Origin of the sequence: Parabacteroides sp. AF27-14 (assembly GCF_003635425.1) — a bacterium.
GTDB classification, from domain to species: Bacteria; Bacteroidota; Bacteroidia; order Bacteroidales; family Tannerellaceae; genus Parabacteroides; species Parabacteroides distasonis.
In genome coordinates, this window is record NZ_QTLZ01000030.1 from 1 (window position 1) to 49575 (window position 49575).

General features: G+C 47.4%; 32 protein-coding genes, 1 tRNA gene and 1 pseudogene. 16 read left to right on the forward strand and 18 right to left on the reverse strand.

Annotated features, from left to right (window positions below):
• Positions 1-422: 422 nt before the first annotated feature.
• Complete coding sequence (locus tag DWY79_RS20190) at positions 423-2483, forward strand: alpha-L-fucosidase (protein WP_005864201.1); 2061 nt, start codon at positions 423-425, stop codon at positions 2481-2483.
• Between the two features lie 85 nt (positions 2484-2568).
• Here DWY79_RS20190 and DWY79_RS20195 read toward each other — a convergent pair whose 3' ends face one another.
• The 8 genes from DWY79_RS20195 to DWY79_RS20230 all read right to left on the reverse strand — a co-directional run bounded on the left by DWY79_RS20195 (position 2569) and on the right by DWY79_RS20230 (position 16451).
• Positions 2569-5400 carry an ATP-binding protein gene (locus DWY79_RS20195; RefSeq protein ID WP_122370211.1) on the reverse strand — a complete coding sequence of 944 codons (2832 nt, stop codon included), beginning with the start codon at positions 5398-5400 and terminating at the stop codon, positions 2569-2571.
• A gap of 271 nt (positions 5401-5671) precedes the next feature.
• Positions 5672-6646 (reverse strand): sugar phosphate isomerase/epimerase, encoded by a 975-nt coding sequence (locus DWY79_RS20200; protein WP_122370213.1) that lies wholly within the window; start codon positions 6644-6646, stop codon positions 5672-5674.
• Between the two features lie 17 nt (positions 6647-6663).
• Positions 6664-8346, reverse strand: a complete 1683-nt coding sequence (locus DWY79_RS20205) for a carboxylesterase/lipase family protein (RefSeq protein WP_122370215.1) — start codon at positions 8344-8346, stop codon at positions 6664-6666.
• Between the two features lie 13 nt (positions 8347-8359).
• Positions 8360-9931, reverse strand: a complete 1572-nt coding sequence (locus DWY79_RS20210) for a RagB/SusD family nutrient uptake outer membrane protein (protein WP_005860849.1) — start codon at positions 9929-9931, stop codon at positions 8360-8362.
• 24 nt (positions 9932-9955) lie between these two features.
• Positions 9956-12919: a TonB-dependent receptor gene (locus tag DWY79_RS20215; protein ID WP_008774385.1), complete on the reverse strand. Its 2964-nt coding sequence runs from the start codon at positions 12917-12919 to the stop codon at positions 9956-9958.
• 142 nt (positions 12920-13061) lie between these two features.
• Positions 13062-14402, reverse strand: coding sequence for a Gfo/Idh/MocA family oxidoreductase (locus DWY79_RS20220; protein ID WP_122370217.1), 1341 nt, complete (start codon positions 14400-14402; stop codon positions 13062-13064).
• A 26-nt stretch (positions 14403-14428) separates the two neighbouring features.
• Complete coding sequence (locus tag DWY79_RS20225; RefSeq protein WP_005860843.1) at positions 14429-15196, reverse strand: DUF1080 domain-containing protein; 768 nt, start codon at positions 15194-15196, stop codon at positions 14429-14431.
• 166 nt (positions 15197-15362) lie between these two features.
• Entirely contained in the window at positions 15363-16451 is a 1089-nt protein-coding gene (locus DWY79_RS20230) for a Gfo/Idh/MocA family protein (RefSeq protein WP_005860841.1), read from the reverse strand.
• Between the two features lie 257 nt (positions 16452-16708).
• Between DWY79_RS20230 and DWY79_RS20235 the strand changes: the two genes are divergently transcribed.
• Positions 16709-20656: a hybrid sensor histidine kinase/response regulator transcription factor gene (locus DWY79_RS20235; RefSeq protein WP_122370227.1), complete on the forward strand. Its 3948-nt coding sequence runs from the start codon at positions 16709-16711 to the stop codon at positions 20654-20656.
• 4 nt (positions 20657-20660) lie between these two features.
• Here the strand turns inward: DWY79_RS20235 and DWY79_RS20240 are convergent, their stop codons facing one another.
• Positions 20661-21503, reverse strand: coding sequence for a LytTR family DNA-binding domain-containing protein (locus tag DWY79_RS20240; RefSeq protein WP_005860837.1), 843 nt, complete (start codon positions 21501-21503; stop codon positions 20661-20663).
• A gap of 179 nt (positions 21504-21682) precedes the next feature.
• On the opposite strand from DWY79_RS20240, the gene DWY79_RS20245 reads away from it, so the two are divergent.
• Entirely contained in the window at positions 21683-22828 is a 1146-nt protein-coding gene (locus DWY79_RS20245) for a DUF6051 family protein (RefSeq protein ID WP_022192278.1), read from the forward strand.
• A gap of 109 nt (positions 22829-22937) precedes the next feature.
• Here DWY79_RS20245 and DWY79_RS20250 read toward each other — a convergent pair.
• From DWY79_RS20250 to DWY79_RS20260, 3 genes are all read right to left on the reverse strand, one after another.
• Positions 22938-23011, reverse strand: a tRNA-Ile gene (locus tag DWY79_RS20250).
• A gap of 77 nt (positions 23012-23088) precedes the next feature.
• A protein-coding gene (prfB, locus tag DWY79_RS20255) for a peptide chain release factor 2 (RefSeq protein WP_122370219.1) occupies positions 23089-24214 on the reverse strand; the annotation gives its coding sequence in 2 pieces (ribosomal slippage) (positions 23089-24150 and positions 24152-24214; 1125 coding nt in all).
• 62 nt (positions 24215-24276) lie between these two features.
• Positions 24277-26082 (reverse strand): long-chain fatty acid--CoA ligase, encoded by a 1806-nt coding sequence (locus tag DWY79_RS20260; protein WP_048928503.1) that lies wholly within the window; start codon positions 26080-26082, stop codon positions 24277-24279.
• 187 nt (positions 26083-26269) lie between these two features.
• Here DWY79_RS20260 and DWY79_RS20265 point away from each other — a divergent pair, with 187 nt between their 5' ends.
• Positions 26270-26596, forward strand: a complete 327-nt coding sequence (locus DWY79_RS20265; protein ID WP_005860828.1) for a PadR family transcriptional regulator — start codon at positions 26270-26272, stop codon at positions 26594-26596.
• A 12-nt stretch (positions 26597-26608) separates the two neighbouring features.
• Complete coding sequence (locus DWY79_RS20270; RefSeq protein WP_122370221.1) at positions 26609-27721, forward strand: PspC domain-containing protein; 1113 nt, start codon at positions 26609-26611, stop codon at positions 27719-27721.
• A gap of 241 nt (positions 27722-27962) precedes the next feature.
• Here DWY79_RS20270 and DWY79_RS20275 read toward each other — a convergent pair whose 3' ends face one another.
• The 3 genes from DWY79_RS20275 to DWY79_RS20285 all read right to left on the reverse strand — a co-directional run bounded on the left by DWY79_RS20275 (position 27963) and on the right by DWY79_RS20285 (position 30198).
• The gene (locus DWY79_RS20275; protein ID WP_005860824.1) at positions 27963-28358 is read right to left on the reverse strand and encodes an HIT family protein; all 396 of its coding nucleotides are present in this window, start codon (positions 28356-28358) and stop codon (positions 27963-27965) included.
• Positions 28359-28372: 14 nt separating this feature from the next.
• Positions 28373-28843 (reverse strand): transcription elongation factor GreA, encoded by a 471-nt coding sequence (greA, locus tag DWY79_RS20280; RefSeq protein ID WP_005860822.1) that lies wholly within the window; start codon positions 28841-28843, stop codon positions 28373-28375.
• Positions 28844-29040: 197 nt separating this feature from the next.
• Entirely contained in the window at positions 29041-30198 is a 1158-nt protein-coding gene (locus DWY79_RS20285) for a TlpA disulfide reductase family protein (protein WP_122370223.1), read from the reverse strand.
• A gap of 203 nt (positions 30199-30401) precedes the next feature.
• Here DWY79_RS20285 and pnp point away from each other — a divergent pair, with 203 nt between their 5' ends.
• From pnp to DWY79_RS20305, 3 genes are all read left to right on the forward strand, one after another.
• On the forward strand, positions 30402-32642 hold the full coding sequence (gene pnp, locus DWY79_RS20290; protein ID WP_121961140.1) for a polyribonucleotide nucleotidyltransferase: 2241 nt from the start codon (positions 30402-30404) through the stop codon (positions 32640-32642).
• Positions 32643-33717: 1075 nt separating this feature from the next.
• Complete coding sequence (locus tag DWY79_RS20300; RefSeq protein ID WP_008645569.1) at positions 33718-34953, forward strand: site-specific integrase; 1236 nt, start codon at positions 33718-33720, stop codon at positions 34951-34953.
• Positions 34954-34964: 11 nt separating this feature from the next.
• On the forward strand, positions 34965-35327 hold the full coding sequence (locus tag DWY79_RS20305) for a hypothetical protein (RefSeq protein WP_008645570.1): 363 nt from the start codon (positions 34965-34967) through the stop codon (positions 35325-35327).
• A 79-nt stretch (positions 35328-35406) separates the two neighbouring features.
• Here the strand turns inward: DWY79_RS20305 and DWY79_RS20310 are convergent, their stop codons facing one another.
• Positions 35407-35712: a helix-turn-helix domain-containing protein gene (locus DWY79_RS20310; RefSeq protein ID WP_008645571.1), complete on the reverse strand. Its 306-nt coding sequence runs from the start codon at positions 35710-35712 to the stop codon at positions 35407-35409.
• 39 nt (positions 35713-35751) lie between these two features.
• The gene (locus DWY79_RS20315; RefSeq protein WP_032535412.1) at positions 35752-36045 is read right to left on the reverse strand and encodes a helix-turn-helix domain-containing protein; all 294 of its coding nucleotides are present in this window, start codon (positions 36043-36045) and stop codon (positions 35752-35754) included.
• 250 nt (positions 36046-36295) lie between these two features.
• Here DWY79_RS20315 and DWY79_RS20320 point away from each other — a divergent pair, with 250 nt between their 5' ends.
• The 6 genes from DWY79_RS20320 (at position 36296) to DWY79_RS20345 (ending at position 47235) form a co-directional block, all read left to right on the forward strand.
• Positions 36296-36688, forward strand: coding sequence for a helix-turn-helix domain-containing protein (locus DWY79_RS20320; RefSeq protein WP_008655856.1), 393 nt, complete (start codon positions 36296-36298; stop codon positions 36686-36688).
• Between the two features lie 3 nt (positions 36689-36691).
• Complete coding sequence (locus DWY79_RS20325) at positions 36692-37042, forward strand: helix-turn-helix domain-containing protein (RefSeq protein ID WP_008655857.1); 351 nt, start codon at positions 36692-36694, stop codon at positions 37040-37042.
• Positions 37043-37061: 19 nt separating this feature from the next.
• Positions 37062-38639 (forward strand): DUF4099 domain-containing protein, encoded by a 1578-nt coding sequence (locus tag DWY79_RS20330; RefSeq protein ID WP_008645573.1) that lies wholly within the window; start codon positions 37062-37064, stop codon positions 38637-38639.
• 59 nt (positions 38640-38698) lie between these two features.
• Entirely contained in the window at positions 38699-40789 is a 2091-nt protein-coding gene (locus DWY79_RS20335) for a type IA DNA topoisomerase (protein WP_008645574.1), read from the forward strand.
• A 163-nt stretch (positions 40790-40952) separates the two neighbouring features.
• On the forward strand, positions 40953-41405 hold the full coding sequence (locus DWY79_RS20340) for a DUF1896 domain-containing protein (protein WP_008645575.1): 453 nt from the start codon (positions 40953-40955) through the stop codon (positions 41403-41405).
• Positions 41395-47235, forward strand: a complete 5841-nt coding sequence (locus DWY79_RS20345; RefSeq protein WP_008655861.1) for an N-6 DNA methylase — start codon at positions 41395-41397, stop codon at positions 47233-47235. Before DWY79_RS20340 ends, DWY79_RS20345 begins: the two co-directional genes overlap by 11 nt.
• 186 nt (positions 47236-47421) lie before the next feature.
• On the opposite strand, the pseudogene DWY79_RS20350 reads toward DWY79_RS20345, so the two are convergent.
• Positions 47422-47700, reverse strand: a pseudogene (locus tag DWY79_RS20350) (DUF418 domain-containing protein); the annotation flags it as partial.
• A gap of 118 nt (positions 47701-47818) precedes the next feature.
• Between DWY79_RS20350 and DWY79_RS20355 the strand changes: the two are divergent.
• Both DWY79_RS20355 and DWY79_RS20360 read left to right on the forward strand, forming a co-directional pair.
• A complete protein-coding gene (locus DWY79_RS20355; protein WP_007366528.1) occupies positions 47819-48196 on the forward strand; it encodes a nuclear transport factor 2 family protein in 378 nt (125 codons plus the stop codon).
• A gap of 11 nt (positions 48197-48207) precedes the next feature.
• Positions 48208-49065, forward strand: a complete 858-nt coding sequence (locus DWY79_RS20360; RefSeq protein ID WP_007366527.1) for a GNAT family N-acetyltransferase — start codon at positions 48208-48210, stop codon at positions 49063-49065.
• Positions 49066-49575 lie beyond the last annotated feature (510 nt).

Below are 49575 nucleotides of genomic sequence, written 5' to 3' on the forward strand. Positions count from 1 at the left end.
GTGCAAAAGTAATGCTATAAAACATACGGTCCAAATTTATCGGGCATTATTTTGCAAGTTTTTTACGGCAACGGATATCGGGTACATTATAATATAGGATACGCAAAAATACCGACTGCTCACGGAAACGATATAGCCGGTACCCTTGCCATCATAGCGGCAATACTGTGCCACTACGATGGCACGGCCCTGCCACACGGATGGCACAGCGTTGCCACTGTGATGGCACGACCGTGCCAAAGGCGATAAATAAACTGGCACTGCAAACAATTGATAAACAAACATATGCTAGCATGAAAATTTCCCCAGAGGAGACATCTAAAAGACAGGGGACTTTATCTTTTATCTAGATATCTAAAGACAGAATAAAAATCTGCCGTTTTTTTCATATATTTGAGGTCTCATCTAAATATAAACAAATAATGAAGCACTTGAGTTCCTCTATTTTATTGGGGCTTGGGTTGTTTTCCTTCTTCTCCTGTAAAGAAGCGACAGCGCCCGCCCCTATCCTGCCCGTTCCCACGCCGGCACAAGTTGAATGGCATAAGATGGAAACATACGCCTTTGTCCATTTCGGATTAAATACGTTCAATGATCTGGAATGGGGTTACGGAAATACTCCCGCCTCCACATTCAATCCAACGGATCTGGATTGCGATCAATGGGCGCAAACAATCAAAGCCGCCGGATTGAAAGGCGTAATCTTAACCACCAAGCATCACGACGGTTTCTGTCTATGGCCTACCGCCACAACCGAATATAGCGTAAAGAATTCTCCTTGGAAAGATGGCAAAGGGGATATGGTAAAAGAACTATCCGACGCTTGTAAGAAACACGGGCTGAAATTCGGTGTCTATCTCTCCCCTTGGGACAGAAACAGTGAGAACTACGGACAACCGGGATATGTAGAGAAATTCCATGCCCAATTACATGAATTAGTCTCCAACTATGGCCCGTTGTTCGAATACTGGTTTGATGGGGCAAACGGTGGCAATGGCTGGTATGGCGGCACGAATGAAACCCGTGCTATAGACGCCAAGACCTATTATCAATATGAGCGGGCACGAGACACGATCAAGGCGCACCACCCGGACATCATGGTTTTCGGAGGGACAGTACCCGATATCCGCTGGATCGGTAACGAGGAAGGTTGGGCCGGTGATACCCAATGGAGCATCTTCGCCCCGGAACCCTCCATGCCTACTTTCCAACAGAGTGTATGGGGAGATGAGAACGGACCGATGTGGCTAGGTGGAGAATGCGATGTATCTATCCGTCCGGGATGGTTCTATCACTCCCGGGAAGATCACCAAGTCAAATCTCTGGCAAAATTAGTCGATCTTTATTACCGAAGCGTCGGGCATAACGCCAATTTCCTATTGAACTTCCCCGTAGCGTTGAACGGAAAAATAAGTCCGGTAGACTCCGCCCGTGCCGTACAATGGTATCAAACCATCCAAAATGACTTTAAGGAGAATCTTTTGAAAGGATGTTACGTACAAGCGAGCAATAAAAGAGGACGTAATTTTAGTCCCAATAAGGCAGTAGATGGGGATTGGGATACCTATTGGGCTACGGACGATGGAGTAACCAGTGGTTCATTGACTTTCACGTTAACCCATCCTACCGATGTAAACCGCTTGGTAATACAAGAATATATCCCATTAGGACAACGAGTACGCTCGTTCAATATCGAACTCGAGCAAGGGGGTAAATGGATTCCGGCACAGACTGTGGATTCTACGACAACTGTCGGCTATAAACGAATTGTCCGTTTCCAGACCGAGAAAGCGGAGAAGATACGCATCAACTTCACGGACGCCCGCGGGCCGCTTTGTATCAATAACGTGGAGGCATACCTTGCCCCCGCCTTGGTGACCGAGCCAACGATTGCCCGTAATATCAATGACGAGGTAACCATACAGGCCGGGGATAAAGGCTCCGAGGTTCATTATACCACCGACGGTTCAGATCCGACCAAGGACTCACCGCTTTATCAGGCGCCATTCGCTTTCGCTCAAAAAGGAACTGTCAAGGCGATTGCCTATGATCCGACTTTCGATACAGTCAGTCCGGTTTCCGCGCAAACGTTCGATATTCCTGCTTGTGATTACACGATCGTATCACCGAAAGATGAGAAAACCAGCCTGATCCTAGACGGAAACGGCTACACGACCTACTATTTGCCACAAGGGAAACAAGAGTTAGTCGTACAATTAGCGAAAGAAATGCCTATATCCGGATTCCGCTACACCCCGAACCAAGGACGTGACGCAAGCGGTCATATCTCCAACTATCAATTATATATTAATGGAAAGAAGGTGGCCGAAGGCGAATTCTCCAATATCAAGGCTAACCCGATCGAGCAAGTCGTACATTTCCCGATAACGAAAGGTAACCAAATCCGTTTGGTCGCAACCCGTATCGTAGATAATAAAAAGCAAGCGGGTATCGGTGAATTCTCGGTAATTACGGAAAAATAAAGAATATCTAATAAAAGCAGAAGGGACCGCCTCGAAAGTTTAATTTCCAGAGGCGGCCCCTTTTTATTATTTATCAATCTTTTATTTATCCTTGAAGGTACCGGTTCATTTGCTTATACACGGCACGTATATTTAATGGTTTAGATATATGAGCGTTCATACCGGCCTCCCTACTTTTCTGCACATCCTCAGCGAAGGCGTTGGCTGTCATAGCGAAGATAGGAACCTTTTGAGCATCAGAACGCCCTAATGCCCGGATACATCGGGTAGCCTCATAGCCATCCATATGAGGCATCTGCACATCCATCAATATCAAATCATAATATCCTTCGGCAGATTCCTTAAACATCTCTACGGCCTGTACCCCGTCCTCAGCACTCTCCACCGACGCACCGGTAACTCCGATCAATTCCTCCGCTATCTCCCGGTTAAGCTCATTGTCCTCAACCAATAAGATCCGTTTACCTTTGAAGTCATAATCAACAGCATAACAATCCTTCGCAAGGTCATTCCTCCCATTAATATCGGAAAAACGAGTGGGCTTACCCGATTCCTTTATTTTGCCGAAAGGCAGATCAACGGTGAATGTACTGCCATTCCCCTGCACGCTCGTCACATGTATGCCACCACCCATCAACCCTGTGAAACGCTTAACGATAGAAAGCCCTAATCCTGTACCTCCATATTTATAAGTAACATCCACATTTTCCTGTTCGAACGATTCGAAGATTTTATCATAATTCTCCTCGGCTATACCACATCCCGTATCGATTACCTCGAAACGAAGGTAAACATTCTCTTGATCCTCACCTGTTTTAGATACCCGAAGTTTAATCATTCCCTTGGCCGGCGTAAATTTCAGCGCATTCGATAACAGGTTGGAGAGAACTTGATTCAAGCGCAAGGAGTCTCCTATAATCTGTACTTCCAGATCACTAGCCAATATCGTCTCATAGCTGATCCCTTTACTCTTGGCCTGCTCGCCATACAGATTTTCAAGGTCCTGCAAGAATGCCCGGAAATTAAAGCTCTCATGTCGAAGTTCCACTTTTCCGCTTTCTATCTTCGACATATCCAGCACGTCGTTAATGAGAGCGAGAAGATGCTTGGAAGACATGATTACTTTCTCTAGGCAATCCTTTATCTTATCGGTATTATCTATGTTTTGCATGGCGATAGTACTCATACCTACAATTCCGTTCATCGGCGTACGGATCTCATGACTCATCCGGGAAAGAAACTCGCTCTTCGCCAAGTTAGCCGCCTCAGCCCGTTTCAGGTTGCCCTGTATCACGGTCGCTTTCATCCGGGCCCCTATAGCCAGCAGTAATGCCGTAAATAGCACCGACAGGACAAACATCACGATAAACATAAATTGTAAGGGATTCGCATATATAAAGTCCGTAAGAGAGAATTCATTCACGCCGATAGATTCCAGATTCCGATTGCGTATAACAGTCCTCTCGGACTCAGAAAGATTATTGATCGCCTTGTTGAGTACGGTTAATAAATCCGGGTCAACTGGGGTAGGCAACGCGAAACTTATCGTACTCTGATCATTGACCAATGCCACAGGAGCAAGATTGGTGAAATGATAACGCGAAATATCCTGTTCCATTTTAGAGGACAATCCATAGATAAAATCAGCCTCTCCGCTATTGACAGCGGCTAATGCCTCCTTAATGCCCGGATAGGACCGAATCTTCTCCGCAGATATGCCACTTGGAAATCGCTGACTTTCCACCAAAGCACCAACCAAACCCGGAGCGGGATAACTACAGGCTTTATTGCGTACTATGATATTGTTCGCACTCACATAAGAGGCTGAAAGCGCAAGCCCTAGCTGGGCCGCATCGTTCTCATCTCCCAAGAAAAAGCCTAAGATATCAGCTTTCCCTCGTTGTACCAGATGGACCGCATCACTATAATTCTTCGCATACACATACGAAAAATCCAAACCGGTAAAGTCCTTGATCTTATCCAATACATCCACCATGATACCGACATGGTTCTTCTGGGAGGTTTCTTTACAATAAAAGGGATACCAATTCTCCGGAACGGCTACCGTGATCGTTTTCCTTTTCTTGACATATTCCAAGTCCCGGTCACTAAATTGGACATTTACAAGTCGGGCAGGAAAGTTAGCGGCATAACGCTCTGCCGCAAAATTTGGATTAGCATCCAATATCCGTTCCAAAGCCATATTCAAACCATCCAATACTTCCTTATTACCCGGATTGGTTACGATATAATAGGGTTGAGAATTATAGGTAACGATTACCCGTAAAGAATCGTGATTGTGAATAATGCCACTCAACAGCAAGTCTATCTCTCCATTCATTAAATAAAAATATAATTCCCCGTCGTTCTTCTGTATATCTTTCAAGCTGTAATATCTTAATTTACAGTCTAATCCATTGATAGCCAAAAACTCCTTGAGGCGGCGAATATTTTCTTTAGCATTCTCATATACACCTATGGTTTTCCCGTTCATACTCTCCAAATCATAACTATGGATAGTACGATCATCAGAACGAGCAAGCAACAAGGAACAGCTATATCCCATATTATAATCCGGATAAGCATAATATTTCTCTAAACCGGGTATATAATAGTTTCCACCCATCAATTCATACTGACCTGCGATAAATTCATTTAACATGGCTTGTCCGTTCGTATCAATATACTCGTATTCCCAACCGGTATATTTGGCAATCTCATTGAGATAGTCTACGAGCATACCATGACGACTACCGTCCTCCGCCGTCCAACTCATGCCTACCACCTGCGGAAAGGCAACCCGGAGCACACGTTTTTCACTTGTCCGTGCTAACGCAGACAAATGAAACGCCAGCATTATAAATACTAACAAACTTATAGTTATACCATGACCCACATATCTCAGAAGTAAGTTCATTATAATGTATATCTTTTATTATCGGCTTTCCCGATGATAACAACCCCTAGACCTCTCCGCAAAACAACGGTTTATTTAGGATAATGCCTATTCATTCTGGTGAACAAAGCTTTTGCGTACCCCAAAACAGAGTACGCAAATATACTACATTTTATATCACAGCGGATTATAAAATAATTGATTTTTAAGAGAAGATACTATAAAAACAGAAGGGACCGCCTCGAAGGTAAAACACCTCGAAGCAGTCCCTTTCCTAAATCCCAACAAACTTTTATCCCATCGAACTATTGATTACCTGTGTGGTTTTCTCAAAACTCTTCTTTAAGACCTCCTTTACATCCATGGTTTCCCAATATCCCTTATTAAAAAGCTCTACGGATAACCCACCCCGGAAACCAGAGTCGTATAGCAAAGGAAGTACCTTATTAAACGGGCAAATACCATCTCCCGGAAACACCCGATCCGAATCTCTCAACTCCGTACGAGGAGGCAACTCCGGATAATCGTTGATATGAAAAACCGGAAGGATCTTCCCATTTATCAAGCGTAAACTATCAAAACTATTTCCTCCTCTGTACAAATGGTAGAAATCCAATAAGACAGAAGCCCGCGAATGCCCGGAGGCGATCGCTATCGCCATGGTATCCGATAATTGATTCAGAACCCCGGCTCCCCATAGTTCCAATATCGGAGTGACACCCATCTCATCCCCTAAATCCAGTATCGCCCGATAGCGTTCGGAATACTCCGGCAACCGTGTACGATCCAGTTGAGTAACTCCTTGAGCAGGAGCGGCGATAAATTTACCGCCCAATCCCGCTACCATCTCCATATCATGCCGCATTTGGTTTAGCCCTTCCTTCCGTTTCGAAGGATCATCGGCAAACCACGAGGCAAAACCGATCATATTCTCCAATAAAAGTCCGGAACCTTCCAGCTGACGCCTGAGTGTCTCATAAGTTCCCCCTTGCTTTACGAACGCATCCACATCACGGGTCCATAACTCAATTCCCTCAAAACCAGCCTCGGCACATAAATCAATCTGTTTTTGAACAGGAAGTTTATAACCCGCTATCGTAGAGACATTGAGACAGACACGGAAAGGACGTTTCGAAGAGGATGCTTCGGATGATGGCTCCTCTTTTTTCTTCGGAGCGCAAGAAGCCAAGCCTGCGAACGTACTGCCCAAAACCGCCAGACCGGTGGCCCGAAGCATATTACGTCTTGAAATCTTTTTCTCAAGCATAACACTCTCGTTTTAAATTAAACCTCCAAAGATTTACGGGCCTCCCGGTCCGGATCATTCCGAGCCTCACACGTATTATTCAAGATCATCACCTCTCCATTTTCTTCCGTGTATTTCGGCCAAACGGGTAACTCTCCTCCGTTCGGATCTCCTGTCCGCATGAAATTCAACAAAGCGCCAGACATCTTATCTGACAACGCACGAGGTACCTTACCTCCACCCGTATGAGTAAACATCCGATCCGTATTTTTAAACCAGAAACAGATATCCGAGCAATGGAACGCACGCATACGGTTATTAAACAAGGGCGGACACCAGCCAAACCAAGCTACATACACAGGCTGGCCTTGCTTTAATTTTGCGTTAGCCGCCTCAACCACTCGTTGACGGGAAGACAAAATCATCGCCCAAAGCTCCATCGGAGTCTTATCCGGGAAATTCTTGGCGAAAGCCTTCACGATCGATTCCGCTTTATCACCATATTGACTTCTCAGTTTCTCGATCACACCGTCTTGAGTGATTTTTTCCAAAGCCGCATCCGCCCTGTTCGGGTTCCATTCATGGAAAGTCGTACAGAATATCATCGGGACGACAGGAGACTCCAAATGGCTCTCACCGGAGTAGAATACACCGGCCGGAATATTCCGGTCATCAGCAACAGGGCCAAAAGTCCGTCTCATGCTAATCCCTTGATCTTCCCAGCACTTTTTACAAGCCCTATCCGCTATATCCAAATATTCCCGCCAAGGTATTCTTTGCAATTTATCCAGTTGGGAAGCGGTCAGCCCCGCTTCTCTCAAAATATATTCTCCCACCTTCCGGGTCATCACCTGATCGGAAGCTCCTACCGTAGATCCACTTAAAGCTACAGCTCTATGAATCAAACCTTTTGCCGCCGGCATAGCGGCTACCGTACAGACCTTAGAACCTCCTCCGGATTGTCCCATAACCGTTACGTTCCCGGGATCTCCACCGAAATTGGCGATATTATCATGTACCCATCGCAAGGCGGCAATAATATCTAACATCCCCACGTTTCCGGAATCCTTATACGCTTCTCCACCAACACCAGATAAGTCAGAGAAGCCAATCGGCCCCAACCGATGATTAATGGAACAGAATACGATATCTCCTTCCCGGCTTATATTCTCTCCATGATATCCATCCTGCTCGATCCCACTACCATTTGTAAAACCGCCGCCATGCAGCCACACCAATACGGGACGTCTCTTTCCATCCGCGATACCCGGTGTCCATACATTTAAATATAAGCAATCCTCACTCACATCCCAGTAGTTCCAATGATCGGCAAAAGTTCCGTAATTATTGGGCCACCGGTTCTCCATACGTTGCGGCGCCGTATTCCCATAAAAAACCGCCGGTCTCACATCTGTCCACGGCTCTGGTTTTTGGGGAGGCATAAAGCGATTTTTTCCCGACGTATCAGCCCCATAAGGAACTCCCAAGAACGTATATACATGATTCAGCAGATATCCCTGCACCTTCCCATACTCTGTCTGGGCGATGGCGATATCGTCACCGATAAATAAAAACTGTCCATCCTCTCCTTCCTTGACGTTTTGTTTAAGGGAGGAATCCCCGGACGGGGCACATGAGGAAGCCGTTACCAAGCTTCCCATGCTTAAAGAGGCTGTGCCCAGTCCTAGGTTTTTCACGAATTGTCGTCTATCCATATGCATAAAAACACAACTATTAATATCCCGGATTCTGTTTCCAAGATTGGTTTTTCGTAATCTGATCGTATGGTATCGGGAATAAATCACGCGAATTATTATTCAAGGCTTCCTTAAATGTCCAGCTACCTTTAGCGAACTTATCCCAACGAACCAAGTCTTGACGACGCCAACCTTCCCACGCAAATTCACGGCCACGTTCATTGATCAACTCATCCAACGTTAATGTTTCCGGAGTATACACGGGCTGATTTGCCCTTTCACGTATTAACTGGAATGCAGGTTCCGCACATAAAGCTGATAAAGTAGCGGCATTACCACCTCTCAAAATAGCTTCAGCCTTCATATAATAGATATCGGCTAAACGATATAAAACAAAATCATTGTTCATATTACCAGTCATACCCAACTCATATTCATACTTCTGAATACGAGCACCTTCCCAACGATAAGCGGCATTAATAGAAGATACCTCAATAGTCAATTCCAATTGTTTTCCCGGATTATCACCATCCTCAACAGGCTCTCCCGTGACCTTATCATAAATCAAACCGTAAATAAAAGTCGCCTTTTTCCGAGTATCGTCATCTTTATATAAAGCAAGGAAGTCCGGAGTAGCGCAACCTCCATTCCAACCACCAACATTGATGCCCCACATCTGGCGAGACTTGGGATGTCCGGAGAATTTATGGAAATGAAACTCGTAGTCTCCATTTGAATTGATACCATTTTGCATCGGTACCACGAAAATATTTTCTTTACAAGACTCATTCGCCACTTTAAATGGAGCGGAGAAATCAGATACGACCTCATAATATCCAGAGTTAATCACTTTATCGCAATACTCTATCACTTTATTCATATCGTCCTTATCATAAGAAGAGGCCCCTTTGAACACCTTAGCGTTCAAATATAGTTTTGCCAACATTGTATAAGCCATCGATTTCGTACATCTTCCATAATTCTCGGCAGACGGAGCGTCATCCAAATATTCCATATTATCTAAGATACAATCTACGACTTTCTGATAAAGCTCAGGACGGCTTGTCTGAGGAGAAGCCGTGATTTCACTCTCATATGTATCGATATAAGGAACATTCCCGAATAAATCCAGTAAGATAGAATAATAGAAACATCTCAAGATGACAGTCTCCGCACGATATTTATTATAGATATCGACATCCATCTCCTCTTTATATGTATCCAAGTCGTAAACCACACGGTTACATGTCGTTATTCCAGAAAATACGGAAATCCACACATTATTCAATGCATCCAGATTGTATTGCCATTGATGACGATGGAAATCCTGCCATACCCCTCCGTCATACCAGTCATTACCCGGCGCACGAGTCGGAACAACACATTCATCCGAGGAAACAGTCTGCAACCCCCATACTCCCCAGTGATTCTGATAAGCCTGCAATTCCGCATAGGCAGCACCTACCGCTTGCGGAATCAAAGAAGGATCCGCATAAAAGTCATTTGATACCATTTGTCCCGTCGTATCTTCATCCATATCCGTACAAGAAGGAGCGATAACCAAGAAACAAATCATTGATACTATATATATTAAACTATATTTTTTCATAACCTTCGATATTTAGAGTATCCATTAAAACGTAACATTCAAACCAAGAATAAAAGAACGGCTAGCCGGATAATAACGAGTCCTCTCAATACCCATATTATCTAATCCTACCATATCAACCTCCGGGTCGATACCCTTATAGCCAGTGATCGTAAACAAGTTCTGACCAGTCAAGTACAAACGTAAGTTTTGCATGAAACCTAATTTCTTCACCGGTACATTATACCCCAATGTGATATTGTCCAACTTCACAAAAGAACCATCCTCCAAATAATAACTAGAGGCTTGAGCCGCATCTTGCAACGGGATATCCATTACCGAAGCCAACATATTCTTCTCCTTTCCAGCTACATTCCGATTCTCTAATGCCATACGGCTTACATTATATACATCATTGCCTACGACAGCACGGAATGTAAACGATAAATCGAAGTCACGATATTTAAACTCGTTAGTCCATCCTGCTATAAAATCAGGTTGCGCATTACCTACGATCTCACGATCCTCATTATATGTAAAGTCACCACTACCATCGACATCCTTGAATTTCCATTTACCATCTTCCGTAAATCCCTCGAATACCGGCAAATAAAAATCACCGACCTTGCCACCCGGGACCAAACGAATCAATGGAGTCGAGTTCATACCTCCTAAATCACCATCCGACAAATAACCAGTTTCAATCCAGTCTGTCTGGAAAGTCTCATTACTTAATTTGTCCAATTTATTCGTATTGAATGAGAAGTTAATAGAACTAGTCCATGAGAAGTTCTTATTCTGCACTGGGGTTCCGGAAACAGAGAATTCCAGACCTTTACTTGTAGCATCACCCACATTCGCCAACATAGAAGAATATTGGTAAGGAGGAGTCGGGACCTTATATTCATACAACAAATCTGAAACCTTACGGGTATATAAATCAACGGTCACGTTCAAGCGGTTATTCAACGCTGCAAAATCAACACCTAGATTCCATTCGCCTTTCCGCTCCCATTTCAAATCCGGATTCTGATTCTGTGTCGGCCCATAAGCATTGATCCATTGTTTAGAAGTATGATCATAGAAACGGCCTACCACTCCCATCATTGACAAAGACAAATAATTATCTGAAGGCATATTTCCTGTCACGCCATATCCCAAGCGCAATTTCAAATCGTTAATCCAGCTAGCGCTTTCCATAAAAGCCTCATTACCGATAGACCAACCGACACTTACCGCAGGGAAAGTTCCCCATTTATAATCCGCACCTAAACGAGTAGAACCCTCACGTCGTACAGACGCTGATAACAAGTAACGATTTCCCCAGTTATAATTTACACGGCCAAAGAACGAAACCAAATTATCTTGAGAAACCGAACCATCCATCATGCTTTGGCTAGGGTTATTAATCAAGTTACTACCCGCACCCAAATTATAGTAAGAATATACATCCGAATCAAAATTCGAGTTGTTCATGCCAAATGACTCCCGATAATTATGCTCATAGGTATATCCACCTAATACCACTAAATGATGTTCTCCAAAAGATTTTACATAGTCGATCGTCGTCTCCAGTGTTTTATTAAAACGAGTATTAAAACTCCGAGACGCTGACCCGAAACTAGAAGTGTTAAATACCTCTCGTGAGGTATAAGTACCCTTATTTATATCAGAGTATTTCAATGAGCCAAAAGCTTGCGCACGAAGTCCTTCCAAAATATTCCAAGTTACACGAGCAGACCCTTGGAAAAGTCCGCCTTTTGTACGACGGTCACGCTGCATAATATAAGCCACCGGATTTGAATATCCCTGAATATCCAGCGCATAATACCCTCCGGCATCTATCGTTCCCGTCTCGTCGTATACGGGTGCCGTAGGATTATAATAATACGCATGCTTAAAAGCGGAATAATCATCATAGCTGGAATTCTCACCTTCCCGGTCAAAACGACGATAAGTAGCGTCGTATGCTATTTGAATCTTTTTATCGAATAAATTCTGATTAGCGGAAAAACGAGCGATCATCTCATTGAACCCAGACTTAAGAGCGATACCTTGATTATTTCGATAAGATACAGAAGCCCGGTAATTAAAATCGGTCGTACCTCCTGTCAATGCCAAGTTATGCGAATGGGAGAACGGAGTTCGGGTAATCTCATCCATCCAATTCGTATCATATCCCCGGTCGTTTCCCCCATTTGCCAAAAACTGGTCACGATCCATGACTTCCAATTGATTGGCTATGGAAGAGATAGACATATATCCATTGTAGGTAACGCTCATCTTCCCGGCAGAACCTCGTTTTGTCGTAACCAAGATAACGCCATTCGTTCCGCGGGTTCCATATATCGCCGCCGCTGAACCATCCTTCAACACATCGATACTTTCAATATCATCTTGTGGAATAGCGGATAAATCCCCTTGGGGAATACCGTCAATAACGATCAACGGAGAGGTATTACCGGTCAAGGACGAAGTTCCGCGTAATTGGAACTTATACTCTCCATTCGGGTCGCCGGCATTTGGTTTGGATATATTCAAACCTGCCACTTTACCTTGCAACATACCCATTGGGTCAGACTGTACGCCCTTGATCAAGTCTCCCTCTTTCAAGCCTGCTACAGAGCCGGTCAATTCTTTCTTTTTCTGAGAGCCATATCCCACGGCTACCACTTCTTGAAGTCCGATACTTTCTTCCTCCAAGCTCACATTTATCGTGTTCTTTCCATTTACCGGAATCTCTGCGGTCTTATATCCAATATAAGAAACGATCAATACGGCATTTGATGATACATTCGAGATCTGATACATACCGCTTATATCAGAAATCGTACCGTTAGTCGTTCCTTTCACCGCTACATTGGCACCAATGATCGGTTCGCCTGTCATAGATTCCTTTACAACTCCTTTTACTGTAATCGTTTGCGCCATCATGGGAAAGAATAACGCCAAACTAACGATCAAAAACAGGGCCTTTCGAAGCCATACTTTCTTTTTTTGATTTTCCATAACTCATTCATTTAAAGTTGACATTGTTTTTACAAAAAACGACCGGAGATCTCAATGTGCTGTAATTCAATTCGTATGGTAATGGTTATATATAATAGAGTATTAAAATCCACCGGTCGTTGTTTTTAAGCATTCAATCGCATTAAACTTTCGGGAATTGCCACGGGCTTCTATAGCTCCGCTTCAAATACGCGTCCGCTTTCGGATTATCCACAAACTTACGAGCTTGCGGATCATACACAACACGAGTTCCCGTCAAATATGAGATATTAGCCATATGGGCTAGGATCGTCGCGAAAGCCCCTTTCTCGATCGGGCTGTTCGTCTCAATAGATTTATTTAATATACACTTACACCAATTCGTCGCATGGGCCTCAATACCGCCATCCTCGAACTTCCCGACAAGCTGGGAACGGTCGGTTAATAACTCACCCTCCCGGTTCTTCTCTGGAATCAATTCATAACCTTCACGATTACATACTAAGGTAGCTTTACTTCCTACCCAAGCTACCCCTTGATTCCGATTATACAGGTGAGCGACTTGTTGTGCCCATTCTATATGGAAATTCTTATATTGGAAGATCGTTGTCTGGCAACTGGGAGTCTCATTAAAAGAGGTAGGATCTTTATAAGCCGTAGAGAATACCGCCTCCGGATATTCACGGTCACACAATCCTAACGCTTTCAATCCATCGAACGCAGAGTCTATCCAATGCACTCCCCAGTCGGTTTGCTGGCCGCCTCCATAATCCCAAAAACCACGCCATCCACGAAAACGGTAATTATTAAATGGACGCTCGGGAGCCGGGCCCAACCACATATTGTAATCTAATGTAGAAGGAACCGGAGAATCCGCTACGGTCGGACGTGGGTCCGTCGATTGGCAAAGCCATAGCTGAACTTTATAAACATCCCCCAACACACCGGATTTCAATATCTCATTAGCCGCCAAGAAATATCGTTGACTAGTCTGCCATAAGCCAGTTGTTACCACCCCTTTATATTTCTTTTGGAAATCCATCATCGAATGGCACTCCGGAATCGAATTACCAACCGGCTTTTCCACATAAATCGCCTTGCCCGCTTTTAAAGCCTCAGCGAAGATGTAAGGATGCCAATGATCCGGTGTTGCGATAATGACCCCGTCGATATCCTTATTTGCCAAGACTTCCCGGAAGTCACTATATGCCTTGATCGAAGTCGTTTGGTTCGGAAAGTCTTTTTTGAAACGTGCGATCTGCTCATCAAGTCTCACTTTGTTCACGTCGCACATGCCCACACAATGTACCCACGGATTATCAGTCAAAGCCCCTTGCAAATCACGGCATCCCATACCGACACCTATTACAGCGATATTCACCCGCCCATTTATAGTCTCTTCCTTATGAGAGACGGTAGGAGCTGCCGATGCCAAAAGAGGTGAGATACCTAAGCCAGCGGCCAACATCGTCGAGTTCTTTAAAAAATTCCTACGTGTAGTCATAAATCATTATTTTAAGGTTATACAATTTATAAATTACGAATCCATATATTACGGAAAGCCACTTCCACTCCATGATCCTGTAAGCTTAATGGCAGACGGCCATGCGCTACATATTTAGGTAAACCGGTATATGGGGTCGTTCCTTTCAGTACATAATTATTCTGTACTACGATACCGTTCAATACCACAGTAATCATAGCGGGAGATTCCAATTCATCGTTTGTCCCGAAACGGGGAGCTTTCCAATAAATATCATAAACCTGCCACTCATTTGTCTTCGTGAAAGCATTTACCAACGGTGCGCTTTGCTTATAAATACTGCCGACCCAGCCATTCACATACGTAGGATTATCCTCACAATCCAAAACCTGCACCTCATAACGGCTTTGTAACATAATGCCACTATTACCTTTCATCTGTAATGTATTATCCTTTCCCGGTGTAGGGGTCTTGAACTCGATATGTAACTGGCAATCTCCAAAATAATCTTTTGTCCGGATCGATCCGGTCCCGGAAGCCACAATCATCGCCCCATCCTTTACGGTCCATTTAGCGGGACCTCCATCTTTTCCCGCAGATTCCCACATAGAAAGATCTTTTCCATCAAACAGGATGATCGCATCGGAAGGAGCACCAGTTCCGACACCCGGCTTTACCTTAGGAGGAACCGGATAATACCATTCAGTACTCTCAGGTTTCCATCTTTCCGGTGGTCTTTGTTGTTGATTACTTTGTTGGGCACTCATAAAAAACGCTCCACATAAAAGACTGATAAGAACAATCATTTTTTTCATGCTACATAGTATTAAATTAATGTTTCTGTTTTCGCTCTATGAACAAGCAGTAGCAAATGTATCACGGATATGAAGAATCCTCTTTTTCTATTTTATCAAAATCGTTTCCGATTGTCGCATAATACAAGTTCCAGCCTGTCCCCCCCCGGTCATTGAGAAAATCGTATCAAGAATGAGACAATTTTACATGGCGAAGTAAGCCATACCCTTCCGTCATATTCCGTCTTCTCTCCCGGATTTCCTCCAAGGTTTGTAGATTCCCGATAGAAGGCATCTCATTTCGTCTAGCGTTATCCAAAAATTTCCACGCATACTCGGAAGCGATAGCGGAATCACGCATCAGTGGTAGGCGGGAATTAAAAACACCAGTCCGTACGGAATCTGCGAACAAATCACATAGCGTACTTATATTTTTCCCTCCATAGGGCTTCTCGATCCGGTGTGTTTCATTAACACCTCTCAACTCCACGACCGCAGTCTTAAAATCATGACTCATCCGGGCGATTCCTTTCGTTCCTATTACATCTATGTAAGAGTTATGCGTTTGGTCTTTCGATAATTGTCCATACACATGCCCTTGTGTTATATCAAATACCACCCCGTTCTCAAATGTCCCGTGACATTGCAACCACCAAGGTTCGGGATAATCCCACATCCGGATCGCCTGCGCATGCCATGTCTTATACTCGCATCCGGCATACCACCGGGAAATGTCCACATAATGCATTCCGCAATCATGAAAAGACGGACCTTCATATTCATGACCTTCACCCGGAGCCAACCCCGGAGTCATATGGCAAATGCGAATGATCGCCAAATCTCCGATCTCTCCTCTCCGGATAAATTCTTTAATCGTATTATGGTACCAAGAATTACGCAAATACAAATTAACGGTCGAGAACAAACTTGAGTTTTCCACGCATTTCACGACCTCCCATTCATGCTCGATCGTATCTGCGACCGGTTTCTCTGAGATGACATGTTTGCCAAATGCCATTGCCTTCTTAATTTGCCTCAACCGGGAATCCGCCAATGTAAATAAACCGACCACTTGTACTTCCGGGTCCTCGAATACAACTTGCTCATCCGCTACGATTCGGGATGTCGGCGACTTCCTCCTTGCCAAATCTCGTGCCTCTGGGTCCGTATCGCAGATGTAAAGTACCTCCCATTGATCGCTCTTCCGCATCTCCTCCAAATAAAATCCACCCATGCGACCAAAGCCTATTATACCTACTTTTACTTTTTGATTCATATTCTATCTTTTAAAGATTCACACTGTTTTTGCCAAAATTAAAGCCCCTTGAGTCAAACAGTATTGCACTTTTCTCTCAAAATTATTACCTATCGTCTCAACAAACAGTCTTACAAGGAACGGCTTTTAAAGCCAAAAACTGAAGTCTGGACATTGAAACAAAATGAAAAACAATGATACGATACTGCTATGAAAAGTCTAGGAAAAGGCTTTATATTGCGCATGAAATACAAGGGAGATCTATGAAAAAAAACTTGATGAATTATTTATACGTCCTATTATTTGTAGTAACCGCAATAGAAGTCAACGCCCGGTCATACTACTTTAAATCCTATGAGGTAGAAGATGGATTAAGCAATAATAACGTGACATGTTGTGTCCAAGATCATTATGGCTTTATGTGGTTTGGAACACGGGACGGGCTCAATCGATTTGACGGGAACAAATTCCATATCATAAAAAATCAAACCAAACAGAGAGGAACTTTAATAAGTAGCTGGATTACCGACTTGGCGATAAGCCCTTCCGGTGAACTCTGGGTGGGTACTAATATGGGAGTACAAAAATACGATTACCAAACCGATACTTTTTCCTTGATAAAGTTCACGAAAGGAATCGGCTGTACCTATCTGGAATTTGATCACCAAGGGAACCTGTGGATGCTGTTATCCGGCTTTTCCCTTATTAAATATAATGAGCAATCCGAGCTACACCAAAACTACCTGTATAAGGATAGTGATCCGATCACCTCTTTCTATATCACCCCCCAAGATCAGATATGGGCCACCACGCTAAACGGCAATGTCGTCCTCTTAGACCCGACCGATAACAAATTCATCCCTCTAAATATCCATAACGGTAGCGACACCCTACATATAGATAATATGACGACTCTATGGGCATCCCCGTCCGATAATACATTACTGATAGGTACAAGCGATAACGGAGTCAAACAAGTCAATATACAAACAGGTGTTTGCCGAAATGTCCTTACCCAGCAAAAGAACAGCCCCCTCTATACCCGGGATATTTTCCAAGTGACAAACGACGAGGTATGGATCGCCACCTACAACGGTATCTATATCTACCAAATCCCCTCAAACAAGACCTTTCACATAGAACAAGACAAATGCGATCCATATTCACTATCCAATAACGCTATCAAACAGTTTTGCAAGGACCGGGAAGGTGGCTTATGGATCTGTACGGATAATGGGGGCATTAATTACCTTCCCCCTTATCTCAAATTCAAGAAAGACTACAATATACCCGGGCAAAAAACAATTAACGGTGATATTATCCATGATATTTGCCAAGACGCTAACCATAATATATGGATAGGAACCGAAGACGCTGGTCTCAATAAACTCGACATCCGTACGCAAACCTATAAGAACTTCCAAGATAAAGACGGTCTTTCCCAAAGCTGTATCCACGGGCTTACCGTGATTGGAGACTATCTATGGATCGGGACACACGCTAACGGGGTAGACGTGATGGATATCCGTACGGAGAAAATCATCAAGCATTATACGATCGCCCCGAATCCTTACGCCTCCCAAAACGATATCATCGTATATCTCTATAAAACCCGGAAAAATAACTTGCTCATAGCTACGGCATCCGGCATGTATCAATATAATCCGGAGAAAGATATTTTCGAGCCTCTCCATCAATTCCCCGGTAATTGCAGGATACAAACGATCTTCGAGGATCACGAAGGGGTTATATGGGCCGGAACATTCAATATCGGATTATATTATTTCGATCCAATCCGGCAAAAACACGGCGAATTTAAATTGGATTCCATAAACACGAACGCCAACCGGACGATCAATCACATCCATGAGGATACTAAAAACAATCTATGGTTCGCTACTGGAAACGGAGTGAAAATGTACGACCGGAATTTAAAGGGTACGACAAAATACACGACTCAAGACGGCCTACCCAGTAACGTCATTTACCGGATCGAGGAAGACCCTAAAGGCCACATGTGGATCAGTACCACAAATGGCCTAGCCGTACTTAACCCGGTCAATCAAGAGATCAAGGTGTTCAAAAAAGAACATGGGCTCCTGTCCAATCAATTCAACTATAACTCTTCTTTAAAAGCTAAAGACGGCAAATTATATTTCGGGACCTTGAAAGGCTTGGTTCGGTTCCACCCCGATAATATCCAACAGTTCTCTATCCAACCGAAGATTTATATGACACAAATCAATTATTCGGACCCCGACCATAATCTATTGAGGCAAAAAGACATCACTTTTAAAAAAGGGATCACCTTAGAACATAATCAGTCCACATTCTACATCGACTACACATCATTAAGCTACCAAGCCCCCAACCTCACCCAATACGCCTATTGCATGGAAGGGTTAAGTTCCAAATGGTATCATGTGGTGGGCGAGAACCGGGTTTATTTCACGAAACTACCGCCCGGTAATTATACGTTCAAGGTGAAGGCGGCGAACCTGTCCGGTATTTGGAATGATGAGCCGGCGATGTTCCAGATTACGATCCTTCCCCCATGGTGGCTCTCTACCAAGGCGTTAATCCTATATGGGATTATCGCTATCGGATGCGTAGTGTTGCTGATCTTTATCATTTCCCGGCATAATAAGGCCAATATACAGCAGAAAATACAGGAGTTCGAGAATGAAAAGGAGAAGGAGCTTTATCAAGCTAAGATTGATTTCTTCATCAATATCGCTCATGAGATACGTACGCCCCTGACTTTAATTAAAAGTCCTCTGGAGAAAGTAACACGGGACATCAAGCTATCTCCCAGCGCAAAGAATTATCTGACAATTGTGGATAAAAACGCGAACCGGCTACTGGATCTAGTGAATCAACTACTGGATTTCAGGAAGACGGAAATCGAGGGATATAAACTAAACTTCATACATACGGACATCATCGCATTGATGCAAGAGACCTTTGAGCGTTTCCACGACACGGCGGAGCAGGAGGCATTGCAAATGATTATCGAGTGTAACGTGAAATCTTTCTACGCCTTTATCGATAAGGAGGCTTGCACGAAGATACTCAGCAACCTCCTATCGAACGCTATTAAATACGCAAGAAGCAAGATCATCGTCCGGTTCGAGGCGCAAGATGGCGAGCGATTCACGATCGATATCATGAACGATGGAAAGCCCATCTCGGAGGAGATAAAAGAAAAGATCTTCGAGCCTTTCTACCGGGATGACTCCTCTATCCATAAATCCGGGACCGGGCTCGGACTACCCTTGGCCCGTTCTTTAGCGGAGATGCACGAGGGATCATTGACGTTGGAGGAATCTCCGGCCGGGCTTATCATCTTTAGATTACGTTTGCCGGTGAACCAACCGAACTCATTAAAACTAGAGGAAGAGAAAGCAGAGGTCCTGACCAACCCTGCCAGCGAGCGGAAATATGTCACCCAAGAATCCCGCCCGACGGTTCTCGTGGTGGAAGATAACACCGAAATGCTCCATTTCATCGGTCAAGAGATCAATGTCCATTACAATGTTGTCACCGCCGGTAATGGCGAGGAGGCGATTGCCCGTCTTCAGGAATATGGCATCCAATTAATCATCAGCGATATCATGATGCCTGTCATGGATGGTTTCACCTTATTGAAAAAGATAAAGACTAATCTGGAGTTCAGCCATATCCCGATCATCCTCCTGACGGCTAAGAACACCTTACAATCTCGCATGGAAGGGCTTGAGCTGGGGGCGGACGCTTACATCGACAAACCTTTCTCCATGGATCTATTGCTTACCCAAGTGACGAACCTGCTGAACAACCGGAGCAATATGCGTGCCTATTACTTCAACTCGCCGATTGCCAATATCAAATCCATGGCTTACACGAAGGCGGACGAGAAGTTCTTGAAGAAACTGAACGATATCATCGACAGCCATATAAACGACGTGAACCTAGACGTGGACATGATAGCGGACTTGATGAATCTAAGCCGTCCGACCCTTTACCGTAAAATCAACGGCCTGTCGAACGTAACGCCCAACGAGTTGATCAAGATCAGCCGGCTAAAGAAAGCCGCCGAGTTGATCCTTCAAGGCGATATGAGAATTTACGAGATCGCCGAGGCGGTTGGTTTCAACTCGCAATCCTATTTCAGCCGGGCCTTCTCCAAGCAATTCAACATGAGCCCCTCGCAATACGCGAAAGAAAATAATATCGAATTGAAATAGCCCGCTAGGAAGAATAGGTCTGGAACCAGCGGGTTACCTTCTCGCTATACGTCTTGGAGATCGGGATATCGGGTACTTTCTCGATCCCCAGCTCCAGATAAACACCCTCCTTCTCCCTGCGGATCACCTTCACTTGGTCGAAATTTACCATGAAAGAACGATGGCAACGGAGTACATTCGTATCAGCGAGGCTCTCCTCGATCGCCTTCAAGGAGTTGCGAAGCATGAATTTCGTGAGCTGCCCCTTATTCAGATACCAGATACAAACGTAATTATCCGCCGATTCAAGATACAGCAGGTTACTTCGCTTCACGGAAAGGCGCAACTCGTTCTTCTCGTCATAGAAAGAGAAAACGCTTTGCCGAACCGCCGCTTCTGTCTGGTTCTCCTCCAACAATCGCAATTGCCGCTCTTTCTCTTTATAAGAGAAATACAGGTGCAGCACGGAATAAGGGAGCAATAAAACCAGACTGGTATTCACCGCCGAATCGTTAAAAACTTCCATATATTCTCGTTCCGGATTCAGTACCAACGTATAAATCGTATAGAAAAGCGACATGAAGAATATCTCCAGCACGATCCAGATCGCATAGGTCCGGACCGTGATAGCATGCCGCTTCCCCCAATGGAACAGAATAATACGGCTCAAGACAACCACCAATACTCCCGTCAAGATAATCAAGCTGGAGAATACGAAGAACTTAAACTCCGAGACCTTGTACCAAGAGGTGGAGCTAAACGGCTTGTAGATGTTGATAAACACCAACGCAAACAAGGCCGTCCACAGAATCAGCCTCACGATATTCTGCTTACCGTATATGTAACTTGGTATTTTTTGATCCCACATTCCCATCTTTTTGCCTCTATTTTGGAACAAATGTAATCATTTTCCCAGACGAAATTCACCCCTCTATAAAAGATTTCACCCCTAAATAACACTTTATGTCCCCAACAAAGCCCGTTTAAACCATTTATTTTGAAGAGATGTTTTTCTATTGTTTGTTTGCAGTAAAAAATCAGAGGATTATGGATATTTCACTTCGTACTAAGCAACTGAACAGTCTTTTCTCTTATGACAAAAAGACTGAATTGGAAGAGAGCCATCTGGAGATCATCCCGTTTCGCTTCACCCAGACCCGTGGCGCCAGCGAGATCGACGAGTTCCAGAAGGGACTTACCCCCACCGGATTCTGTCCGATGACAGACGATCGTATCCAAGAGAACAAATCTTTCTCGTATGCCATATTCACGCCCTCGGGACGTAAAAAGAATAATGAGGCGATTATCCTGTTGCATGGCCTGAACGAGCGGACTTGGGAAAAATACCTCACATGGGCGGAATACCTCACCCATACGACCGGTAAACCGGTCATCCTGTTCCCGATCGCTTTCCATATGAACCGTACCCCGGGATTATGGGCCAATCCTCGTGCGATCCTCCCTTGGGTAAGCAAACGCAAGGAGGAGATAGCGAACGTGACGAACTCCACCTTCGCCAACGTAGCCCTCAGCAGCCGGCTATCCCAAAACCCGTTACGCTTTTACGCCTCGGGCAGAGAATCCGTTTATAATATGTGGCAATTGGTTCATGAGATCAAGAACGGCGAGCATCCTTTGTTCAAGGAAGATACGTCCATCAACTTATTCGCTTATTCCATCGGCGCGTTACTCTCGCAGGTCTTGTTATTAGCGAATCCGGACAAGATGTTTACGGACACCCGTTTATTCATGTTTTGCGGTGGCTCCATCTTCAGTGAGATGGATGGCAACGCCCGTGATATCATGGACAAGGAGGCGTTCGCCAAGGTACGCCATTACTTCCGGCATGATTTCTTGGAGAACCGTACGCTTCCCACCTCGTTCAAGAATGATTTTCTGGAGCAAGCCTTTAAGGCCATGGTACGTGAGGATGTGTTACGAGATTACCGGGAGTCGTTCTTCCAACGGGCTTGCGATCGTATTCGGGCGATCTCATTGAAAAAAGATATCGTTATGCCTACTGGCGGGGTGATCAAGGCTTTAGGAAAAGCGTCCGGCAAGATATTGGAAGAGCTGGATTTCCCGTTCGCTTACTCCCATCAAATCCCCTTCCCGACACACTCCCGTATCGATCCGGGCCTGATCAACCAAGCCTTTCATTCCATATTCACGAGGGCGGCGGCGTTTCTCTAAAGAGATCACAAATTGTGACCTCAAACACTCATATTCTTTTTTAGTTCATGCAGGTACAATAAAAAATCGCTAAATAACTAATATTACGTTATTTAGCGATCATCCATCGTGGTCCCACTTGGGCTTGAACCAAGGACTCCCTGATTATGAGTCAGGTGCTCTAACCAACTGAGCTATAGGACCTGTTCAGAGCTAGGCTCTGAAATCGGGTGCAATATTACGATTTATTATCGAGATATGCAAATGTTAAAGGGAAAAACTTATTTTTCTGCGCTTTCTTCTCCGGTGAACTCCATCAAGTATGCTTTGATGAAATCGTCGATCTTTCCATCCATCACACCGTTCACGTCGGAAGTCTGGTAGTTCGTACGATGGTCTTTTACGCGACGGTCATCGAATACGTAACTACGGATCTGCGAACCCCACTCGATCTTTTTCTTTCCGGCCTCCACCTTGGCCTGCTCGGCCATACGATGCTGCAACTCCTTATCGTAAAGGATGGAACGCAATTGACGCATAGCGTTCTCACGGTTCTTGGGTTGGTCGCGAGTCTCGGTATTCTCGATCAAGATCTCTTCTTCCTCGCCTGTATACGGGTCCTTGAACTGATAACGCAAGCGAACTCCGGATTCCACCTTGTTCACGTTCTGTCCTCCGGCGCCGCCTGAACGGAACGTATCCCAAGAGATAGCCGCCGCCTCTACCTTTACCTCGATCGTATCATCCACCAACGGGGTGACGAATACGGAGGCGAAAGAGGTCATTCGTTTACCTTGGGCGTTGTAAGGAGATACACGTACCAAACGATGCACGCCATTCTCGCTCTTTAGATAGCCATAGGCGTAATCGCCCTCGATATCGATCGTAACCGTCTTGATACCGGCCTCATCCCCTTCCTGATAGTTGGCGATAGAGATCTTATAACCGTTATTCTCAGCCCAACGCTGATACATACGCATCAACATGGAAGCCCAATCTTGGCTCTCGGTACCACCGGCACCCGAGTTGATCTTGAGCACGCAGCTCATTTGATCAGCCTCGTCACGAAGCATATTGCGGAACTCCAAGTCTTCCAGTAAATGAAGGGCCTTCTTATAAGCCGCGTCCACCTCTTCCTCGGTGATAATCTCTTCCTTTACATATTCGTAAGCCAACTCTAGCTCCTCAGCCGCCGCATGTACCTCACCGTAAAGCTCGATCCATTTCTTTAGCTCCTTTACTTTCTTCATCTGGACTTCCGCACGTTTGGCGTCTTCCCAGAAACCGGGGTCTTGCGTACGTAGCTCCTCCTCTTCTAACTGAATGGTCTTGCTATCGATGTCAAAGATACCCCCTCAGCGCCTTATCGCGCTCCAACACGTCATGTAGTTGGTCTGATGTGATCATATGTTCTTTTCTTTTTTAAATTTACCGCGAAGATAAGAAATAGTTGATAGCCGACAAACTCGTTATTCCTCGTACATCGCCTCTATCTCGGTAGCGTACTTCTGCAATACGACCGGACGGCGCAACTTTAGCGTATCCGTCAGCTCGCATCCCATCATGAAGGGTTCCGGCAACAAGGTAAAGCGCTTGATCTTCTCGTAAGAAGCCAAGTTCTTCTGGTGCTCCTCTACCCTAGCCTCGATGAAACGAATGATATCCTTGTTCTTCACCAACTCCTCCCGGCTCTCGAACGAGATGCCTTTTTCCCCGGCATACTTCTCCAACAATGGATAAGCCGGCACGATCAAGGCGCTCACGAACTTACGTTGATCGCCGATAACAGCGATTTGCTCGATATAATTATCACCGCTCATCACCATCTCGATCGCTTGCGGGGCGATATATTTTCCGTTTGAAGTCTTATACAAATCCTTGATTCGTTCCGTAAAGAATAACGTATTACCCTCCAAACGACCAGCGTCGCCGGTACGGAAGAAACCATCCTCGGTGAAAGCCTTCCTCGTTTCCTCCGGTTTATTATAATACCCGGACATCACGGTCTTGCCTTTCACCAAGATCTCGTTATTCCCCGGATCTATTTTCACTTGAACTCCCGGCATTACCTCACCAATAGAACCAAACTGGAATCCGATCTCCGGGTAGAAACAAACCGTAGCCGTCGTCTCGCTCAGTCCATAACCATAAGCGATCGGGATATTCACGGACTGCAAGAACTCATTAATCGTGTCCGATAACGGAGCGCCCGCCACCGGGAAAAACCGTCCACGCTCAATACCCAATACCTTCTTCAATAAGGTAAAAACCGTTTTATTGTAAAATTGGAACTTCAACTTCAGACTACACGGGGCCGGAATACCTTTATTCTTATACTCCAGATTATACTTTCGCCCGGTCTCGATAGCATCCAAGAAAATCTTCTTCATGGCCGGAGAGGCGGAGTTGATCTTCTCGTGCACGCCCGCATACACCTTCTCCCAGAAACGAGGCACATTGCACATCAAGGTAGGATGAACCTCCGGCAATGTCTTCTGGATCATTTTCGGGTCTTGGTTGATAGCGATCGTAACCCCTTTATGGAGACAATAATAGCACCAAGCTTTCTCGAAGATATGAGTCATTGGCAAGAAACTCATGGATAGATCCTTGTCGGTTACCAGAGGCAGACGTACATCATGTATCCGCATCGCCTCCAGATAGCAAGAATGAGGAAGCATTACGCCTTTCGACTCACCTGTCGTACCGGACGTATATATAATGGTAGCCAGATCCTCCGGAACGGCTTCCGTCATACGTATTTTCACCGTGCTCTCCGCATGCGCGTTATCCCCCAAGCGCAAGAAATCATCAAAATAAATGGACGTCTTATCTTCCGGATTCATCTTGACCGCCGGATCAAAGACAACCAGACGCTCCAGATACTTAGAGTCCTTCTGTACCTTGAAAGCGTTATTATACTGCAATTGCTCACCCACGAACAACGTGCGGATCTTAGCGTCATTGATGATGTACTCGATTTGTCCCGGAGAATTCGTCGCATACATCGGGATGGAAACCACCCGGTTACCATACGCACCGAAGTCCGTATATAAACACTGAGGCATATTCTGGGAATAAACCCCGATATTCTCTTGTACCTTTATCCCGAACTCAGCCATCGCCTTGGCCGTAAGCATAACTTTATCGGAAAACTCCCTCCAAGAAATCTTCAACCATTTCCCCGTAGCGTTATCTCTATGTTTCAACGCTGTACGGTTCCCATATTTCTCTGCCTGACGGTGTATTAACTCGGCGAAATGATAATAAATCATAATTCCTTATTTTGAATTGATACCGCGAAAGTACGCTTTTCTCTTCTAAAAGACACGACATCAGTCCTTTTTTTACACATAATTGCTCTTTTTGTGCAAGTATTCGGTTAAATAATAATAATTCATAGTAGCATGTATTGCATAGTACATATGTAATACATACATTTGTAGCATAAAATTAAAAGAGATGAATGCAGAGAACGTAAAATCACAAATGAGGAAAGGGACGCTGGAATATTGCATCCTCCTGCTTCTCAAAAAGGAACCCGCTTACACCTCTGATATCATTCAGAAGTTACAAGAAGCGAAGTTGATCGTTGTGGAAGGCACTTTATATCCTCTTTTAACCCGACTAAAAAATAGCGAGCTATTAAGTTATCAGTGGATAGAATCTACGCAAGGACCGCCACGCAAGTATTACCAACTGACCGAGAAAGGAGAACTATTCCTCGGCGAGCTGGAGGCTTCATGGCAGGAACTAAATGATACAATAAACCACATCAGAAACAATTAAAACGAAAGAGTGATGAAGAAGACACTTACTGTTAATCTGGGAGGCACAGTTTTCCACATTGACGAAGACGCATACCAATTATTAGACAAATATCTGTCTAACCTGCGCATCCACTTCCGCAAAGAAGAGGGTTCGGATGAGATCATGGATGATTTCGAGATGCGTATCTCGGAACTTCTTAACGAGCGTGTCCGCTTAGGCTACGAGGTCATCACGATCGAGCAGGTAGAGGAAGTGATCAAACGGATGGGTAAGCCGGAAGAGATTTTCGAGGAGGAAGAGAAAAGCACCGACCACGAGGATAATTACCGGACACAACAACAGGAGACTCATACCCAGACGACCAAGAAACGCTTGATGCGTGACCCGGATAACCGTATTCTGGGAGGTGTCGCCGGAGGTTTCGCCGCCTACATGGATTGGGACCCGACTGCCGTACGTATCGTGCTTTTCCTTCTGATGTTCTTCTATGGAATCACAGTTCCGCTTTACTTTTTGTTGTGGATCATCGTACCGATGGCACGCACGGCGACCGAGAAACTCGAGATGCGCGGACAAAGCGTGACGGTGGAGAATATCGGAAAGACCGTGACAGATGGATTCGAGAAAGTCAGCAATAACGTGAACGACTTTATCAGCTCGGATAAGCCGAGGAACTTCTTCCAAAAGCTGGCGGATGTTTTCGTCTTGGTCATCGGGTTCATCCTGAAGTTTTTCATCATATTGGCCGGAATCATCTTATTGCCACCGCTAGTATTAGTCGTATTCATTCTGGTAGTCGTAACATTCGCGTTGCTCATGGGTGGGGCCGGATTCATCTATAACCTCTCTCCGTTCGGAGCGGACTTGATAAACGGAGCACCGTTGTCAATGGCAATCATGGGATGCATAGGGACGATCTTATTCATTGGCATCCCCATATTCTCCCTGATATACGCGATTTGCTGCCAATTGTTCAAGGTACGTCCCTTACCGACGCAAGCAAGATGGATATTATTAGCCTTATGGCTTATCTCCCTTGTATTATGTGGCGTATATATCCATCAATCCGGTATGCTATATGACTGGCATGATTACTGGAACGGTGTACACGGTTGGAACAGGCATGCCGTTTGGCTCCCCTAATCCTATTCGAAGATGTAAGATGAAGATATCAATTTAGTAGTTTATAATGTTTATTGTGTGTTTAAAAAAAGAAGGCCGCTCTGTCACAGAGGGGCCTTTCTTCTAAGGTTAACAAATTTATGAGTAAAAACCACTAATGAATCATATTAATGATTTGCTGTCCCCTTTGCATGATATTGTCACGCATAAAACAGCGGGTACAAATATAACCAATTTTTTATAATTAAAAAATTATATTCAATTATTTGAATTCTTTTCTAATCTTAGCGGCGATCTCGGCCAATTCTTCTTGACTTACAGCCAATTTCTTTCCGCCGAAATACATATCGGACTCCTTCGTGATAGGAATCAAATGGATATGCGCATGGGGCACTTCCAAGCCCATGACAGCCAATCCTACACGCTTACACTCGATAGCGGTCTCTTGGGCACGAGCTACCCGTTTAGCGAAAGCTACCATCCGTCCCAGCATCGGATCATCGATATCAAAGATATAATCGACCTCCTTCTTGGGAATTACCAAGGTATGCCCCAAGGCTACCGGATTGATATCGAGGAAAGCAAAAAACTCATCGTCTTCCGCAACCTTGTGGCTAGGGATCTCACCCGCCACGATTCTACTGAAAATAGTTGCCATACGTCTTTCTGTTTTTAAATTGAAATATCCATAATCTCAAACGTCATCAAGCCGGAAGGTACACGGATCTCAACGACATCCCCTACCTTCTTTCCCATCAAACCTTGGGCGATCGGCGTGCTTACGGAGATCTTTCCTTCTTTTAGGTTAGCCTCCGAATCCGATACCAACGTGTAGGTCATGACAGCGTTATTCTTCGTATTCTTAATTTTCACCTTGTTCAAAATCTGAACCTCATCTGTTTTCACACGACTCTCATCGATCAGACGGGCGTTTGAGATCAAACCTTTCAACTGCGCAAGCTTAGCCTCCATGATACCTTGAGCCTCTTTGGCGGCATCGTACTCAGCGTTCTCGGATAAGTCACCCTTATCCCTCGCCTCAGCGATCTGGGCTGATATTTCAGGGCGCTTCACGGTCTCCAAATAGTTGATTTCAGCTAAAATCTTATCGTAGCCGTCCTTTGTCATATAACTAACAGCCATATTAAATCCTCCTTATTCTTTATATTAATATTGATTGATTATCGCATAATAAAAAAGAATCCCGACCAAGTCATATGGCCGGAACTCCCCTTTTTTATCATTTCAAGACTCCGCAAAGTTAGGTTATCTTTCTAAGATGAACAAGTTTACGAAAGTGCTTTATAACATATAAATCTGATGATTAAATCATGAACATTTTACAATACGGACTTGATGTCAGCCTCAAGTTTCTTCACGTCGTCCACCCGTTTAACCAAGTTTCCCTTGCGATCCAAGATAAAGATCGCCGGAAGCTGTTTCACGTTATACAACGCTGCGGTCTGAGAGTAAACAGACTGTGGATCACGCACGCAAGTCCAAGGTAAATTAGAAGCGGCGTTCTTCCAGAAGTGGACATCATTATCCAAAGAGATCTGGTAAATCTCCAAGCCCTTATCGTGGTACCTCGTATATAAATCGCCAAATTCCATATTCAAGGCAGGAGACCATTCGGACATATAGGCCGTGAAGTTGATCAACACCACCTTACCTGTAGCGACAGAAGACAATTTCGTGTTTTCCCCATGTATATCCGGCAACTCGATATCCAAGAAACTAACCTCTTTCTTCTCCACCTTATCCAAATCCATCGGGCGCTGGCTACGAATCACCTTTATCGATTGAAGAGCCAAGTTATACAGATGCTTAGCACGAGGGCTTTCCGGATAATAATGATCGAAACTGGTGGCTACGGCACCATAAGCCTTCGAGTCGTTCTTGTCATACAAATCGAAGAACAGCAAGCCGTCGATTTGCTGGAACAAGGCAAAGTAAGCGGCAGCGGACATCGGGGCGGAATAAATATACTTACGAGCCACGTCCTTATAAGCCTCGGCGGCCTCGAGCACCTGGCGGGAATATACGGAATCCGCCAACAGACCGGACTCAGATTCTTTCCGTAAACGATGGATCGCTTGGTTCGCGTCTAATTGAGCCAAGGTAATATTCTTGATCGCCTTGCAATTCTCTGAGCCCTCCACGCTATAAGAAGTAGCGAAAGTCCCGGCATCGGCCACGAACGAGATCGTCTCCGTAGAATCTACCGAGAAGTTGATCAATTGGTTATTCAGACGCAAGCGATAAAAATCAGGGAATGCCGGACGAGGCTTCGTAAAGCTGAATTTACCGGCCGCCGTCAGTTTTACGGAGTCCATCAACTCTACCGTCGACACACCTACATTCTCCAGATACATCATCTGGCCGTCTGCGCCGGACACTACACCTTCCACCGTAAAATCAGAATTCTTCTTACAAGCCGTGAACAAAAGCAACATAACACACAGCACAGCTAGTAAATTCGTAGATATTTGTTTCATTATTCCAGTTTGTCTATATTACTAATCTGGTGCAAATATACATTATTTTACAATTGTGGCACTATTATTCCGTATTTCTTCAAGGCTTTTTTCTATAAAAGTATTTCAAGACTGTTATTTCTTTTCATTTTCATGCAATTACAGGTAAACTTTCATTACATTTGCACCAATTTTTGACAGATAGAAAAATAAGAAAAAAGATTATGCTTAATCCAATTAACAAGACGATCGAGTTAGGTGATGGAAGAACCATTACCATCGAAACCGGGAAATTGGCCAAACAGGCGGACGGAGCGGTTACCGTTCGTATGAACAACACCGTGTTGCTCGCCACTGTTTGTGCCGCTAAAGATGCGAACCCGGGTGTTGACTTCATGCCGTTGCAAGTAGAATACAAAGAGAAATACTCCGCTTTTGGACGTTTCCCCGGAGGTTTTACAAAAAGAGAAGGAAAAGCTTCTGATTATGAAATCCTCACATCTCGTTTAGTAGACCGTGCGTTGCGTCCTCTTTTCCCGGACAACTACCACGCTGAGGTATATGTAAATATTATATTGTTCTCCGCGGATGGCGAAGATTTGCCGGACGCATTAGCAGGTTTGGCCGCTTCCGCCGCTTTGGCAGTTTCTGATATTCCTTTTAACGGACCGATCTCTGAGGTTCGTGTAGCTCGTACGGATGGAAAATACATCGTCAACCCAACTTCCGCGGAATTGGAGAAAGCTGATATCGACATCATGGTTGCCGCTACCATAGACAACATCATGATGGTTGAGGGTGAGATGAACGAGGTTCAGGAATCTGAGATGCTTGAGGCTATCAAGGTCGCTCACGAGGCTATCAAGGTACAATGCAAGGCTCAATTGGAATTATCCGAGGCTTGCGGCAAATTGGTAAAACGTGAATATTGCCACGAGGTAAACGATGACGAGTTGCGCAAGGACGTACACGACAAATGTTACGCCAAGGCTTACGCCGTAGCCACATCCGGTAGCGGCAAGCACGAACGCAGCGAGGCATTCGAGAAAATCGTAGAGGAATACAAGGCTCAATTCTCCGAGGAGGAGTTGACGGACGAGAAACTGGAAATGATCGGTCGCTACTATCACGATGTAGAGAAAGAGGCTATGCGCCGTGCCATCCTTGATGAGGGCAAGCGTTTGGACGGTCGTAAGACTACCGAGATCCGTCCGATCTGGATCGAGACAGATTGCCTGCCGGGTCCTCACGGTTCCGCTATCTTTACACGTGGAGAGACTCAGTCTTTATCTACGGTTACTTTAGGTACGAAGTCTGATGAGAAAATGATAGACGACGTATTGAATCATAGCTACGAGCGTTTCCTTTTACATTATAACTTCCCCCCGTTCTCCACTGGCGAGGCTAAGGCTACACGTGGCGTAGGCCGTCGTGAGATCGGACACGGAAACTTGGCTCACCGTGCGCTGAAACGTATGATCCCGGACAACTATCCGTATGTAGTACGTGTAATCTCCGATATCTTGGAGTCTAACGGTTCTTCTTCTATGGCTACGGTTTGCGCCGGTACCTTGGCGTTGAGAGACGCGGGTGTCCCGATGAAGAAACCGGTATCCGGTATCGCTATGGGATTGATCTCTGAGAACAAGGGTACGAACTACGCCATCTTGTCTGATATCTTAGGCGACGAGGATCACCTGGGTGATATGGACTTCAAGGTAACGGGTACGAAAGACGGTATCACGGCAACTCAGATGGATATCAAGGTAGACGGTTTGTCTTACGAGATCCTTGAGAACGCTTTGGCTCAAGCGAAAGAGGGCCGTATGCATATCTTGGGCAAGATCTTGGAGGCTCAACCGGAAGCTCGTGAGGATTTGAAACCTCATGCACCTCGTATCGAGACGATGATTATCGGTAAAGAATTCATCGGTGCGGTAATCGGCCCGGGCGGTAAGATCATCCAAGGTATCCAAGAGAAGACGGGCGCTACGGTTTCTATCGATGAGGTAGACGGCGTAGGAAAGATCGAGATCTCCGGCACGAATAAGGCTACGATCGATGCGGCTGTCAAGGCGATCAAAGGTATCGTGGCTGTTCCTGAGATCGGAGAGGTTTATGAAGGAAAGATTTCCTCTATCATGCCTTATGGTGCGTTTGTTGAGTTCATGCCGGGCAAGGATGGTTTGCTTCACATTTCCGAGATCGACTGGAAACGTCTGGAGACCGTTGAGCAAGCTGGCTTGAAGGAAGGCGATACGGTTTCTGTCAAGTTGGTTGATATCGATCCGAAGACAGGCAAGTTCAAACTTTCCCGCAAGGTATTGCTTCCGAAACCGGAAGGTTACGAGGAACGTCCACCAAGACCAGAAAGAGGTGAGCGTGGACCTCGTCCAGACCGTGGAGACCGTGGTCCTCGTCAAGATCGTGGTGATCGCGGACCTCGCAGGGAGTACAGAGACTAAGATAAGGTCTTATACATTATATATAATCCCGGGTAGATTAAACGCTATCCGGGATTTTTTTATCAAATCATCTACCACACCTACAACTATAGCTATAAGCAATTGGTTATAAGTTATTTATCGAGTGGTGGTAGATAAATAGCATCTACCACTATTGGCTCGTATCTACCACCATTTACTACTTTTCAATCACAAAACACCATCGTCCCCTACTCGCCAACCGCATTATTAGTCCTATCTTTTTCAAGAAGCGGCAGAAGACGGAGACATTGCTTAGCCGGCAAGCTATCTATTTGATCATGCTTCATATATCATCTAAAAAACTGATTAATTGATATTTATAGTTTTTCTTAGTATAAAACAAAAGTTTTCCGCTATGGAAACATTTGTTTCCTCATGAGGAAACCTTAGTTTTGTGCTTACGAAACTTTAGTTTTCCCTAGGAGAAACTGTTTGCTCTTGTATGTTAATCTATTATCATGTATCTCTAATCTGAACGCACAAGTATTTAAATTAGAAAACGGCTTAGCTTTTTCGAAATTACAAACAAAAGGAGTCAAAGGTGCAAATATAGATTTATACCCCCATAAGTTAACGACTTATCAAATATCATTAGATATCGAGTATTTACAAACAAAACATTTCTATTTATCAAGTTCCATTGGTTACCTTGAAAAAGGAGGCAAATATACAGACATTGTAAATCAATCCATGAGTGAGAGACATATCAATCAGTATATATTGCGACAAAGTTACTACAAAAAAGAGAAATGCGGAAAGATATAGTGATAGAATTGAGTTACAAGGGTTTCAGTCGTGCTTCCGATTATTCGTGAAGCCATCGCAATCACCGCTGAAGCCAAATCAGGACGCCGCTACGTTACTTGTCCGTAACCATGCACGGAATGGCGACAAACGGACACGGATAACGAAACAAGGCGTTAAGGATTAGTGAGTTACTGACAACTCACGCAACAAATCCGGTTACGGAAAAAGATTGCGCCGTTCCTCCCCGTTTTGCGTACCGGCGACGGACTCTTCACCAACTAATTTTGAACCTAAAAAAATAAGGACGATGAAGAGTACATTTTCAGTAATCTACTACCTCAAACGTCAGGTAGTGAAAAAGGACGGGACAGTACCCGTCATGGGACGCATTACGGTGGACGGCAGCCAAACGCAGTTCAGCTGCAAACTGACCGTCGATCCCAAGCTGTGGGACACCAAAGGGGGACGTGTCACGGGCAGAAGCTCGGCGGCACTCGAAACGAACCGCATGCTCGACAAGATGCGTGTGCGCATCAACAAACACTATCAGGAAATCATGGAGCGTGACAACTTCGTCACGGCGGAGAAGGTCAAGAACGCCTTTCTCGGACTGGAACATCGCTATCACACGCTGATGCAGGTGTTCCGGCAGCACAACGAAGACTACGAGAAACAGGTGGATGCTGGCATGAAAGCCAAAGGCACGCTCCTGAAGTACAGGACCGTTTACAAGCACCTGCAAGAGTTCCTCACCATCCGCTACCGCGTGAAGGACATCGCGCTGAAAGAGCTTACGCCCGCCTTCATCTCCGACTTCGAGATGTTCCTGCGCACGGACAAGCACTGCTGCACCAACACCGTGTGGCTGTATGTCTGCCCCTTGCGGACGATGGTGTTCATCGCCATCAACAACGAGTGGCTCACACGCGACCCATTCCGGGAGTATGAAATCAAGAAGGAGGAAACGACACGCAGTTTCCTGACGAAAGAGGAAATCCGGCTGCTGATGGAGGGCAGGCTGAAAAACGCCAAGCAGGAGCTTTACCGCGACCTCTACCTGTTCTGCGCCTTCACGGGCCTGTCGTTCGCCGACATGCGCAACCTGACGGAAGAGAACATCCATACCTACTTCGACGAACACGAGTGGATAAACATCAACCGCCAGAAGACGGGCGTGGTGTCCAATATCCGCCTGCTCGACATCGCAAAGCGCATCATCGACAAATACCGGGGTCTGTGCGGGAACGGCAGGATTTTCCCCGTTCCCCACTACAACACGTGCCTTGCCGGAATCCGTTCCGTCGCCAAGCGTTGCGGCATCACCAAGCACATCACGTGGCATCAGAGCCGACACACGGCAGCCACGACGGTGTTCCTCTCCAACGGCGTACCCATCGAAACGGTCAGTTCCATGCTGGGACACAAGAGCATAAAAACGACGCAGATATACGCGAAAATCACCAAAGAAAAGCTCAACCAAGACATGGAGAACCTTGCCGCAAGGTTGAACGGCATCGAGGAATTTGCAGGTTGCACCATCTAAAAAGAAAAGCCATGAAACGTGACATAATCATCATAGAGGACAAGGCGGTCAGCGTAACCGGTAACGAGATATGGATGACCTCCACAGAAATCGCCGGACTGTTCCACACGGGCGTCCCGGCAGTGAACGCCGCCATCAGAGCCGTCCGCAAGCCGGACGTGCTGAACGACTACGAGGTGTGTCGCTACATGCGGCTTGAAAACGGGCTTTCAGCCGACGTGTATTCGCTGGAAATCATCATCCCCATCGCCTTCCGGCTGAACACCTACCATGCACACGTGTTCCGCACGTGGCTGGTGGGCAAGGCACTCTCGAAGGAAAAGCGGCAGGCATACGTGATGTTCATACAGAACGGAAAAGCCGGGTATTGCTAAACACGCATAAAAAGAAAAAAGAAAAAGGAAACGGACAGCCCGTATGGAGTTGCCCGTTTCCTTTTTTCATGCAGCCGCCTTATTCCATCGGCTTGCGGTAGTTCGCCTCCAATAGTTCACGCAACCCCGATTCGGGGTAAAGCACCTTCCCTCCCAAAAGTATAAAGGGCAGCACCCTGTTGTTGCGGTACTCCTGCAAGGTGCGGCGGCTGACACGGAGCAGTTCCGCCACCTCCCTGTCCGTCAGGTAACGCTCCCCGTCCAACGGCGGGCGGTAACTTTCCAGAAAGGCGGAGAGCCATTTCGAGCCTTTGCGCATGTTCTGCACGACGGTGGCAAGCGGCTCGTCCTCCATCGTAAACACTTCATTGTTCTCGTTCATCATAACTTCGGATTCAGTGGGTTGTGAATAATAAAAATCAAATCATTTTCCGCCGGGATAGAGCGTGCCGACAAGCGGAATGAGCCTTTTGACCTCCTCCGGCTTGTAATAGAACCTGCGGTTTATCTGCGAGTAGCCGATAAGCCGCCTGTCACGCAAAGTCTGCAACGTGCGCGGGCTGATCCTCAACTGCCCGCAGACCTCCTCGCCCGTGAGCCACCTTTCCATCCGCCCGCCGTCGCTCCTGCGCCTCAGGGCGGCTACCTTCTCCGCGAGGGCGTTGAAGGACGCCACCATCATCTCGAAGGTCTTTTTCTCGATAGATACTATTTCCATAAGCAAAACATTTCAGAGTTTGCCGCAAAGGTAACGAAGCCGCCTTGAACACGTACCGTTTCCCGCTAAAAGGCAGCTTGTTGCGCCGTCTGTCCGGGTTACGGAGCCATTATCCGTAAAAATCTTACGTGAGCCACGTAGTGAGCTGTTAAAGCCCATTTGGTTTATTGCCGAATTTTGTCGCAGAAACATAGCGCAAGCCGAGCGCAGAACGTCAAGCCCGCTTGAACGGTATGCCGAGGCGCAGCCTATGTTCATGCAAATAAACCAAAAGAAAGAACTGAATATGAAAGTGATAACGATGGAAAGTTCCGCCTTCACCGCATTGACGGAACAGATAGCCGAGATAGCGGCACACGTGCGTGCCGTTTCCGGCGGTAGGAAGGAAGAAGCTCCCGACAGGTTGCTCACCACCCGCGAGGCGGCGCACCTGCTGAACGTGAGTTGCCGCACCCTCCAGCGCATGCGCAGCGAACAGCGCATCGCCTATGTCGTGCTGCGCGGCAAGTGCCGCTACCGGCAGTCGGAAATCGACCGCCTGCTCGAAGACAGCACCGTTACGGGCGAAGCCGCGACACCGGAACAGTTGAAACGCAACCACACGCTGCGCACGGGCGGCAGACCCAAAGGAAGGAGGACGTAAGACATGGAACTGCTTACCCGCAACAATTTCGAGAACTGGATGCAGAAGGTGATGGAACGGCTCGACCGTCAGGACGAGATGCTGCTCTCCATGCAGCCGTCCGGCAAAGCCCCGAACCCGATGGACGGGATCAGGCTTTTCGACAACCAAGACCTGTGCATACTGCTCCAGATCAGCAAGCGCACCCTGCAACGCTACCGCAGCATCGGCGCGCTGCCCTACAAGACGCTCGGCAAAAAGACCTATTACAGCGAGGCGGACGTGCTGACGTTCCTCTCCGAACATGTAAAGGATTTCCGCAAGGAAGACATAGCCTTCTACAAGGCTCGTATCCATAATTTCTTTCAAAAATAACCATTAAAACATTTTTCAGATGGCAAAGAAAAAAGACGAAAAGGACGTGCTGGTTGTCCGTGACGAGAAGACGGGCGAAATCAGCGTGGTAGCCGGGCTGAACGCCGACGGCTCCCCCAAGCGTATCCCCGCGAAAGCGGAGAACGCGCAGAGTTTCCTGCAATTCGACCGGCACGGCGACGTGCTGGACAACTTCTTCAGGAACTTCTTCCGGCAGTGCAGGGAACCCAGCCGCTTCGGTTTCTACCGTGTCGCGGCGGACCAAGCCGACAAACTGCTGGAGGTTATCAAGGACTTGCTGAAAGATCCCGACGGCAACAAGGAGATGCTTGCGCCCCACAAGGTGGACACCTCCGGCTACGAAAAGAAAGTACAGGAGGAGCAGTCCGCCGAAAAACAGGAACAACCGGAACAGAAACAAGATGACGAACCTAAAAAACAGGAAGAAATGGAACAGAAAAACGAACAGAATCAGGAAAGTCCTCAGCAGACGCAGGGCAACCGGGGCTACCAGCCCATCGACGAGAGCAAGATCAACTGGCAGAAGTTGGAGGAGAAATGGGGCGTGAAGCGCGACGACCTTGAAAAGTCGGGCGACCTTAACAGGATGCTCAACTACGGCAAGTCCGACTTGGTGAGGGTGTCGCCCAATTTCGGCGGAGAGGCTTTCGAACTGGACGCCCGCCTCTCCTTCAAGAAGGACGGCGAGGGCAACGTCAGCCTTGTGCCGCACTTCATCCGCAAGGAGCAGAAGCTCGACGACTACAAGGAACACAAGTTCTCCGACGATGACCGGAAGAACCTGCGCGAAACGGGCAACCTCGGCAGGGTCGTGGACCTCGTGGACAGGGAAACGGGCGAGATCATCCCCTCGTTCGTCAGCATCGACCGCAAGACGAACGAAATCACGGATGTCTCGGCCAGCAAGGTGCGCATACCGGAACGCATCGGCAAGACGGAAATCACCAAGCAGGAGCAGGACATGCTGCGTGCCGGTCTGCCCGTGCGTGACAAACTCATCGAACGCAAGGACGGCAGGAAGTTCGTCACCACCCTGCAAGTGAACGTGGAGCAGCGCGGCGTGGAGTTCGTGCCGGGAACCGGCAGGTCGCCCCGTGCCGTCCAGACACAGGAAAATAAGGAGAAACAGGCGCAAGGTACGGAAAACACAGCCAACACGAACAAGGAGCAACGCCGCAACACGTGGACGAACGCCGACGGCAGCATCCGCCCCATCAGCAAATGGAGCGGCGTGGACTTCACCGAGCAGCAGAAAGCCGACTACGTGGCGGGCAAAGCCGTGAAACTGGAGAACGTGACCGACAAGCAGGGCTTCCACGCCACGATGTACATCAAGTTCAACCCGGAGAAGGGACGCCCGTACCGCTACGACACCAACCCCGACAACGCGCAGAAGGTCGCGCCTTCCAACGAGAGCCGCACGCAGGTGGCGGTGAACAGCGAGGGCAAGACCAACGAGGCTACCAAGAACCTGAAGGAGCCGTTGCGGAAGGGACAGACCGCCCCGAAGGACACCGCGCAGCAACAGCAGCAGGAGAAGCCGCAAAAAAGAAACAATAAGGGCATGAAGATGTAATCCGGTGTCCGCCACTAAATCCGAAGTAACATTTGTAAAATTCAAAACGACAGAAGAATATGAAGACAATCATTGCAGAAAAGCCGTCTGTGGCACGTGAGATCGCCCGTATCGTGGGCGCGACAAAGAGAGAGGAAGGATATTTCGAGGGAGGCGGCTACGCCGTGACTTGGGCGTTCGGACATCTCGTACAGCTTGCCATGCCCGACGGCTACGGCATACGCGGCTTCGTCCGTGACAACCTGCCCGTCATCCCCGACACCTTCACGCTCGTCCCCCGTCAGGTAAAGACGGAGAAGGGCTACAAGCCCGACAGCGGCGTGGTGACGCAGATCAAGACCGTCACCCGGCTATTCAAGGAAAGTGAACAGATCATCGTGGCGACCGATGCCGGACGCGAGGGTGAGCTTATTTTCCGCTACCTCTACCATTACACCGGATGCGCCACCCCGTTCGTCCGCCTCTGGATAAGCTCGCTTACCGACAAGGCTATCCGCGAGGGACTGCGCAACCTTGAAGCGGGCGGCAAATACGACGACCTCTATCTTGCCGCCAAAGCGCGGAGCGAATCGGACTGGCTCGTGGGCATCAACGGCACGCAGGCACTCTCCATCGCCGCCGGACACGGCACTTACTCCGTCGGGCGGGTGCAGACACCTACATTGGCGATGGTGTGCGCACGCTACTGGGAGAACCGCCGCTTCACGCCCGAAGCCTTCTGGCAGCTCCATATCGCAACGGACGGCTGCGACGAAGGAACTGTGAAGTTTTCCTCTTCCGAAAAATGGAAAGAGAAAGAGCCCGCGACGGAACTGTATAATAAGGTGAAGTCGGCAGGCACAGCCACCGTCACGAAAGCCGAACGCAAGGAGAAGACGGAGGAAACACCGCTCCTGTACGACCTGACCACGCTCCAGAAGGAAGCCAACACCAAGCACGGCTTCACGGCGGAACAGACGCTTGAAATCGCGCAGAAGCTCTACGAGAAGAAGCTCATCACCTATCCGAGAACCGGAAGCCGCTACATCCCCGAAGACGTGTTCGCCGAAATCCCCAAGCTGCTCGCCTTCATCGGGGCTTTGCCCGAATGGAAAGGCAAGGTGCAGCCGAAAGCCGTCCCGACACGCAGAAGCGTGGACGGTAGCAAGGTGACGGACCACCACGCCCTGCTCGTCACGGGAGAGAAACCGCTGTTCCTCTCCAAAGAAGACAACACCGTCTATCAGATGGTTGCCGGGCGCATGATCGAGGCGTTCTCCGAGAAATGCGTCAAGGACACCGCTACCGTCACGGCGGAGTGTGCCGGAGTGGAGTTCACGGTGAAAGGCAGCGTCATCAGGCAAGCCGGATGGCGTGCCGTATATGGTGAGGAGGACAAGGAAGAAACCGCCATCCCCGGCTGGCGGGAAGGCGACACGCTGACGTTGAAAGGCTGTTCCATCACGGAGGGAAAGACCAAACCCAAGCCGTTGCATACCGAAGCAACCTTGCTCTCGGCTATGGAAACGGCGGGCAAGGACATAGAGGACGACGCACTCCGTCAGGCTTTGAAGGACTGCGGCATCGGCACGCCCGCCACCCGTGCCGCCATCATCGAAACGCTCTTCAAGCGCGGCTACATGGAACGCTGCAAGAAATCGCTTGTGCCGACAGAAAAAGGGCTTGCCCTTTACTCTGTCGTGAAGACGATGCGCATCGCCGACGTCGCCATGACGGGCGAATGGGAGAAGAATCTGGCACGCATCGAGCGCGGGGAGCTGCCCGCCGACACCTTCTGCAAGGAGATAGAGGCGTACACAAAGGAGATTACCTCCGAACTGCTCTCGTGCGACAAGCTGTTCGCCCGCAGGGATTCCGGCTGCAAGTGTCCCAAGTGCGGAACGGGCAGTATGCAGTTCTACGGCAAGGTCGTCCGCTGCGACAACGCGGACTGCGGGCTACCCGTGTTCCGCCTGAAGGCGAACCGCACCCTTTCCGATGACGAGATCAAAGAGCTGCTCACCGATGGGCATACGAAGCCGCTCAAAGGCTTCAAGAGCAAGCAGGGCAAGAGCTTCGACGCCATAGTCGCCTTTGACGGGGACTATAACACGACTTTCGTGTTCCCCGAAAGGAAAACGAGCAGGAAATTTTCAGGACGGAAGAAATAGTATTAACTTTGCCACTTGTTCAGAGTAATGAATTGTTCTTCGATACCGGATTACACTCATTCTTTGGATTTAGTGGTGGCACTCGGAGGGATACCGAGTGCCTTTTCATTCTCCTTTTCAGACGATTATCCCCATCATTATCAACCCACTAAATTCCAAAGTAATGAACAACAAGAAGAAAAACGAAGGTCAGACCGACTTTTCCTATTACGGTCTGTACCTGCTGGACTATCTCCGCACGAACAGGTTTGAACAGGCTTCCGACGATGCCTTCATCCGGGAACGTGCCGACCGTGCCGCCGAAACGTATGAGCGTGCGCGGCTCGAAGGCTATCCGTCCGAGGGGGCGCAGGAGTTGGCGATGGACACGCTCCTGCGTGGTCTTCGCTATTCCAAGTACGCCATCCTCCGCGAAGTCGTGGAAAACGAGTTTGCCGACGAAGTGCCGGAAAAGAAACGCGAAGCCTTCATCCGAAAGCTGCTGCCGCCTGTCGGCAACGTATTCTCCGCCTATGATCTTTCGGACGACAACTTCGCCCTGTCGCCCGAATACGACCTGCTCTACACGGAGCTGACGGGAGCCGTCGTCCTTTATATCGGGGAATATGGCGTTTAACCGCAAACAACGGCTGCGGGACAACATCGAGGCGATACGGACGGCATTCATCCTTGACAGGGAACGGAGGACGGCAACCGCCGAGGAACAAGCCATACTTCGGAAGTATTGCGGTTTCGGCGGGTTGAAGTGCATACTGAACCCGGCAAAGGAACTGACGGATGCCGTGCATTGGGCGAAATCGGACCTCGAACTGTTTGCCCCTACGGTGGAACTGCACAGGCTGGTGCGTGAAAACAGCAAGGACGATACGGAGTACAAGCGGTACGCGGATGCCATGAAGCAGTCCGTGCTGACCGCATTCTACACACCGCCGGAGATAACCGGCACGATTGCGGAGGCTCTGCATGAACACGGCATACGTCCCGACCGTGTGTTGGAGCCGTCGGCGGGCGTGGGCGCATTCGTGGATGCCGTGCTGGAAAACAAGCCGGACGCGGACATCATGGCTTTCGAGAAAGACCTGATGACGGGCAAGATATTGGGACACCTGCATCCCGACCAAAAGGTAAGGGTGCAGGGATTCGAGAAGATAGAGAAGCCCTTCACGGATTATTTCGACCTTGCCATCTCGAACATCCCGTTCGGCGACGTGGCTGTGTTCGACCCGGAGTTTACAGGAAGCCAAGACCCGGCAAGGCGTTCCGCACCGAAGGCAATACACAACTACTTCTTCCTGAAAAGCCTTGACGCTGTGCGTGAGGGCGGCATCGTGGCGTTCATCACCTCGCAGGGGGTGCTGGACGCACCGTCCAACGCACCCATACGCGAGTATATGATGCGTAATGCCAATCTGGTGGGTGTCGCACGCCTGCCGAACAATCTCTTCACGGACAACGCGGGTACGGAGGTGGGCAGCGACCTGATTATCCTGCAAAAGAACAGCGGAAAGAACGGGGAACTGTACTACAACGAGAAACTTTTCATGCAGACCGAACAGACGCCCATCGGCACTTCGGTGAACGGGTATGTATGGAGCATCAGCTCTCTTTCCAATACGGATTTAATCAGAGGCACAGACCCTTACGGGAAACCTGCCTATCAACTCCTGCACCGGGGCGGCATCGGGCAAATGGCGGAGGACTTGCGGGAACATCTGAAAATCGAGTTGCATCAGTTTGACAAAGAACTGTATGAAATGTACAGCCTGCATCCGGCACAGGGGAAAAGCACGGTTACGGAAACCATTTCCATACCAGTTGTCACTCCTGAGATACAGCCACGTAATGAAATGGCAGCCAAGCCCGAAGCGGTAACACCGCAGCCGGAGGAAGAAAAGCCGGAGATAGAGCCGCACCGTCCCGATTATTCGGAGGGCGTGCAGCTCTCCCTGCTCGACCTCTGGGGCATGACCGAGGAGGTACGCAAGCAGGAAGCACCCTCCAAGAAGAAAAAGACGGCGAAAAAGGAAAGCCCGGCAAGACGTATGCCTCCCAAACCGCAGGCGCAGGTTACGCCGAAGGTTACGACCGCACCGCCACAGCCGTCTGCCGCACCACCGACGGAGAACAGGGACAGCCAAGAAACAAAGCCGGTGAGTGTCGCAGCCAAAGCCGATCCGGATGATATTTACGCCACTTTGGATTGGGATACCAACCCGCCCATCAACGGCTTCTATGAAATGATGATGGACCTCACGCCGGAGCGACGCAAGGAGCTTCGCAGGCTGGCGGCACAGCATCAGGAGAAACGGCAGCATGTCCCGGACGTGAAAGCCGCACCGGAGCAGGAAACACGGCAACCCGAAACGCAGCCGGAAGTTGCCGCCACTCCTGCCGCTCACGCAACGGAAACGGCTGCAACCTCCCTTTTCCCCGAAATGGAAGCGGAAAAACCGGAGGAGGAACCTCTCGACCTTTCTCCCCGTCCGTTCAACGGCATGCTGGAGCCGCACTATCGTGACGGCTCTATGGTACTGGATGCTTCACGCAATCTCGGTTATTTGAAAGACCTCACGCCTTACGGCGCGACATTCCAACCGCTTGACCTGACTGGCTACCAGAAGGAGAAAGCGATGTTGTATGTGTCACTCCGTGATTCATACGAGCGGCTTTACCGCTACGAGGCGGAGTATCACGATGAAGGGTCTGCACAACGCATAGCGTTGAACACCTGCTACGATGAGTTTGTCATGCGCTACGGCAACCTCAATGCCAAGCAGAACGTGAAACTGTTGATGATGGATGCCGCCGGGCGCGACATCCTTTCGTTGGAACGTGCGGAAGACGGCAGGTTCGTCAAGGCGGACATCTTCGAGCGTCCCGTTTCCTTCTCGGTGGAGAGCCATGCCAACGTAAGCTCTCCCGAAGAGGCACTCTCCGCATCGCTCAACAAGTTCGGCACGGTCAATCTCGACTATATGCGGGAGATAACCGACAGCACGGAAGAGGGATTGCTTGACGCCCTCAAAGGACGCATCTTCTACAACCCGCTCGTAACCGGTTACGAGATAAAGGACAGGTTCATCGCCGGGAACGTGATAGAGAAGGCGGAGCGCATCAAGGCATGGATGGGTGACAACCCAGAAAACGGGCGTATGCCGGAAGTGAAGCAGGCGTTGTTGGCTCTGAAAGAAGCCGAGCCGCCGCGCATCGCCTTCGAGGACCTCGACTTCAATTTCGGGGAACGCTGGATTCCGACGGGCGTGTACGCCGCCTACATGAGCCATCTTTTCGACACGGACGTGAAAATCGCCTACTCCGCAAGCATGGACGAGTATTCGGTGGCGTGCGGCTACCGCACCATGAAAATCACGGACGAGTTTTTAGTGAAGGGCTATTACCGGAACTATGACGGTATGCACCTGTTGAAACACGCCCTGCACAACACCTGCCCCGACATGATGAAGTCCATCGGCAAGGATGAGCATGGCAATGACATCAAGGTGCGCGACAGCGAGGGCATACAGCTCGCCAACGCCAAGATTGACGAAATCCGTAACGGGTTCTCGGAATGGCTGGAAGAGCAGTCGCCGCAGTTCAAGGAACGGCTGACGACAATGTACAACCGCAAGTTCAACTGTTTCGTGCGACCGAAGTATGACGGTTCGCACCAGACGTTTCCCGACCTCAATCTGAAAGGATTGGCAAGCCGGGGTATTCAAAGCGTTTATCCGTCGCAGAAGGATTGCGTCTGGATGATAAAACAGAACGGAGGCGGGATCTGTGACCACGAAGTTGGAACAGGTAAAACACTGATAATGTGTATTGCAGCGCATGAAATGAAGCGTCTGAACTTGGCGCACAAGCCGATGATTATCGGCTTGAAGGCGAACGTGGCGGAGATAGTAGCCACTTATCAGGCGGCATATCCTAATGCGAGGATTCTCTACGCTTCGGAAAAGGATTTCTCGACTGCCAACCGCGTGCGTTTTTTCAACAACATCAAGAACAACGACTACGATTGCGTCATCATGTCGCACGACCAGTTCGGCAAGATACCACAGTCGCCGGAGTTGCAACAGCGCATCCTGCAAGCGGAGCTTGACACGGTGGAGGAAAACCTTGAAGTGCTGCGGCAGCAGGGCAAGAACGTGTCGCGGGCGATGCTGAAAGGATTGGAGAAACGCAAGCACAACCTTGTGGCGAAGTTGGAGAAAGTGGAACACGCCATCAAATCCCGCACGGATGACGTAGTGGACTTCAAGCAGATGGGCATCGACCACATCTTCATTGACGAGAGCCACCAATTCAAGAACTTGACTTTCAACACCCGGCATGACCGTGTGGCGGGGTTGGGAAACTCGGAAGGAAGCCAGAAAGCCCTGAATATGCTTTTTGCCATACGAACTATACAGGAGCGCACGGACAAGGACTTGGGGGCTACGTTCCTGTCCGGCACAACCATTTCCAACAGTCTGACGGAATTGTACCTGCTCTTCAAGTATCTGCGTCCGAAGGAATTGGAAAGGCAGGATATCCGATGCTTCGACGCATGGGCGGCAATTTTCGCCAAAAAGACAACCGACTTCGAGTTCAACGTGACGAACAATGTGGTTCAGAAGGAGCGTTTCCGATATTTCATCAAAGTGCCGGAGCTTGCCGCCTTCTACAACGAGATTACCGATTACCGCACGGCGGAGGACGTGGGTGTGGATCGTCCGCGTAAGAACGAGATACTGCATCACATACCTCCCACGCCCGACCAAGAGTATTTCATCAAACAGCTGATGCAGTTCGCCAAGACGGGTGACGCCACGCTGCTGGGCAGACCGCCCCTGTCGGAAACGGAGGAGAAGGCGAAGATGCTTATCGCCACCGATTACGCGCGGAAGATGGCTCTCGACATGCGCATGATAGACCCGCATTATGAGGACCACCCCGACAACAAGGCTTCCCACTGCGCCAAGACGATTGCGGAGTATTACCACAAATACGACGCGCAGAAAGGCACGCAGTTCGTGTTCTCGGATCTGGGAACATACCAGCCGGGCGACGGATGGAACGTGTACAGCGAGATAAAGCGGAAGCTGACGGAGGACTACGGCATCCCGGCAAGCGAGGTGCGCTTCATTCAGGAGTGCAAGACCGACAAGGCACGCAAGGGGGTGATAGACGCCATGAACGCCGGAACGGTGCGCGTGCTGTTCGGTTCCACTTCCATGCTCGGAACGGGTGTGAACGCGCAGAAACGGTGTGTCGCAATCCATCATTTGGATACGCCGTGGCGTCCATCCGACCTGCAACAGCGTGACGGACGCGGAGTTAGGGCGGGCAACGAGATTGCCAAGCGTTTTGCCGGGAACAATGTGGATGTCATCATCTACGCGGTGGAAAAGTCGTTGGACAGCTACAAGTTCAACCTGCTGCACTGCAAGCAGACGTTCATCTCGCAGCTCAAAAGCGGGGCGATGGGCGCACGTACCATCGATGAGGGGGCTATGGACGAGAAATCGGGCATGAACTTCTCGGAGTACATGGCGTTGCTCTCCGGCAATACCGACCTTTTGGACAAGGCGAAACTGGAGAAGCGTATCGCATCGCTTGAAGGGGAACGCAAGTCGTTCAACAAGGGCAAGCGCGATTCGGAGTTCAAGCTGGAAGCCAAGACGGGGGAACTGCGCAACAACACGGCTGTCATCGAAGCCATGACGGAGGACTGGAACCGTTTTCTTTCCGTTGTGCAGACTGATAAGGAAGGTAGTCGCCTTAATATTGTCAAGGTGGACGGCGTGGATTCAACCGACGAAAAAGTTATTGGAAAGCGTTTGCAGGAGATAGCCAAGAACGCCACGACGGGCGGTTTGTACAAGCCTGTCGGGGAGATTTACGGTTTCCCGATAATGGTGGTCAGCGAGAGGATACTCAAAGAGGGGCTGGAATTTACCGACAATCGCTTCGTGGTGGAAGGGAATTACAAATACACCTATAACAACGGGCATCTGGCGATGGCTGACCCGGTAGCCGCCGCACGTAATTTCCTGAATGCATTGGAGAGGATTCCGTCCATCATCGACCAGTATAAGGCGAAGAACGAGGTGCTGGAAAAGGAGGTTCCGCAGTTGCAGGAGATAGCGGGCAAGGTGTGGAAGAAAGAGGACGAACTGAAACAGTTGAAGTCCGAACTTGCCGCGCTTGACCGCAAGATACAGTTGGAGCTTGCGCCGCCCGCGCAGGAAGTCACCGAAAAAGAAAAGAACGGGCAGGAGATCAAGCCAGATGCGGAAGGTGTACGGAGCATATCGCCACAACAAACCGATGATGTCCCGCAGATTCGCAGCCCGATGGATAAACGAAGTCCGTCTGGCAATTTCATTGCCAATCATATCATTATCGGGCGTCCGGGTTTTCAGTTTAAGGATGAAAACCGATCGAAAGGGATAAAAATTTAAAATTATGAATTTTATATAAAATATTAATAGGGGCTATCCAAAAGGTCTAAAAGTAAATCTTATCCCCTCTGCAAGTATCTGTAGAAGAGTGATTGCAAGAATTTCTTTCTTTTTGGGCAGCCTCTATTAAATTTATTTATTCTTTCTTGATTTATGTTTATAAACATTATACCAAAAACATTCCAACTAACCTTGTTTATGTTTTGTCAGCCACCATTTGCACAACCATATTTGACTCCCAAAGAGAGTGAATTCGATAAGATAACTTGCTGCATACCCACAATAAGGGGCTAAATAGAATACGAATGGGAAATAGATAACAGTACCGACAACAGATTGCGTTATGTAGTTGGTTAAACTCATTTTACCATAAAGCTGTAATGTGGAAACCGCTTTTTTGACACGTTCCTTATGACACAATAATATGAACGAGAATATTTCTACAGAATCATCAGTAAAACAGAAAAAAATACTAATTTTGTTTTTGATGATCATTTCAAAAGGAATTAGAAAAAATGTCTAATTCTAACTTATAGAGGAAAAAGCAACAATTAAATATTAAAGAATAAAAGATACGAAAAATATGACGCCAAAAGAGATACTACAAGAATGGATTGACTGCTTCAACGCCGCCGATGCAGTCGCTTTGGCAAACTTATACGCTCAGGATGCCATAAACCATCAAGTCGCAAACACCCCGGTTATAGGAAAAACAGCTATCCATAAAATGTTTGTAAATGAATTTGCAACCTCAAAAATGGTTTGTATTGTTGAGCATATATTCGAGGATGGAGAATGGGCTATCATGGAATGGAAAGATCCGCTCGGGTTGCGAGGATGCGGATTCTTCCATGTGCAAAACGATAAAATCGTTTTCCAAAGAGGTTATTGGGATAAGCTCAGCTTTCTCAAACAGCACGGTTTAACCGTAGAGAATAGTGATAAAAATCCAAACACATAACACCGTCCGATATGGGAATCATCATTCATTCTTTAGAGTCCGTTTCTTTCAAAGATTTGTATGCGGCATTCTCATCCGCATTCAAAGATTATGATTTCTCTTTGAATGCGGATGAATTGCGACGCATGCTCGACCGACGAGGATACAATCCACAACTATCTTTCGGAGCATTTTTCGAAGGACGGCTGATTTCTTTTGTGTTTAACGGAACAGGCATGTACAACAACATCTTGACGGCCTATGACACAGGGACGGGAACCGTACCTTCATTCCGGGGATTACACCTAACCCAAAAAATATTCACTTTCAGCCTCGAATTGATATATCAACAAGGAGTTCGGCAATATGTACTGGAAGTTTTGCAACACAATCACAAAGCAATAAAAATATATCGCAAATTAGGCTTTGAAACACAGAGAAATTTCAACTACTACTCTGCCAAACTGAGCGATATTGTTCCTGTATTGCAAGTAAACCATACCGCATGTCGCATACTCCCATCGGATTTAAAAAACTGCCTTAACCAAACGGCCTGGTTCGATTTTCATCCTTCATGGCAAAATGACAGGGCTTCACTGGAACGCGGAATCGACAATTTGGACATATTGGGAGCTTATGAAAGAGAAGAACTTGTCGGATTTGTTATCTTTGAACCGGCATCAGGCGATATTTCATCCCTCGCAGTTGCAAAAGATTACCGGCGTAAAGGAATAGGTAAGTCCTTGCTTAAAAGTGCTGTCAGTCATTTTCAAAGCGATGTACTCAAATTTACTAATGTTGATTGCGATTGTGAATCAGTCACTGGTTTCTTGTCATCATTAGGACTTACCCCAAAAGGACAACAGTTTGAAATGGTCAGAAAAATTTAACCTACATTTATATGAATAGCCCTCATCATCAAATAACGGTTCTCAGCTATACGCAGGCAGGGATTTTAACCACTGAACTTCCTACGAAGAACTGAACTTTAAATTTACCACTTAACTGTCCTACGAAGCACGAAAGCCCTGCTTGCGTATAGGTGATGTTATGCGGTCGGTTTTCATTTTCTCTTCTTTCTCGTTAATTTGTCAAGCAAAGTTACTAAATTTGCAGTCAAGCAATTTCAATTTTTGAATTATGTATTTCAGCAGACCTTGGACTTCTATCTAAGTGATAGGCAGTCCTGAAAATTCCAATCTCTTTTAGGTCAAGACAATTAGTCTATGGGTTTCGTGTACCGACTTTTTTGTAAAGGCGTTACGTTGTCATAGTTGCTCTGTCGGGTAATACTGTCTATTCACTTCTCCACGATTTGAATTCAAGTATTCACCTGTAAGAAGTTACTAAACCTGTTGGCGGAATTAATTTAGTGCATACTTAATTCTGCCAATGGGCTT

Excerpts from the sequence above, each read along its gene's own strand:
- DWY79_RS20190 (WP_005864201.1), top strand. The coding sequence starts at position 423 with ATGAAGCACTTGAGTTCCTCTATTTTATTGGGGCTTGGGTTGTTTTCC.
- DWY79_RS20195 (WP_122370211.1), bottom strand. The coding sequence starts at position 5,400 with ATGAACTTACTTCTGAGATATGTGGGTCATGGTATAACTATAAGTTTG.
- DWY79_RS20200 (WP_122370213.1), bottom strand. The coding sequence starts at position 6,646 with ATGCTTGAGAAAAAGATTTCAAGACGTAATATGCTTCGGGCCACCGGT.
- DWY79_RS20205 (WP_122370215.1), bottom strand. The coding sequence starts at position 8,346 with ATGCATATGGATAGACGACAATTCGTGAAAAACCTAGGACTGGGCACA.
- DWY79_RS20210 (WP_005860849.1), bottom strand. The coding sequence starts at position 9,931 with ATGAAAAAATATAGTTTAATATATATAGTATCAATGATTTGTTTCTTG.
- DWY79_RS20215 (WP_008774385.1), bottom strand. The coding sequence starts at position 12,919 with ATGGAAAATCAAAAAAAGAAAGTATGGCTTCGAAAGGCCCTGTTTTTG.
- DWY79_RS20220 (WP_122370217.1), bottom strand. The coding sequence starts at position 14,402 with ATGACTACACGTAGGAATTTTTTAAAGAACTCGACGATGTTGGCCGCT.
- DWY79_RS20225 (WP_005860843.1), bottom strand. The coding sequence starts at position 15,196 with ATGAAAAAAATGATTGTTCTTATCAGTCTTTTATGTGGAGCGTTTTTT.
- DWY79_RS20230 (WP_005860841.1), bottom strand. The coding sequence starts at position 16,451 with ATGAATCAAAAAGTAAAAGTAGGTATAATAGGCTTTGGTCGCATGGGT.
- DWY79_RS20235 (WP_122370227.1), top strand. The coding sequence starts at position 16,709 with ATGAATTATTTATACGTCCTATTATTTGTAGTAACCGCAATAGAAGTC.
- DWY79_RS20240 (WP_005860837.1), bottom strand. The coding sequence starts at position 21,503 with ATGTGGGATCAAAAAATACCAAGTTACATATACGGTAAGCAGAATATC.
- DWY79_RS20245 (WP_022192278.1), top strand. The coding sequence starts at position 21,683 with ATGGATATTTCACTTCGTACTAAGCAACTGAACAGTCTTTTCTCTTAT.
- DWY79_RS20260 (WP_048928503.1), bottom strand. The coding sequence starts at position 26,082 with ATGATTTATTATCATTTCGCCGAGTTAATACACCGTCAGGCAGAGAAA.
- DWY79_RS20265 (WP_005860828.1), top strand. The coding sequence starts at position 26,270 with ATGAATGCAGAGAACGTAAAATCACAAATGAGGAAAGGGACGCTGGAA.
- DWY79_RS20270 (WP_122370221.1), top strand. The coding sequence starts at position 26,609 with ATGAAGAAGACACTTACTGTTAATCTGGGAGGCACAGTTTTCCACATT.
- DWY79_RS20275 (WP_005860824.1), bottom strand. The coding sequence starts at position 28,358 with ATGGCAACTATTTTCAGTAGAATCGTGGCGGGTGAGATCCCTAGCCAC.
- greA (WP_005860822.1), bottom strand. The coding sequence starts at position 28,843 with ATGGCTGTTAGTTATATGACAAAGGACGGCTACGATAAGATTTTAGCT.
- DWY79_RS20285 (WP_122370223.1), bottom strand. The coding sequence starts at position 30,198 with ATGAAACAAATATCTACGAATTTACTAGCTGTGCTGTGTGTTATGTTG.
- pnp (WP_121961140.1), top strand. The coding sequence starts at position 30,402 with ATGCTTAATCCAATTAACAAGACGATCGAGTTAGGTGATGGAAGAACC.
- DWY79_RS20300 (WP_008645569.1), top strand. The coding sequence starts at position 33,718 with ATGAAGAGTACATTTTCAGTAATCTACTACCTCAAACGTCAGGTAGTG.
- DWY79_RS20305 (WP_008645570.1), top strand. The coding sequence starts at position 34,965 with ATGAAACGTGACATAATCATCATAGAGGACAAGGCGGTCAGCGTAACC.
- DWY79_RS20310 (WP_008645571.1), bottom strand. The coding sequence starts at position 35,712 with ATGATGAACGAGAACAATGAAGTGTTTACGATGGAGGACGAGCCGCTT.
- DWY79_RS20315 (WP_032535412.1), bottom strand. The coding sequence starts at position 36,045 with ATGGAAATAGTATCTATCGAGAAAAAGACCTTCGAGATGATGGTGGCG.
- DWY79_RS20320 (WP_008655856.1), top strand. The coding sequence starts at position 36,296 with ATGTTCATGCAAATAAACCAAAAGAAAGAACTGAATATGAAAGTGATA.
- DWY79_RS20325 (WP_008655857.1), top strand. The coding sequence starts at position 36,692 with ATGGAACTGCTTACCCGCAACAATTTCGAGAACTGGATGCAGAAGGTG.
- DWY79_RS20330 (WP_008645573.1), top strand. The coding sequence starts at position 37,062 with ATGGCAAAGAAAAAAGACGAAAAGGACGTGCTGGTTGTCCGTGACGAG.
- DWY79_RS20335 (WP_008645574.1), top strand. The coding sequence starts at position 38,699 with ATGAAGACAATCATTGCAGAAAAGCCGTCTGTGGCACGTGAGATCGCC.
- DWY79_RS20340 (WP_008645575.1), top strand. The coding sequence starts at position 40,953 with ATGAACAACAAGAAGAAAAACGAAGGTCAGACCGACTTTTCCTATTAC.
- DWY79_RS20345 (WP_008655861.1), top strand. The coding sequence starts at position 41,395 with ATGGCGTTTAACCGCAAACAACGGCTGCGGGACAACATCGAGGCGATA.
- DWY79_RS20355 (WP_007366528.1), top strand. The coding sequence starts at position 47,819 with ATGACGCCAAAAGAGATACTACAAGAATGGATTGACTGCTTCAACGCC.
- DWY79_RS20360 (WP_007366527.1), top strand. The coding sequence starts at position 48,208 with ATGGGAATCATCATTCATTCTTTAGAGTCCGTTTCTTTCAAAGATTTG.